Below are 43,420 nucleotides of genomic sequence, written 5' to 3'. Positions count from 1 at the left end.
GGCGATGGCACATTGGAAGGGCGTCGCCGGAATCGACGCCTGATCGCTCAGCAAAATGCCCGATCCGTAGCTCTGGAACTTAACCTGACATCACCCATGGAGCATGGCCGCACCGGCGCGCAATCGTTGATCTGGGACACGGATGGTTACGTATTGTTCGAAGATCGCTTTTCGGTAGCTGGCGCGGGAATTGGCGGGCGTGGACTGCACAGAATGGTGCTCAGTCCGCACTGGCAGGCAAGTAGCACAGACAACTGAGGTTCATGAGTAAGTTCGCTATTGGCGGGAACGCACATGAAGATAGCTGTTATTGGAACCGAATATGTAGGCCTGGTCATCGGCACATGTTTTGCCGAATGGGGCAATCGGGTCGTTTGCGTGGACAAGAATGCCGATAAGGTCGCCGATCTTCGTCACGGCAGGATGCCCATCTACGAGCCGGATCTCGATGAGTTGGTGGAACGCAACTATGCCGCGGGACGACTTGATTTCTCCTGCGATTTGGCAATGTCAGTCGAAGGCGCTGCCATCGTCTTCATAGCAGTCGGCACGATGCCCCACCTGGGACAAGAAGGTGCCGACGCTTCCTTGCTCTACGTTGCCGCACGCGAACTCGCGCCACTCATTTCAGTCAACACCGTCGTGGTGATCAAATCGACGGTGCCGATTGGAACAGGTGACGCCGTGCAGCGGATCATCGGGACGGTCCGCGCGGCAAGCACTTTTGCGGTCGTCTCCAATCCGGAGTTTCTGCGTGAAGGCATTGCCGTGCGCGATTTCCTCGCTCCGGACCGCATCGTGCTCGGCGTGGAAGATGAATGGGCCTACAAGCGGCTCATCGAGCTTTATGACGTTGCGATCGAGCGCCGGAATACGCCCGTCATCATCACGATGCGACGCACGGCCGAGTTGATCAAGCATGCCGCCAATGCCTTCCTCGCCACGAAGGTCACCTTCATCAACGAACTCGCCGATCTTTGCGAGGAGATGGGCAGCGATGTCGGAGAGCTGGCTCTCGGCATGGGCCTCGACAAGCGCATAGGGGCAAGCCTCCTCGCCGCTGGACCCGGCTATGGCGGCTCATGCTTCCCAAAAGGTGCGCTGGCGTTGTTGCAGACGGCGCAGGAGCACGGCGTGGCGCTTCGCATCGTGGAAGAAACCCTTGCCGCCAACGAAGCGCGCAAGCGGCGCATGGCCCGCAAGGTCACCGAAGCACTCGGCGGCAATATCGATGGTCTGATCATAGCCGTTCTTGGTCTGACCTTCAGGCCCGATACCGACGACATGCGCGACGCGCCTTCCATACCGCTCATCGAGACCTTGCAGCGTCTCGGGGCTCGCATCCAAGCATACGACCCCCTCGGCAACGAAAATGCAGCAAAAGTCCTCAACAGCGTCGACTTCTACGAGGATCTCTACGAATGCGCGAGAAACGCGGATGCCGTCGTCGTCGTGACGGAATGGGACGCCATTCGGAAAATCGACCTGGCTCAACTCAAGCAGAAGGTCCGCCAGCCCGTTCTCATAGATCTGCGAAATGCGCTCGACATGGAGGCCGCCAGACAGATCGGCTTTCGTGTTTGCACCATAGGCAGGTCGGCAAGCGAGCAAAAGGGGCTGCAGGACATTGCCAAGCGGCGTACTCGACAACGATCCACGCGGCCAACAACGGCAAGGCCCGTCCCAATCACAATACGGGAGAAGTAATATGAAGAAATCAAGAAAGAAGACCTCCCTGGCTCTTGCGACATCGCTGGCATTTGCGATCGCTCTTGGGTTCGCAACAGGGAGCAATGCGACCGCAGCCGCAACGACCATCAAGGTACCCGATGGCGCAAGGCCCATGACGGCAAACGAACTCTATATGCTCTATCACGACAAGAGTTGGCGATGGCCCGACGGCGCCGGCCGAATGCAAAATGCTGACCGACGGTTTTCCGCCTGGGTCGACGGCACCGGCGGACAATCCTGGGCGGAGGGCCGCTGGGCCGTGACGGATACCGGCCTTCTGTGTCTCAACGCAACGTGGCACGCCGCGAACGGCCAGTTTCCGGCAAAGACCTGCTTCATCCACCGTATTCTCGATGGAACGATCTATCAGAAGCGGGAGACGGGCGGAGCATGGTTCGTGTTTCGCCATCCCATAACCCAAAAGGCTGATGAGGCAACAAACCTGATCACCGACGACCTGGTCTCACAGCGGCTGGAGGTCCTGAAGACTTCCTTGGCCATCCGCAAGACCGAATAGAGGAAGGAGGCAATCCGATGAAAACCCTATCGAAACTGACAACGGCTTTGCTTGCCGCCGGTGCCCTGTGCGGCGGCGTTTACGCCGCCAGCAACGGCCTGGATGCGAAGGCCGAGACCCGGCCTCTCTTCAATGACAAGAGGCCGATCATCACGCCGCAGTCGCTGCCAGGGGGCGCTTATGATCCTAACGGGGATTTTTCCAATGACCCCAATCCAAAGATCGAGCACCTCTTCCTGCCCTGGGAAGATGTCGATCTCTCAACTCTGAGCACGGCAGACGACTATGCCCGCAAACGTGGGCGCTCACTACTGATTACAATCGAGCCCTGGTCATGGGCCAGTAATTGGCGCGTCACGCCAACCGATCTTCTCGACGGAATTTTGGCGGGCCGTTACGATTCGAACATGACGGCGATCTGCTCGGCCGCGGCCAAACTCAACGCACCCGTCACCATCCGTTGGGCCCAGGAAATGGATGAGAAGAACGGACAGTTCACATGGGCCTACTGGAAAGCCGAGGATTACGTGAAAGCCTATAGGCACGCCGTTACCGTCTGCCGCAAGAGCCTTCCCACGGCAAAGTACATGTGGTCGCCGATGGGCAAGGACGGGCTTGAGGCCTACTATCCAGGCGACTCATTTGTCGACGTCGTTGGCCTGTCGGTCTTCGGCTATCAGCCGTTCGACCAGCACAAGCTGGGGCGTGACTCGACTTTCGTCGAAGCGACCAAACCGGGCTACGATCGTGTGAAGCGCTTCAAGAAACCAATCGTGATCGCGGAGTTGGGTTATCAGGGCGATGAAGCCTATGTTCACGCATGGGCCGAAGATGCCAACAAGCCGCATTCCGAATTCCCTGATTTGAAAGCAGTAGTCTACTTCAACGACCGGGAAGTCTATCCCTGGCCGGATGGCTTAGGCCGGCCGGACTGGCGCGTTGCCACGCCGCCACTCTTGAATTGACCAGGATGATGGACGTTTGAGGAGAAACACATGTCTTTATTCCGCTTCATCATCCTCAATGCGATGTTCACGACGCTGCTGCTCAGCACTGCGAGCGCAGCAACACAACATCAGATCGAGAAGATAACGGCACATGCAGCCCATCAAGCCACGCCAATGAGCGCCAAGGAGCTTAGAAAACTCTACTCAGGACGCTCATGGATATGGAAAGACGGCGCCGGCTTCTTCTCCAGTCATCATCGACGGTTCACGGCCTGGTCGCACACAGGCGCTCAAAGATCCTACGCAAGGGGCGTCTGGTATGCGACAGACCGCGGCAAGCTCTGCATGAATGCCGTATGGTACACGAAGAAAAGTGCAGCACCCAATCTATCCTGCTTCCTGCATCGCGAGAAAGCGGGGGTCATCTATCAGAAGCGAGCATCAGGCGGAAAATGGTATGTATTCCGTCATAATCCAATCAAGCATGATGACGAAGTTCTGAAACTGCGACCGGGCGATTATGTCCGCAAACACCTACCCGGTTGAAGTCGAATACTCACATAGGGGCCTTTACCCGGATAGCGGGCGGCTTGCGTCTTACCTGTTCCGCCGAACCGCCATCCGAGAAATGCCCCTATTTTTTCTCGATGGGACTGCGCGCCGTTGCCGGCTTCATTTCAAAATGCACTCCGATTGTAGCAATGGGATGTTCTGCCAAATCCGCTCGGCGTGCAGATATAAGGAGAACCTTTGAAGTAATCTTCGGCGGAAACGGAAGTTGTCCTGGCGAGAGAGTTCCCGCTATATAAGACAACATTGTCCTTCTCATACTTCTTCATATACAACTTAACAGTTTTATTGTTCGCACGCGCGCTCTCGCTAGCATTCACATTTCCAGATGTGATTAGAGAAGACGCAATCACAAGTATAGATGTCAAAAAAACGCCAATATAACGATTATTATTGGATAGACTGCAAGAGTTTTTCCAAAAGCTCATAAGCTTACTCTCCTTCACAGGTTCGTTTCGTTCATTTCAGCGGAAAATATTTAAGCTTTTTCTATAAATATCTTGAAAATATTAATGAAATCTGCTTAATTTCCCCTCTCAGTCTTCGGGCGGGGATCTGCGACAATGCTGCCTGCAGCGGTGACAATCTGGCGCGACATTCCATGGATGCACAGAGCCTTTGCTCGGACATCCACAGACTTCTTCGATTTGCCGGCCAATCCATATTGCAAGCAGGGATTCACGTCTCATACACCGATGCGGTCGCTTCCTTTTTGGCTATCCGCCGACCTTGGGGCGGTCGGATGGATGCAAATTCGGGCCGTTTTGCGACGATTGATCAAGTCCGACGATATGCGAAACCAGTGCTATACGCGCATTAGTCATATCTGGAGCACTTTGCTCAACCTCGTGGACGTCGCCCATCCTGCTTTCCTGCAGCAAGGATGCGGATGGCTCTGTCAGCCAATCCGTCATGTTTTCCCAAAAGGTCACCACGATGATGTGGGATAAAACCGAGACCAATTCGGGGCAACCAGGCTTCGTTGAACGGCGTCGCTGGCCCCGTGTTTCCGAAACTCCGCTCTGCGGTAACGCCACAGACCTGCCGGAGCTGGTGTCACTGCCATTTTCAACGTCGAGCGAGGCTCCGGCCCGGCAGTTTCCGGCCTGGAAGGAGCGCGTGGCGCCATTGATAGACGCCTGTCTTCCCGAAAACTCACAGGCTGACGGTTGTTTTGCAGCAAACCACACCGTCTGGAATCTCGAAGGTGCGCTTCTCATCCAGCAGGAAACGCCAGCCTACAGCTATGAACGCTCAGCCGACAAAATACGCTTCAGCTCGATAGATCATTGGCAGATCACGCTCCTGCGCGCAGGCAAGACATGGACGAGCGTCAACGGACATGTCGTCGAAAACGAGCCCGGCATGATGGAAATCCGCGCGCTTGGCTGCCCGTTTTATGGCCGCACCCTGAGCGCGCAATCCGTTAGCCTCATTCTACCTTGCGATCTGTTTGCCGATTATGGTGGCCTGCCTGGCGCAAGCAATAACGTCGTCCTGGCAGGTGCGCGCGTCAGGTTGCTGGCCGACTATATTGCTTTTCTCGAAGCAAACCTCAGTCGTTTGACAAGAGAAGATCTGCATGGCGTGCGCAACCAGCTTCAGGAGATGATATTCCACAGCGTGGCATCGCTTGTGGATGCCCAAAAGAGCAGCGATCGCAGTGCGGAGATCGGGCTGATGTCAAAGGCTCGCCGCTTCATCCAGACCAATCTCGGATCGGCGGATCTAACCCCTGAAACATTGAGCCACGAGCTGGCCATCTCCCGAACCAGGCTTTATGAACTGTTTCAAGCATCTGGCGGCGTCTTGAACTACATCCGAAGAAGACGCCTTCTAGCCGCGCGTGCAGCACTTGCCGATACCGGCAACGGTCGACGAATTGCGGATATCGCCAGCGATTTCAGCTTTGAATCTGCGGCCAATTTCAGCCGGGCATTCACACACGAATTCGGCTATAGCCCAAGCGAAGTCCGCCGACATACCGGAGAATGCAAGATAGAACATCCGCCACGGATGACGGAGACATCCACCTTCAGCGACTGGCTTAATACTCTCGGCATTTAATGGTACGGAACACAATACGGCGGCCGAGAAATTCTAATGCAGTTGAACAATTGCGGCAGAGGCATTTACGATACATCTGGGCATGTGCAGCAGATCAAGAGCCAGCCGTAACGTCGACTGCAACCGCAATATTGCCACCCGTCAGTCCGGTTGAGGCGAAGAGGTTGTTTCGCCTTCAGAAATCTCGCAGGCCAACAAGAGAGGCTTGTCGAGATCGGGGGCATCCTGCTTGCCCAGCAGGATGGTGACGGCCGTCGCTGCTATTTCCCTGATCGGCTGTTTCACGGTCGTCAGGCGCGGCGTTGTCATGCTTGCAAGCGGAATGCCGTCGAAACCGACAATGGAAAGGGCAGCCGGTATCGGGATCCCCAGGTCATGGGCGGCGCGCATGCAGCCGATCGCCTGCTGGTCGGAACTTGCGAATATGGCGGTCGGCCGCTCGTGGCGTGCTCGCGCGAGAAGATAGTTTCCCGCGGACCGGCCGCTTTCATAGTCGAAGGCCGCTTCTGCGATCAACGGCAACGCATTCTGCTCGCCACGACTGGCAAACTTCATCGCATCGAGATAGCCCTTAAGGCGATCACTGGCGGGGACCGAATCCTTCGGGCCTGAAATGAAGCCGATACGGCGATGGCCAAGCTTCAGAAGATGCTCGACGCCGATACGCACGCCATTGCGATGATCGGAGGCGATGCCGGAATATCCCGGCAGAAGGCGATCGACGATGACGATTGGCAGGCCCTTTGGCAGCTTGAGCGTATGGAAATCATTGCTCGGAACGAGGATGATGCCATCCACTTTCCGGCTTGTCAGCTGGCCGATCCGGTCTGCCTCCTTGGCCGCATGGTCGAACGAGGTCATGACGATGATGTTGTAGCCATGACCTGCGGCCGCCTGTTCGGCGGATTGGACGAGCTCCGAGAAAAAGGGGTTGGTGAGGTCCGGAATAACGATGCCGATGAGGCGGCTGACCTTGCTACGCATGCTTCTGGCAGATGGATCGGGCATGTAGCCGAGTTCTTCGATGACGCCTCTAACCCGCGCCCTCAACTCGTCCGTTACAGACGGATGGTCGTTCAAAACTCTTGAAACGGTCCCGGTGGAAACTCCCGCCAGCTTGGCAACGTCTCGAATTCCGACCTTTGGCATAACGGAAACCAATATCCCTTCATCTCACCTTCGAGGACACCCAAGAGCGCCTGATCCGGGCTCTCAGCTAATGGTCTCTCCCGCCTTAGTCAAAGGACTTCATCTTGAACCGACCCTCCAAGGCATAAGGACAGCGCAAACCCATTTGGAAACGGTTCATCATACCTATCTTGTCTCATCGGTAAAGTTGTAAATTTATGTGATATCCGGCACCAATCCGGCGCCTTGACAATTCTTAATGGCATGCTACCCAATATACGTGGAAACGGTTCATTGTCGCAGACAACTCAGGTGGAGCTGAGCCCAGGACCGTTCGGGAGGAGAGAAATGACCAATTCTACCAAGCATGAATCCGTCTTGATCAATGCGAAACGGCGTGCCGCACTGAAGCTCGGGCTGGCCGGCACTCTGGCGCTTGCGCTGTCCTGCGGCGTGTCGCCCGCCTTTGCGGCCAGCAAGCCCAAGGTCGGCCTGATCATGAAATCCCTGTCCAATGAGTTCTTCAAGCAGATGAAGGCCGGCGCCGACAAATATGCGGCCGAAAACAAGGACAAGTTCGATTTCAAGGCCGTCGGCATGAAGGACGAACGCGACTTCGCCTCGCAGGTCGATGCCGTCGAGAACTTCGTGACGCAGAAATACGACATCATCGTCATCGCACCTGCCGATTCCAAGGCCATGGCCACGCCGCTTGCAAAGGCCGTGAAGGCCGGCGTCAAGGTCATCAACATCGACGTCCCCCTCGATGCCGATGCCAAGAAGGCGGCCGGCATCGATCTTGCCTTCTTCGGACCTGACAACACGGCCGGCGCTAAGCTTTCTGGCGATGCGCTTGCCAAGGATCTGGGACCTGGCGCAAAGGTCGTGATCCTGGAGGGCAATCCTGAGGCCGACAACGCCAAGGAGCGTAAGGAAGGTTTCATGGATTCCATCAAGGCCGGCAAGCTTCAGCTTCTCGACAGCAAGACCGCGCATTGGGAGACCGAAGAAGCCAACACCGTCATGACGAACTTCCTGACGAAATATAAGGACATACAGGGCGTCATGGCTGCAAACGACTCCATGGCGCTCGGTGTCGTCAAGGCTCTCGACGCGTCCGGCCAAGCAGGCAAGATCAAGGTTGTCGGCTTCGATAACATTCCGTCCGTCAAGCCATTGATCAAGGATGGCAAGATGCTTGCTACCGTCGAACAGTACGGCGCGGAAATGGCAGCCATGGGCATCAAGTATGGCCTTCGCGAATATGCCGGCGAAAAATTCACCGGCTGGGTCAAGACGGATGTCACACTGATCACCGCCAAGGATCTCAAGTAGCCGATACTATAGGTCTTGCGGGCAAGGATGCGTCGGCAAATGCCGGTGCATCCGTTTCGCGATCAATCTTCTTGGCAGCCCCTCAGGATGAACGGCAGCGCGAGAAAGGTCGCCATCTCCAATTCGAAGCAGAACGCGCATGAGGTGGACGTGCCAGAGACAGTCGATAACTCTATCTTGAAGCTGGAAGGAATAGGCAAGCGCTTTCCGGGTGTCGTCGCCCTGAAAGACGTCTCCATCAAGATCGGCCGCGGCAAGAGTCACATACTTCTCGGCGAAAACGGCGCCGGCAAATCGACCTTGATCAATCTGCTTGGCGGCGTCTTCAAACCGGATGACGGCCGCATCCTGTTTGACGGCCATGCCTATAGCCCGTCCTCTCCGCTGGAGGCGTTCAAGGCCGGCATCCGTGTCATCCACCAGGAACTGCACCCGCTTTCCAATCTCACCGTCGCCGAAAACCTGCTTTTCGAGCATCTGCCACGCCGATATGGCCTGGTGAATTACAAGCAAATGAATGTAAGGGCGGCGGAATTGCTCGCCGAAGTCGGGCTCAACGTAGCGCCGACGACGCTTGCGAGCAGCTTGAGCGTCGCCCAGCTTCAGCTTCTCGAGATCGCCAAGGCGCTCTCCAACGAAAGTAAGCTTCTGGTTCTCGATGAGCCGACGGCGACCCTGACCTCCAAGGAAGTGGATCGCCTCTTCGAAATTCTGAAGCGGCTCAAGGCGCGGGGCGTCACCACGCTTTACATTTCGCACAGGCTCGAGGAAATCTTCGAGGTGGGCGATGAGGTGACCATCCTGCGTGATGGACAGCACGTGATTACGCGGCCGCTTGAAGGACTTGGAATTCCGAAAATCGTTGAACTCATGGTCGGGCGCGAACTTGCGCAGCACGACGCCTTCCGCGGCGACAGCGCCATATCCGGCGAGGCGCTTGGCGTCTCCGGCCTGAAGGTTACGCGCAACAGCCCGGAGCTGTCGTTTTCCGTCGCCAAGGGAGAAATCGTCGGCATTGCCGGGCTTGTTGGCAGCGGCCGCACCGAGGCTGTTCGCGCCATATTCGGCGCCGACGCCAAGGCTGCAGGTGAAATCCGCGTGGACGGCGAGGTGATCGATATTACGTCACCGAAGGATGCGGTGGCTGCGGGACTGTGCCTGGCAACGGAAGACCGCAAGATTCAAGGGTTGATGCTCGACCTTAGCTGCGCCGAGAACACCACCATAACCGACCTTGGCAAGGTCTCTCGCAACGGCTTGATCATCCGCAAGCTGGAAGACGGCTATTCACAACGCCTGGTGCGCGAACTCAGGATCAAGACACCATCCATCCATCAGGCCGTCAGGACGTTCTCGGGTGGCAACCAGCAAAAGGTGGTCATCGCCAAATGGCTGTTTCGCGGCCCCAAAGTACTGATCTTCGATGAACCGACGCGCGGCATCGACGTTGGCGCCAAGGCGGAAATCTATGAGCTTCTTTGGAAGTTCGCCGCCGAAGAAAGGGGCGTCCTGGTGGTGTCTTCGGACCTGCCGGAGCTGATCGGCATTTGCCACCGCATCATCGTTTTCTCGGACGGCAAGATAGCCGGAGAAATACCTCGAGAACAATTTGACGAGAGCAGGATCCTCTCACTCGCTTACAAGGAGTACAGTCGTGTCCGGCAACATTGAGAAGACGACCGAAGCGAAAGAGGCCAGCGTCTGGGACAAGCTCATCCGGATCTCGATGAAGGAGGCCGGCGTCACCATCGCACTCGTCCTTATCCTGATCTTCTTCTCGCTGACGGCGCCCTATTTCGCGACGCCGGAGAATTTCCTGAAGATCTTCGTGCAGATCGCGATTAACACGGTGCTTGCCGCCGGCATGACCTTCGTCATCCTCACCGGCGGCATCGATCTTTCCGTCGGGTCGCTGCTTGCACTCTGCACGGTCATCGGCGCAACGATCATGATCGACCCGAGGTTCTCGCCGTGGCAGGCGATCGTTCTCGCATCGCTCGCCTCGATGGGTGCCGGCGCGATCCTCGGCGCCGTCAACGGATGGATTTGCGAGAAATGGAAGCTTCCCTCCTTTATCGTCACGCTCGGCATGCTCAACGTCGCAAGTGGCCTCGCCCGCGTCGTCAGCGATAATTCTACGATCACCGGCCTGCCGCAGCCCTTCGTCGACTTCGGCAATCTGATCTTCTGGGGCGTCTTTCCGTCGATCTTCCTGATCGCGATCCTTGTCGTCCTCGTCGGCTGGTTCGTGCTTCGCTACACGGTGTTTGGACGCTTCGTCTTCGCGATCGGGACGAATGAAGAGGCAGTCCGCCTGTCGGGCCATGAGCCGAAGCGATACAAAATCGCGGTCTTCACCATTTCCGGGCTGACCGCCGGCATTGCCGCCATGGTTTACCTGCTCCGCCTCAATGTCGGCAGCCCGGTCGCGGGCGTCGGTTATGAACTGAACGCCATCGCGGCCGTCATCATCGGTGGCACCAGTCTTTCGGGCGGCAAGGGATCGATCATCGGAACGCTGGTTGGCGCGTGCATTCTGCAAGTGCTGTCCACCGGGCTGCAACTGCTTGGCGCCGACGATAACATCAAGCCGATCGTCATCGGCGCCGTCATCGTGCTTGCCGTCATTCTCGACAGCTATCGCGGCCGGTTGATGCGGATATTGGAGAGCCGCTGACGCGGCAGCCACAACGACAGAGCCGCACCAACGGCGAGCAGCAGGACGTTGCAACCGAGAGCGACGGCAAAGGCATCGGAATAGGACCGCAACTCCTGCCCGGCGCCGAGCACGCTGAAGAAGATGCCGCCGATGATCGCAACGCCGAGGGCGGCACCGATCTGGAAGGTCGATATGACGATGCCGGACGCCAGTCCGGCATGGTGCTCGTCAATGCCACCGATCACCGCCTTGATGACCGATGGCATTACGATGCCGAAACCAATGCCCGCAATTGCGAGCCCCATCCCGATCGGAGCAGCAAGCGGGCCTTGGACAGCCAGGATGACGCATCCAAAGCCGATCACCTGTATGATGAAGCCCAGTGTCAGGGCACGAGGTCCGATCCGGCGCATTATGGCGGCCGCCGCAAACGACGCGGCGAAATAGCCAAGACCAAAGGGCAGTGTTCGCAATCCCGCCTGAAGCGGCGTCAGGTTCAAACCGCCCTGCAGATAGATGGAAAAAGTCAGGTAGAAGGCCGAGAGCATGTAATAAACCAGAGCCATGGCAATGCCAATCGCAAAGCCGCTTTCCCGGAATAGCGAGAGATCGACGAGTGGGGCGCCGCCACGTTTCATCAGCCGCCATTCGAAGACGACGAAGGCGACGAGCATCAAGGGAAACGCAAGGAGCATGCCAAGGATCGCCGGCGGCCAGCCGCTATCGCGTCCCTCGACGAGCGGATAGACGAGAAGGCCAAGCGTTGCGGAGAGCAATACGACACCGCCGAGATCGAGCCTTTGCGCGTGTTCGGCACGCGAGTCACCCAAGAACAACAGGCCGCCGACGAAGGCTATGACCCCGATCGGAATATTGATCAGGAAGATCGCCTGCCAGGTGAAACCCAGAGGATGGGACGAGACCAGCACGCCGCCAAGGATCTGGCCAACGATATTGGCAAGCCCGAAGGTGGCGCCGTAAAGGCCCAGGGCCTTTCCTTGCTCGGAGGGTGGAAACAGCACCCGAATGGAGGCGAGCACCTGCGGCGCCATCGCGGTCGCGGTCAGCCCCTGGAGGATCCGTCCGGCAATGAGCGCGCCGGCCGACCAGGCAAAGCCGCAGAGGATCGACGCAAGCGTGAAGCCCGCGACACCGATCATGAACATGCGCTTGCGCCCAAGCCAGTCGCCCAGCCTGCCACCGGTTATAAGAAAGATGGCATAGGTTGCGGCATAGGCCGAAATGACGAACTGCAATTCGCTCGGCGTTGCCCCAAGGCCCTGACGAATAGCGGGCAGTGCCAGATTGACGACGTTGAAATCCAGGATCGGCAGGAAGGCGCCCGTCAGGAGGACAGGCAGAGCAAGCCAGCGGCGCGGATCGCCACCCGTTTCCATATTGTTTTGGCTCATGTGAATGCGTCTATCGATATTCATGAACAGCTCCCGCCACCACCGGTCAAACGGCGACGGCTTCATATGGATCTGGTGAGAATGGACGGTGCTCCCTCAAAGTGAGGGATGTCGTCGATGCCAGTCCGTCACCTGCTGATAGGCATCGCCGGCCCGCACCAGCAAAGCCTCGTCCAGATGCCGGCCGACCAGCTGGAAGGAGAGAGGCAAGCCTTTTGCGGTAAACCCACCCGGAAGGGTGATGGTCGGACTGCCCGACATGTTGAACGGGGATACGAAACGCAGGAAGGCCGTCAGCTCGTTCGGCATGGTGAACAGTTCCGCCTCCTGCGCCACCGTGAAATCGGCAAGCGGCTGTGTCGGAATCAGCAGAAGATCGACATCGGCAAACAGGGTCGCCAAGGCGCCAGAGAAAGCCAGGCGCGCATGATGGGCCATCATCAACTGAGCGCTGGTGATGGTGCGGCCATATTCGATCAGGCCCGCAATCGTGCCGCTTGCAGCCGGTCCGTAATCCGCGGATCGAGCGGGATATGTCGCAGCATGCGCAAGCGCCGCCTCGACACCGCAATAAGACCCCCAGGCTTCGTTTACGGCGCGGTGATCGGGCAACCTGACGGGCACGATCGTTGCGCCTAGCTCTTCAAACACCTCCGCCGCCTGCTGTAATGCCCTGACAATTTCATTGTCCACATTCGTTTCGTTATAGGCATGATCGATGCCAATGCGCAGGCCGCGCACTCCCCTTTCAAGACTTGCAAGATAGTCTGGAACCGGCGCGGCCAGCGAGGTCGGATCGTCCGGATCGAGACCGGCAATCGCACCAAGCACGACGCCTGCGTCAGCGGCCGAGCGCGTCATCGGACCGACGTGATCGAGACTGTCGGCTAGCGGGAAGACACCATGTCGGCTGACCCGACCCCAGCTTGGCTTCAATCCGGTCACGCCATTGGCAGAGGACGGAAAGCGGATCGAGCCGCCCGTATCGCTGCCGAGCGTTGCAAAACAAAGGCCGGCCGCCGTTGCGACCCCCGATCCGCTAGAGGAGGCGCCGGCGTAGTAATCGCCATTCCATGGATTTCGCGGCGGGATAATCGTCGGATGATGCTTGGCAAAGACGCCTTCGGTCAGTTGTAGCTTTCCAAGGAGAACAGCGCCTGCCTCGGCCAGACGCTTGACCACAGTCGCGTCGGTCTCTGGCTTGCGGCCCGCATGAATTGGCATACCGGCGGCTGTCACGATACCTTCCGTGTCATAAATATCCTTCAAGGCGATCGGAATGCCGTGAAGCGGGCCACGATGTCTCCCGCGCGCAATCTCGGCCTCAGCCCGGCGCGCTTGCGCGAGAGCAAGTTCCGGTGTCACCGTCGCATAGGCATGCAGCGCTGGATCGAGCGTGGCAATCCGATCCAGCAGGGCGTTAGTGAGTTCCAGCGGCGAGACGACGCGCCGCCTGATTGCGTCGGCGGTCTCTGTCAGGGTTGCGTAGTGCCAGTTTGTCATAGTTTGAAATCCGTTACGGCTCAGGAACTGTGTTACGAGCACCCTCAACGTAAACGTGACTTTGAGATAACGAAATCCAATGTATGGATATATCAGTGATAACAAATGAGTATGTGCACCATGAAAGTACTCGATGTGGACGTCGTTCAGGCATTCGTGCTGGTCGCGGATTTTCAAAGCTTCACGCGCGCGGCTGAGGCCCTCGATACGTCCCAGGCCGCAATCAGCATGAAACTGAAGCGCCTGGAGGAGCGGCTTGGCGAAAAGCTGATCGAGAGGACGCCGCGGCTGGTGCGGCTTTCCGCGCGCGGCGCTGCCTTTCTTGAAGTGGCGCGCGAATTCCTGGCGGCACATGAACGCGCGATCGCCGGGCTCATTACGCCATCTCGTCGATTCACCCTCGGCGTTGCCGACCAGGTGGCCGGTCCGGAATTGCCCGTGCTGCTGGCCCGGCTGCACGCCCATGATCCGGCTCTGCTGATCGAAGTGCAGATCGAGGCGTCGAGAAGTCTGCTCGATGCTTTCGATCGCGGCGCGCTGGATGCGGCAATCGTTCGACGGGAGGATGATCGCCGCGATGGGGAAGTGCTGTCGAAGGAGCGTTTCGGCTGGTTTGCCGCGCCGGGCTTCGAGCATAGGCAAGGCGAGCCCTTGCGGCTCGCCTCCCTTGCCGCCTCATGCGGTGTGCGCAACAATGCCACCCGCGCCCTGGACGCGGCCGGCATTGGCTGGGTGGAGGTCTTCCTCGGCGGCGGCACCACAGCGGTCGCCGCTGCGGTCATGGCCGGCCTTGCGGTCGGAGCGCTGGCGCACCGCGTTGCCCCCGTTGGGCTGACGGAAGTTGGCGAGAAGCTTGGCCTGCCGCCTCTGCCGGCATCCGAGGTCGTCCTTCACACCTCCCTGTCCGATGGCCGCTCGCGCGGTGCCTTGCGGACGCTTGCCGCCGCCTTCCGCGAACATCGGACGTCGGCTTCCTAAACCGGGTCATATGGTCGGCCTTGATCCATACTCCCGCCCAACGCTTTCATGCCCGAGCGGTCAGTGCCGCTGCGGCCTTCTCCGCGATCATGATGACCGGTGAGTTCGTATTACCGGAAACGATGGTCGGCATGATCGAAGCATCGACCACGCGCAATCCACCGATGCCGTGCACGCGCAGTTTCGAATCGACGACAGAGGATGGATCGCCCCCCATCTTGCAGGTGCCAACCGGGTGGAAGATCGTCGTTGCAATGTCGCCGGCGCGACGGATGAGTTCCTCGTCGCTTTCAAACTCGCGCCCCGGCAGGATTTCCCGAGGGGTGTACTTGCGGATCGTATCGGTGTCCATGAGGCGGCGGGCATGACGAATGGATCTCGTCGCCAGCAACTGGTCCGCGATGGTGGAAAGATAGTTGGGGCGGATTTCCGGCGGCAAGGAAGCGATGCGCGACTGGATATGCACGCTACCCCTACTTTCCGGTCGGAGATTGCAGACCGAGACTGTCACCGCGGGAAAGCGATGCAGTGGCTCCCCAAGCCGATCGGTGCTGAGCGGCTGGATGTGATATTCCAGATCGGCAGTGGCAATGGATGGATCGCTTTTCGCAAAAATGCCCAATTGGCTTGGCGCCATCGAAAGCGGGCCGGATCGAAAGAGTGCATATTGCATGGCCATGCCGGCGCGACTGGAAAGGCTGTGGTAAAGCTGATTGAGCGTGCGAGCACCATCGATCCTGAAGACCGTTCGGATCTGCAGATGATCCTGCAGATTCTCGCCGACGCCGGCCAGGGCATGGCGAACGGGAATATCCAGTCCGGTCAGCACATCCGGGCGGCCGATACCCGACAGTTCGAGGATTTTCGGTGAATTGATCGCGCCGGACGACAGGATGACTTCGCGCACCGCCCGCGCGGCGAAAACCTGCCCGGCGCGACGAAACCGCACGCCGGTGGCGACCTTGCCGTCGAATGCCACCGACTCGACTTCGGCGCCCGACACGATCCGCAAGTTGCCACGCTTCATCGCCGGGCGCAGGAACGCCTTGGCCGTGTTCCAGCGGACGCCGCCGCGCTGGTTCACCTCGAAGTAACCGGAGCCCTCGTTGTCCCCGTCATTGAAATCATCCCGTTTCGGAATGCCGAGTTCTTCGGCGGCCTCGCGAAATGCGTCAAGGATCGGCCAGGAGAGGCGCTGGCGCTCCACCCGCCATTCTCCCCCAGCCCCGTGCATGGCGGATTTGCCCCGGTAATTGTCCTCCGACTTCAGGAAATAGGGAAGCACATCGTCCCATCCCCAGCCATCGTTGCCGGCCTGGCGCCAGGCGTCGTAGTCGGCCGCCTGGCCGCGCATATAGATCATGCCATTGATGGAAGAGCAGCCACCCAGCACCTTCCCGCGCGGATAGGGCAGCGAGCGGCCGTTCAACCCCCTTTCCGCGGCCGTCTTCATCATCCAGTCGGTGCGCGGATTGCCCATGCAATAGAGATAGCCGATCGGAATATGGATCCAATGATACCGGTCCGTGCCGCCAGCCTCGAGCAAGAGAACACGGGTCTTCGGATCAGCCGAAAGCCGATTTGCCAGAACGCAGCCCGCGGAGCCCGCACCGACAATGATGAAATCATAGGCGCCGTCATCTATCGGAGTCTCGTCAGAGGTCTTGTTCACGTCACAACTCCGCTTGCCGCCTCGGCCGAAGCGCTTAGACGCCGCCAAAGCGGTGTCATGGCCTCTGTCATGTCCCTATAGAGCGCGTAACGTCTGTCGTAATGCACCGCTAACGCTTCATTAGGTTCGTAGTGACGATCGATGCGCACCATCGCATCGGCGCCCTCAGTAAAATCAGCAAAGAGGCCGACACCTGTTCCCGCCGCAATCGCCGCGCCCAATGCGCCCGTTTCCTGCGAAACAGCCACCGAGACGGGTACGCCGAGAACATCCGCAAAGATCTGCGGCCAGAGCCGGCTGCGCGAACCGCCACCCGACAGAACAGCTTTGTCAAAGATTGCACCCGCCTTGCGGATCGTTTCGACATGCTGGCGATGACCGAAGGCGACACCTTCAAGCAGGGCGCGGATCAGATGCCCCTTCGTATGCCAGCCGGCAATGCCATAAAAGCCGGCACGAGCATGGCCATCCTGCTGCGCGCCATAGAGGTAGGGATGATAGAGCGGGTCGTCCGCCGCAGGGTCGATTGCCGCCGCCAGAGCGCAGCATGCGTCGAAGGGAGACCCGTCCGCCGTACGGCCGCCCTCGAAAAATTCCCGCACAAGCCATTCGAGATTGGCCGCGGACGTGGCGCTGTTCTCCATCGCCATGTATCGCTTGCGGTCGAAGGTCGAGGACATGAAAACCGGTCCATCGAGATCGGGGCCGTCGACGATCACCTGGTTGATGCTCCATGTGCCGGCGATGATCGAAGCGCTTCCGGTGCGCGTCACGCCGGAGCCAAGTGCGGAAGCAACCACGTCGAAGAGACCTCCGACCACCGGAGTGCCGGCCGCAAGCCCGGTTTCCTGCGCAACCTCCTCCGTCACCGCGCCGGCAATGTCGGCACTCTCGATGAGCGGCGGCAAGAGATCCATGCAATCACTCAACCCGTAGGCCTCCATCAGAGCTCTGTCGTAACGGCGATTGGCAAGATCGAGCAGACCGGCGCCGGACATGTCGGAAACGTCGCTGACGCGCCTGTCCGTCAGGCGATTGACGATAAAATCCTTGGAGAAAAATATCGTGCCGATCCGGTTGAAAATGTCAGGCTGATGGCGTTTCAGCCATGCAAGCAAAGTAGGCGTCTGGGAGGGCCAGGGACGCTGGCGGGCAATTGGATAGGTTCTCTCGCCCACCTCTTCGGTCGACCATTGCTCGACCATGGCCGTTGCTCTCGTATCCAGGGATTGAATCCCAAGCAGCGGCTCACCGTTCCGGTCAAGCGCGTAGAGGCCGTTGCCGTGACCGGCGCAGCCGATCGCGGCAATATCGTCCGCGGCAACACCCGCCTCATCGAGGCAGGCACGGATGACGCGCCGGGCATTGGCCCAGAGTTCGCCAAGGTCGCGCTCGACATGGCCCGGATACGGCATGCGACTATGCCCCTCTTCTCCGGCCCGCGCCAGTTCCCGCCCCGTCTTGTCGAAGATCACCGCCTTGATGACGGTGTTACCGGCATCGAGCCCCAACAAATACTCTCCCATTCAGAACCCCTCCCAAGGTCCATGTCTTGCCATCCTGCAAGCGCCGCCCAGGGGCGGCTACCGGCGCTATCCCCGACGATAGAGCTCGAAGGCTTCTTCGCCGCCGGCATCCTCATGTACTATCGCCATCAGGCCGTGCACAACGGAGCTGGGATTTGAATGCTGGTAGATGTTGCGCCCATAGACCATGCCCATTGCACCCTGGCGCATCAAGGCGGCCGATTTGTCGAATACGGCGCGAAGGTCCTCCTTGCCGCCGCCGCGCACCAGAACCGGGCAGCGCGCCGCCTCGACCACACGATGAAAATCCTCCGGGTTGGTCGTGGGATCGGCCTTGACGATATCGGCACCCATTTCACGGGCCAACCGCGTCAACGTAACGATCTTGCCGGCATCGCCATCGACCATGTAGCCGCCGCGCTCTGTTACCGGCTGCATCACGAGCGGCTCGATCATCAGCGGCATGCCGTATTTCTCGCAATCGGCGCGCACGCGGGCGATGTTCTGCACACACTGGCGGAACAGATCAGGCTCATCCGGCAGCATGAAGAGGTTGACGACCACGCAGGCCGCATCCATTTGCAAGGCGCCGATCAGCGGCTCAGCATCATTCTGCAGCACGGCCCACATGTCGCGGTGGCGGATGCGATTATAGGGATTGCCCATGTCGATACGCATGACAAGGGCCGGCTTATCCTTGCCCGGAACCTCCTGCAACAGGTCGGCCTGACCATAGTTCATCTGGATGGCATCGGGCCTGGCATCGATCAGTGCCTTCACGACGCCTGGCATGTCCTCCAAACCATCGAGGAAGGACGGCTCGTTGCAGACGCCGTGATCGATCGCCACATCCAGGCAACGGCCGTTGCCGAACAGCCGGTTCATCCGGACTTTGCGGTTGTCTCGCATGGTTTACTCCTTTGTTCGTTTCTTGCAGCAAGGGTTTGTTCCGTAACGCCGTGGCGCTCCCGCATAAGAGCGAGAAAGCGGGTGCGTTCTTCGAGCCTGTCTCGCGTCGTCCAGGCCTTTTCGGCGGCAAGCAGGTCGAGGACAGCCTCGGTCATGACGAGCGACAGCTCGCCAGTCACGGCCAATGTCGTGCGTCGCAGCAACAGATCGTCGAGATGCTCGACCGCCTCCGTACGGACAAGATGGAGGAGCTCGCGCGCGCTGTAGCCGTCATGGGGCAGGCGATGATCCGGCTCCGCCGCGACGAAGCGGGCAATCTCTTCGGCATCCGTGCCATAACGTTCGAAAAGGATCGCCACACGCCCGAGCGGGACGCCTGTCACTGCCGAGACCTCCCGAATCCAGCCGTTGCGGTCCTTCGGAAAGGCCCGTCCGCCGCCGAACGTACGATCGGCCGTATCCACAAGGCGCGGTCGACCCAGCCGACCAAGCGCCATATCGGCAGCAAGCTCGCCAAAGGAGCGGAAGGTGGTCCACTTGCCGCCGATCATGCAGAGAACCGGCGGCCCGCCATCTTCTCCGTCGAGCACTGTGCAGAAATGATCGCGCGGAATACGGCCGGTGAAGCTGTCCTTGCTGGCCGGCAGCGGGCGCACGCCGGCAAACTGGAAGACGATATCCTCCAGACGGAGGCGAACACCCGGCAGCACGAAGGCAAGGGACTGCAGAATGTAGTCTCGCTCATCCGCCTCGCAACGCACCATGTCAGGATCGTCGACGCGGATATCCGTCGATCCCACAAGCACCTTGCCGAGATAGGGAAAGAGGATGCAGATGCGCCCGTCTTCGTTCTCGTAGTAGATCATATGCCCGTCGAGCATGTCGTGCAGCGCCGGACTGTCGACGATCAGATGCGAGCCTTTGGTGCCCCCCATCAGCCGTGCCGGTCGCGCATCTTCTGAGAAGAGTTTGCCGTTGGTGATATCGATCCAGCCGCCGGTCGCATTGATGACTAGCTTCGGCCTGATGGCGAAGCTCTCGCCGGAAATCTCGTCCTTGCATGCAAAGCAGCCAGGCGCCGTCTGCTCGATCGTCGCATAGTTCAATGCTTTCGCATGCGGGCCGGCGGAAAGTCCGTCACGCAGCAGCTCGATGCCGATGCGTTCGGGATGACTTACCCAGGCATCATAGTAGGTCGCGGAATTGCGGATCAACGGATTGAGTGCCGGCCATTTCCGCAGCGTCTCCTTGCGGCTGCGGAATTGATGGCCTGGCATCTGCATCCGCTTGCGCGTCAGGAAATCGTAAATGCCGAGACCGGCCTTGATGGCGATGGCGCCGCGCCGGCTCGGACGGCGGGTGAGGCCGAGAAACCGGATGACGCCATTGGCAAGGCCTGAGAAAATGTCGAAGATCGGCACCATCGTCGGCAATGGTGCAACGTAGTGGGGCGCGTTGCGCAACAGCCTGTCGCGCTCCACCAGCGATTCACGCACAAGGCTGAACTCGCCATTTTCGAGATAGCGCAATCCACCATGAACCATGCGCGAAGGAGCCGCGCTCGCGCCGGAACAAAAGTCGCTCTTCTCGACAAGCAGGACATCGACGCCCTGCAACGCCAGCTCGCGGAAGACGCTAAGGCCGTTGATGCCGCCACCGACGACGCACACCTCCACCATCGGGCTTCGGCGAAGCCCGTCCAATATATCTTTGCGGTTCATGATGGTTGTCCGTTACCCGTCCATGTTGACCAGTTTCGCCGCTATGGCGGCGTCTATGGCCGCAAGCTCTTCCGCCCCGAGCCGGAGCGTGCCTGCCCGCGCATTGTCGAGTGCCTGCGCCGGGTTGCGCGCGCCGCAGAGCGCGAAGGTCACGCCCGGCTGCGCCAAAGTCCAGGCAATGACCGTTTGCGCCACGCTCGCTGAATGTTGTTCGGCGAGCGGCCGGAGCGCTTCCGCAAAAGCCAGCACTTTGCGGCGGTTATCGACGGAGAAGCGCGGATTGCCCTTGCGCTGATCGTCACCCGAAAACACACGCGCCGGACCGACCGTACCCGACAACAGGCCAAGCGCCAGGGAGGAATAGCTGAGCGTCGACACACCGTTTTCAATTGTGAGGGGCAACAAGGCATCCTCGATTTCGCGATCGATCATGCTGAACCGTTCCTGGATCGCATCGAGCGCGCCGGCGCGAACATACTGATCGAGGTCGGACCGGCTGACATTGCTTGCACCGATCGCACGGATTTTCCCTGCCCGTTTGAGATCCTCAAGGGCTCTTATCGTCTCCTCGATCGGTGTCGTCGCGTCCTGCCAATGGGTGATATAGAGATCGATGTAATCGGTGCCGAGCCGCCTGAGGCTTTCCTCGACCTCATGGATGATCGAATCCCGGCCGAGATAGCGATGGACGGGTTTGCCGTCCTGATCGAAGAAATGGCTCCCCTTGCGGGTATGCCAGACAAGGCCGCATTTCGTGGCGATCACGGTCTGGTCGCGCCGACCCTTGATGGCCTTGCCGACGATCTCTTCCGATCGGCCGAGACCATAGGCGGGCGCAGTGTCGATGAGCGTGACGCCGGCATCGAGCGAGGCCTGGATGGCGGCGATGGATTCCGCCTCGTCCGTTCCACCCCACATCCAGCCGCCGACCGCCCATGTTCCCAGCCCGACGGCCGAAGCCTTGACACCGGAACGTCCGATGTCACGGACCAACTGTTCGCCGCTCATGCGGAAACTCCTTCCTCGGATGCCATTTCAAGGATGCGCGCACCGGTCGCCTCGTCGGTGACGAGCGTATCGATATGATTGCCGCGCATGACGCTCAGGATCGGGCCTGCCTTGTTTGGCCCGCTCGCCACGCCGATCTTCATCGGGATCGAGGCAAACTCCGGCAGCGTCAACGATACCAGCGAACGATTGAGGCTGTAATCGCAGATCCGGCCCCGGTCATCGAGCAGGTGGGCCAGCAATTCGCAGCTCGCGCCGGACCGCTCGATCGCCAAACGGTCTGTGCTGGAGGACGGGTGCAGGTCGTAATAGCTTGAATCGTCCGTCAGGATGGAACCGATGCCGACGACCGCCACCTTGGCTTCACGCGCCCGTTTGAAGACATCGGCGACGGAGCGCATGTTGATCAGCATCGCCCTTTGCTCGGCATCGTCGGCAAAGAGCGGCGCGTGGATCTGATAGGAATGTCCGCCAAGCCGGTCGGCCATCAGCGTCGAAACATGATTGACATCGGTGTAGTGCTTGCCTTGGACGCAGCCCGTCGCCGGAATGACTTCGACGTCGAAACGACGCGGCGCCTGCAGCCCTGCAACGACGGCGCTGACACCCTTGCCGCCCGTGATGCAGATCGTGTCGCCATCGGCGATCTCTTCCAGCAGCAAGCGCGCGGCCGCTTCGCCGACGGCAAGCAGCGCGGTCTGCGGATTGTCCGAGACGGTCGGCACCACGACTGCGCGGCTGATGCCGCCGAGAGCCAGGAGCCGTTCTTCCATATCGACGAGCGGTTCGACCGGGGACTTGATCTTGATTTCGACGAGACCAAGCTGGCGGCCCCGCTTGATGAGACGGTTGACGGTGGCGTGCGATATGCCGAGCTGATCGGCGATCTGCGCCTGGGTGAGCCCTTCCAGGAAGTGCAAGACCAGTGCCTGGTGCATTTGGCGCGCTATGACGATTTCTTCGCGCGGCGCGGTGGTTGTCTTGGGCTTCAATTTGGCGATCGGCATGTCAGGCGGCCTTCCGTTTGTGCAGAAGATGGTCGATGGAAACGGCGGTGAGCAGAATGCACCCCTTGATCATGTCCTGCCAATAGACCGAGACGTTCAGCAGGATCAGCGAACTTGTGACCACCGAGAGAAGCGCAATTCCGAGAATGGCGCCGAGGATCGTCCCCGAGCCGCCGCTGAGCGATGCCCCGCCGATGACGGCCGCCGCGATGATATTGAGCTCCATGCCGACGCCGAAGGTCGGTGTCGCGGCACCGAAGCGCGACATGTAGATGACCCCTGCCGTACCGGCGAGCGTGGAGCAGAGCACGGTCACCCAGAACTTGACGTGGCTGGTCTTGATCCCGGAGTAAAGCGCAGCTTTCTCGTTGCTTCCCGTATAAAAGACTTTGCGAAAGGCGGTCGCCCGACGCAGCAGGAAGTCGAATATGACGACGACCGCAACGAAGATCAGGATGACATAGGGAACCCCGTAAAAAGTCCCCTGCCCCACCGCCTTGAAGCTCGGCGGCAAGGTAAAGAGCGACAAGGGTGTTCCCTTGGTGATGATGAGGCAGATGCCGCGCACGATCACCATGGCAGCAAGCGATGTAATGAAGTGGCTAAGGCCGACCACCGTCACGAAAAATCCCATGATCCCACCGATCGCGCTGCTTGCCAGGATGCCGATCAGCGACGCGGTCCATGGATCGAGCCCCGCCAGAAAGAGCGAGCCGGACAGTACCATCGCGAAGCAGACCACGGACCCGACCGCAAGATCGATGCCTCCCACGATCAGCAGGATCGTCATGCCGACGACCACGATTCCTTCGACCGAAAAGCTCATGAGCATCGCGCGGAAATTACCGAACGTCAGGAAATGCGGCGAAGCGAAGCTCATGATCACGCTGAGCGCGAGAATGATCGCGATCAGCCCGGCCTCGCGCATCGTGCCGATGCGTTTGAAGGACGATGTTTTCGGCGCATTTGTCGCTATCGTGTCGGTTGCCATATCCCTCTCTCCCACTTTTTCCTCACGCGGCATGGTTCGTGGCCCTTGCGGCGCCTATTCCCGAAGCCAGGCGGATCACAGCCTCCTCCGTCATCTCGTCGGCATCGAGCTCACCCGCGATGCGCCCCTCGCGGACAACGAGCACGCGATCGGAAAGCCCGAGCAATTCCGGCATTTCAGAGGATATGACGACGATACCGATACCGGAGCGCGCAAGCTCGCGCAGAAGCCTGTGAATTTCCGCCTTCGCACCGACATCGATCCCGCGTGTCGGCTCATCCATCACGATGACCCTGGGCGTGACCGCCAGCTGCTTGGCGATCGCCACCTTCTGCTGGTTACCGCCGGAAAGCGATTTGACCGGAGCGTCGACACCGCTCATGCGCACCGACAGCCGCCTTGCGAGATCTTCCGCGCGCGCCGCCTCGACGCGACCCTTGAGCAGTCCGGCGGAATTGGACAGCGATTTCAAATCCAGAACGGAGATATTCTGCGCGATCGACATGTCGAGAAACACGCCCGAGCCCTTGCGATCCTCCGAAAGATAGACAATGCCCGCCTTCACCGCATCGGAATAGGATTTGATCTTCTCCATCCTGCCGTGCAGTCGGATCGTACCCGCGATACGGGGCCGCAGTCCGCAAATGCCCTCGGCGATTTCCGTGCGGCCGGAGCCGATCAGACCGCCTATGCCGAGGATTTCGCCCTGGCGCAGCGAGAAGCTGACATCATGGAAGCGTTCGCCGTCGCCCATATCCCGAACATCAAGGATCGTCTCGCCGGATGCCTCGCCTGGCTGCAGCTTTTCGGGATAGAGCTGGGTAATCTCGCGCCCCACCATCCGCCGCACCACGTCGTCGGGCGTGATATCGGCAACGCGTTCGGTGCACACGTAACGACCGTCGCGCAAGACAGTCACACGGTCGCAAAGGCTGAATATCTCCGCCATGCGATGGCTGATATAGATGATCGAGATACCATTCGCCTTCAGGTCGCGAATGATCGAAAAGAGTTGCTGCGCTTCGGTTTCCGTCAGCGCCGCCGTCGGCTCGTCGAGGATCAACACGCGGCAGTCAAGCGTCAGCGCCTTGGCAATTTCCACAAGCTGCTGGCTGGAGATCGACAGATCCGCCACCTTGCGGCGCACATCGATTGCGGCAAGCCGGTTCATCACGGCCTGCGCGTCGCGCTCCAGTGCCCGGTAATTCATGAAGGGCGCACGGCGGCGATTGGTGGCGGCCATGAACATGTTTTCCGCCACCGTCGCATCCGGACAAAGCGCGATTTCCTGATGCACCAGCCCGATGCCGAGCATCTGGGCCACGGCAGGAGACGTGATGCGCACGGGGCTGCCGTCAACGCGGATCTCACCTTCGGTCGGCTGCACCACGCCGGCAATGACATTCATCAGCGTCGACTTGCCGGCGCCGTTCTCGCCGCAAATCGCATGAACCTCGCCCCGCTCGAGCGTGAAGCTGACGTCCGACAACGCCAGTACCGTCCCGAAATGCTTGGTCACGCCCTGTATGGTGAGTATCGGCTGCGCCACGTCATTCCTCCCTACCCCAAAGGTCATCCGCGCCTGGACGGCGCGGATGACGCCTATGTGGAGCCTATTCCTCGATGCCCTTTGTGCCGCGACGCTTCAGGTACTTGTCCCAATAGAAGTCTTCGGCATTGTCCGCCGTGACGATGGAAAGCCCATTGTCGACCACAGGAATGCTCATCGGGTTGAAGCCGGAACGCTTGGCGTCATTCATCGGATCGATCAGTTCCGGATGCTTGGCAAGCCAGAGCAGGACGAAGCCCATGTAGCCCTGCATGCCCTGGTTTGGGTTGATCGAGCCAAAGACTTCGCCGGCCTTGATCATGTCGAGAATATTGGCGTTGACGTCGGCGCACATGACGAGAACCTTGCCGCCGCTCTCCTTGCTGGCCTGGGCCGCACCGATGGCGGAATTCGCTTCCGGCATGAAGACGGCGCCGAGATTGGGATGAGCCTGGATGAGGCTGAGCAGGCCCTGATAGGCCTTGGTCGGATCCTGGTTCGATGCGGCGCGACCGACAAGCTTCATGTCGGGCCATTTCTCCGTCATACGCCCGATGAAGGCGGCGATGCGCTTGTCGTGATTGTCCTGACCGGGATTTTCCAGAACCGCATATTCGCCCTTGCCGCCCATCTTCTTGGCGATCGCATCGGCCGCGTAGATGCCTTCGCGGGTGTTGTCCGAGGTGATGAAGGAAACCCGCTTCGAGAGTGGGGAATCGGCGGCGAATGTGACGACGGCCGTACCCTGATCGATCGCGCGGTTGATCGGTTCGATGAACGGATCCGAGTTCATCGGATGGACCAGAATACCGGCGGGATTCTGCGCAAGCGCCTGGTCGAAGGTGGCTATCTGCTTGTTCACGTCATATTCCGGCGTACCGGTGTATTCGGTTTCGCAGCCGAACTGCTGCCCGGCCTGCTTGAACATTTCATAGACGGGAAACCAGTATTCGACGCCGGAGACCATGACGTTCATGACATATTTTTCGCCAGGCTTGCAGCGAAACGGATTATTCGTTTCCGCGGCCGCCGTGCCGGCAAAAAGCGTTGCTGCAAGGACCGCAATCGCGGTCGTGCCAAGAAAATTGCGCAAGCGTCCTCCTCGAGGCCGAAGCCCCTCCCAAAAGTGCGAAGCGTCCCAAGACGCTGTTTATTCTTGTGAAATCAGGCCTCCTCCTCGAAACCTGATGAGAACAGCTAACCACAATGAAATGTGGTGTCAATATAATTCATTCAATGAAATATATTTCATTGTTTCCACGAGCCGTCTTGGATCGCCCTCGATCTGATGCCGTATTGAGGCAATACTACCGTCCATGACGCGATCTTGCGAAGGCGTCCGACGGCAGTCTCCCCAAATTGGTCTTTGCGGTCAGGTCTGTTGCAGCTTCCACGTCCGGATTTCGAACGGCATGATGTCGGCGCCCCCGGCGCGCTCCATCGGCTCTTCGAGGATGTTCAGCGGGCCGGATGCCCGCCATCCCGACGACAGGGTCAACGACAAGCGGCCACGCCGACCGGCTGGTTCGTAGAGCCGCAGGACAAGACCCTCGCCTTGCTCGGCTACCTTCAAGCCGGAGAGCGCGACCGATATGCCTTCGACACCGAGCGGAGAGAATGTGCCTGCCGCGAGGCCGCTTGCCTCCGTGCTGACCAGCGGCTGGTTGAGATCGATCGCCTCCGACAGAACACCACCTTCGTGCCAGGCGCCCTCATGCGGCATCAGCGCATAGGCGAAGCTCTGCTGGCCTTCGTCGGCCAGCGGATCGGGATAGATCGGCGAACGTACCAGGCTCATGCCGATGACATTGCCTCGGGCGCTGTGTCCGTATTTGGCGTTGTTGAGCAAGGCAACGCCGAAGCCAGGTTCGCTTAGATCGACGAAGCGGTGCGCCGCCGCCTCAAACATTGCTTGTTCCCAGGAGGTGTTGGTGTGTGTCTGCCGCTCGACGACGCCGAAGGCGCATTCGAAGGTCGCGGTGCGCGACCGCACGGCAACCGGGTTCAGCGTCCTGAGCAGGGTGCGCCGGTCGTGCCAATCGAGCGTCGTCTCGATATCGAGCCTGCGGGCGTTGGCGTTCAGAACATAAGTCTGCGTGACGGTCGAGTTGCGATATCGATTGACAACACGGATCGCGGCGCGGTGGGGACCGTCCTCAACCAGGGTGATACTCTCCGGCTGATCGAGGCAAATGCCTTTCTCGGCATAATCGGCATCGACATCCCAGGCATCCCAATTTCGCGGCTTATCAGCGGGATAGACCCAGAGCTGATTGGCAGCTCCCTCGATCGCCTCGCGCCCGGTCGCCTTGTGAACAAGGCTCGACACGGCGCCATCCTTGCCGATAACGACAGACAGATGCTCATTTTCGAGGTGATGGCTGTCGGCTTTCAGCGCGCCGGTCGGTCTGATCGTCTTGCGGTCGAAGACCGCGACGGAAAGCGGTGCGACGGAATCGGCGGATGCCAGGACGGTTCCATCGGCAAGTGTTACGGTGAGTGGCCGTGGCGACAGCGACGGGTTGACGACAACAAGCGCATTCGTGACGTCGCCCGCTGGAATATGGGCCAGCAATGCCTCGAGCGCCTTTGCTTGCTCGGCCCTGGCATTGCCGATGACACCATCAAGCTCCCGCTCGGCATCGACATAGACCTCGCGAATGCTCGATCCCGGCAGGATATCGTGAAACTCGTTCTTCAGGACGACGCGCCAATCCGCCTCGAGGCTTTCAGGTTTGGCAGCACCCAGCATATGGGCAAGCGAAGCCAGCGTCTCAGTCGTTATCAGCGCCCGTTCGGCCTGACGGTGCTTGCGCTTGACGCCGCTTTGCGTCGTCAGCGTGGCGCGGTGCAATTCGAGGTAAATCTCGCCATCCCAGACCGGCAACTCCCTTTCCGCGGCAGTGCGATGCGCCTTTTCATAATAGCCCTTCACAGTGCCCCAGCGCGCCCTCGGGATTGCCGGGAAGTCCCGCAGTTGCACTTCACGCTCGACCATTTCCGGCGTGACGCCGCCGCCGCCGTCGCCGTAACCGACGGCCAGCAGCGAGGTATCGTGCCGCGCCTTGCCGCGGAAATTCTTCCATGTCGGTACGAAGCAATCCGGCTGCACGAAACCATTATAGCCGTGCATGGGATTATCGAAGGTATGGGTCAGCACCTTGCTGCCATCGAGACCCTTCCACCAGAATAGGTCGGACGGGATATGATTGGTCTCGCTCCAGTTTACCTTGATCGTGAAGAAGCTGTCGATACCGCCGAGTTTGAGAATCTGCGGAAGCGCGCCAGAAAAGCCGAAACAATCCGGCAGCCAGCAGACGCTATGGCGCAGGCCGAAATGCTTTTCGAAATAGCGCTGACCATAAAGCACCTGACGGGCGAGGCTCTCTCCCGTGGGCATGTTGGTATCAGGCTCGACCCACATGCCGCCGACGGTCTCCCACTTGCCCTCCGCAACCTTCGTCTTGATCCTTTCGAGAAGCTCGGGATCGTCCTCTTCCATCTGTGCGTAATAATGGGCGGTCGATTGATTGAAGCGGAAGTCGTCAGAGCGCTCCATCAGCGAAAGCGCGGTGTTGAACGTGCGGCGCATCTTGCGGCGCGTCTCGCCATAGGGCCAGAGCCATGCAAGATCGATGTGCGCGTGACCGGTCAGCAGCAGCTCCCCATTTTGCGGAAAGCGCAGCTGGAGCTCCTTCAGCTGCGCAAGCAGCCGATCGTAAGCAGCGGCAGCCGAGGCGCTCTGCGCGTCGCTAAGGCCGACAGGGTTTTCCTCAAGCTCGGGCAATTCCCAGATCTTCTGCTGCATTACCGCGCCGGACGTGCGCGAGATATAGGCCGCGGTGTCCGAAGGCCAATCGAGGCTGCGTAGCGCCCCTTCGGCTGCCTCGATCAGATGTGGCACGACCTCATGGTCATCCAGGACGCCGGCCGCTTCGCAGATCTGACGCAACAGGAGATGCAACCGGTGCACCGCTTCGTCCAGCAAGATCAGCCGGGCCCTGTTCAATCGCGGTGCCCGGTTCGGTTCGCCGAAGGGAAAACGGGCAACACTTTCCGTCGAAATCGAAAACTCCCTGCTCTTGAGCGGAAATTCCTGGTGATAGGGGTCGAGCCCGAATGTCTCGCTGTTGTCGTCGGGATAGCGTAGCGTCAGCAGGCTCTCGCCGCCGAGATCGAGCTGCAGGCGGATCTGGTCGAGCGGCCAGTCATGCGGTGCGGTTGTGGATGCCGAAAAGTGGACTGTCCCCCTGCGATGCGGCCAGTCCTGGTGAAGGGCAATCGGCTCGCCGTCGAAGGTCCAGCCATCGATGATGCGGCTCTGCCGGTCGCGCCAATGGACAAGCTCGGCTGTACGGACCTTCAGACCATCGAGGCGTTGGGAAATGGTGAGAGACATGGCAGGTGTCCTATCCGGGAAATCGACAAAAGACGTGCTGAGAAGACAAAAATCGCGCGATTTCATTGCAAGCTCCGCTCCCCGTCTCCTCTCACGGATCGCGTGACGAATCTTAGATTAAGTAACTTTGTTTTTGCGTCAAGCAGGCAAAATAGGTTGCTAGATTTTAGACGCGTACGGATGTACCGGTCTATCCGAGAGCCCAATGTCCTTATCGTGCCGGCAGGTGTGAACTCCACCCACGTGATTTTGCCGTCGTCAAAGAGGACGACAGCGAGTGCATAAAAGCCGTTCAGATCACGGATTGCGAAGAGCTGCTGCCACTTGTTGCGCCGATGAATCCGGCGACCCTTGATCTGATATCTCATCTCAGCGGCGTCGATTGGGTCGTAGCCACGGATCTAAGTATTTTTCTATCTTACAACTTTTCTGTCAGTGGCTGTCGAAAGACGCCATGACCGTTCGTCTATGGACTGAGAAAAACAGGAGGCCATCTCAAATGAAGTTATATTTCAGCCGGAATCCCAACCCGCGCCTTGCAGTCGCCGTTGCTCGGCTTTTGAACGCCAATATCGAATTTGAGTTTGCGGCACCTCGCGATCCCGGCCAAGCCGACCGCTATAGGCATCTCAATCCCAACCTTCTTGTACCGATCCTTGAATATTCGGGTCGGACATTGTGGGAAAGCGATGCCATCGCCTGCTGGCTTTCTCGGAAAGCCGGGTCGACCCTTTGGCGAACGGATGACGATGAACCAGAAATGATAAGATGGATCAGTTGGGGCAAGGAAAACTTCGTTAAAGCATGTGACATCGTGCACTGGGAGCGAGGGACTAAGCTGCGATACGGTATCGGCGCCTGTGACGATCGGATGGTGGAGGAGGGCCTGAAGCAATTCCATGAAGCCGCGCTGATCCTGGATCAGCAACTCACCAATCGACAATGGCTTATAGGCGACACAATTTCCTTCGCCGATCTTCGCATGGCGACATTTTTGCCATTCAACGACGCCGCCCGCTTGCCGATCGAAGACTACGCATCGATCGCCCGCTGGTCCAATCAGCTCGATCGGATCGAAGCCTGGCGTGATCCATTCATTGGCTTGAATGCGCCGCTCCCACCGCCAATCGTAAGTAATTTCTAGCCAACCGCGCCTGCATTTGCGGCATTTTTCGGGCATAACTTGTCGAGAAATCTCGCGTCGGGAATTCGACTGCTCCGCATAGGAAAGCGCGAGATGACTTGATAGCTGCACGCGGCCGCACCATAGTTGGTTGTCCTGCTTCCGTGCGAACACCGATCCGCTAAGGTTCTGTCCGGAATATTCCGACACGTATCTTTCCCGAGCGAAACCATCTCGCCAGGTGAAATAAATATGCTTATGAAACGATCGATAAGCAGGCAAAAACCCTAGGATTTCCCATGACGCACAGAAAATGGAGCAAGGCGGTCACGATCGCCCTTGAGAACCCAGATGAATGGGTGGTCATCGATACAACGCAGGCGGCCAGTTGGGCACTCATTGAGGATTGGCCGCTTGAGGAGGCGACTGCATTGGACCGGGCATTGTCGGTCTGCGCCGATGTAATCAGCGGCAAGCGAACCCCAGAAGACGCTCGCCTGGCGTTCATCGATGCTGTCAAGGAAGCTGGGATACCTATGAAGGAGGCGTGATGTCACATTGCGCCATGACCCGATATTGACGAACGGATGGCAAGGGACCTTCCGGTGTTGGCCGTGCCGAAAATATTTCGCCAGCGGCGGCGCGCTACACGCCTTGAGCCGATTGGAACTTCTCAGCCTCTCACCTTGCGGAATTAAGAGGCGATCGTTCACGGACAACCCCGTTAAGGAATATTGGAAGGCTCACCGAAGGCGCGACATTGTCGGGCCTCTTTTGTGGCTTGCGTTTGGCTGCCGTCAGATGCATGCATAAAACAGCAGGGACATGCTGAAGATCACTTAAGATGGTACGATAGCAGGCATAACGAAATCAATGGCTTGCAAGGTCCGATTGGAAAATGGTTAGGGGCATCGACATGCGCCCTTGATAGGCAGGCATCGAGATGTTCATGGAAGTCGGTTATGCGGTATCTTCGATCTGGGCCTAGACGGCACCAGCCTGAGGAAACGGACGCCGTCCGGGGTAAGACACTCGGTCTGCGATCAGGAGAAATCGCCGACAGGAATATCCGCGTCATCCTGGAGGCGATCCGCCGTCACGGGCCGTTGACGCGCATGGAGCTCGGAAAGCATTCCGGATTGACGGGCCCTGGGATCACCAACATTTTGCGACGCCTTGGCGACGAAGGGCTGGTGACCTCGCATCGGCGCAATGGCGCCGGCAGTGGCGCGACATCGGCGGAATTCGCGCTGCGGCCCGAGGGAGCTTTTTCGATCGGTGTCCGCGCCCGTCAAAGCCGCGGCGAAGCCGTTCTCGTCGATCTCAGCGGCCAGGTTCACGACCGCGTCTATTTTTCCCTCACCCGTGCAACGAGGGTCGCAACGATCCTGTCGGCCATCGAGACCTTGATCGGTCGTCATGCCGGCCTGCCAATCATGGGACTGGGGATAGGCTCGAACGACTGGACTGCGGAAGAGAGCGAACAGTTGAACGCGGCATCGAAGCTTCCACGCAGCTATGTGGAGACGGAGTGCACCGCAAGCCTGCTGGCAGAGCGCACGATCGGCGCGCCGGCTCCGCAAGGCGGATTGGCCATGATCATCATCGACGAGGATGTCCAGGCCGGCTTTCTGGTTCGCGGCATTCCCTATTCCGGCGTTCATGGCCGAGCGGGTAATATCGGCGATATGCGCACCGGCCCCGACAATGTCCAGCTGAGCACGGTCGTCGGTTTCGGTGCGCTACGCAGATTGGTCAGCGATGACGAATTCAGCCGCCTTGTAGAAGGCGAGGAACTCTCTTCTCCACTGTTGGCGGAATGGATACACGAGGCGGCAAGCCACCTGCTCGACCCGATCATTGCGATTGCTGGCTTCATCGCGCCGAGCGTTATCATGATCGGCGGCGACCTGCCGCGCGGTGTCATTGAGGCACTGATCCATCAGCTCTCCGTCGAGCGCCGCGACACCTCGAAGCGACCCTTCCTGACGCCATGGATTTCGCCGATGAAGCCCGCAAGCTTCAGTGGCGGCGGCGTCGCATTGGGAGCGGCACTCCTGCCTTTCCTCAACACCCTGCTGCCGCCGATCGCCGGCTGAGCCTCGATATCGGCTCAGGCAAGCGCCTCATCCTTATGGCTGATGTCAGACGCAAGCGCCTTGTCCAGGACTTTCTGGATGTTTGCCGCCCGGCGGAAGGAAGGTTCCTGCGTCTTGCCGGCCCTGACGGCCTGAACGAAACGCTGGTAGTTCGTCTCGACCGCATCGAAGTCGATATCGCGCCACGTCGCCGTGTGAACGTCTTCGCCGAGGCAGGCGCGAAGCGTCGACCTGCCCGTATCGTAGACCATCTCGATCGAACCCGTCTCGCCGTAGACCCTCAGACGCAGCTGGTCCATTTGACCGGCAGCGGTGCGCGTCGCCTGGATGGTGCCGATCGCTCCCGTCGTGAAATCGACATTCATGGTGAAGCTGTCATTCGCATCGAGGTCATAGTCGCCGATCCTGTCACCCGGCGCTTTGTCGAATGTCTTTAGCCGGGCAAAGACATGCGCGATATCGAGGCCGGAACCGTAGGAGGTGAAATCGACGATATGGATGCCGATGTCGCCGAGCGCTCCATTGGAACCGTGCTTCTTGCTGAGACGCCACAGCCATTTGCTCTCCGACTTCCAATCCCCCCAATGCCTTCCGACAAGCCAACTCTGCAGATGGGAGGCTTCGACATGCCGTACCTTGCCGATCTCGCCGGCCAACACCATCTGCCGCCCCTTCTGCAAGGCGGGCGAATTGCGATAGGTGAAATTCACCATGCCAACCTTGCCCGCCTTTTCGATGGCTTCGGTCATTTCCATCGCCTTCGTCGCATCAGTCGCGAGCGGCTTTTCGCAAAAGACATGTTTGCCGGCCGCAATCGCCTGCAGTGTCGTCGGGTGATGGACGGCGTCGGGCGTCACATTCGCGACGGCATCGAACTCGCCCCAGGCAAGCGCTTCTTCGAGCGAGGCGAAACGATTGGGGATGCCGTGCTCAGAGCAAAAAGCGGCCAGCCGCTCAGGCACGACGTCAACGCCGCCCACGACGCTGACGCCCTCGATCTCCTTGAAACTTGCCGCATGCTTATTGGCCATTCCGCCGGTGCCGAGAATGAGTAGGCGCATCTGATCCTCCATGAATGTCAGGTTTGGCTATCTCCATAGCCGGGGCAAAACCTCACCGCCCATCGCGGCTGCCCGCAATGGCTCGACTGTTTCGTGATCGGGAAATGCGGATCGGGGCCGCTAGCTGCTGTTGAATGTCGCCAGCATCTCAATCCTCCCAAGCTGCGGCTTGACATCAAACCAAAGTAACTTAATCTAATTAATGCAGCATGGAAATGAGGAGAGGTCAACTGGCCGCCAGGCTGTATCCGTTCAAAATGGGGAGGAGACCCATCATGAAGAGAGCGTTCGTCAGCGCGCTAGCGCTGAACACAATGTTGTTTTCAGTGCCTGCCGCATTTGCCCAAGAATTGGCGACAAAGGACAGGATCGGCCTTGCCGACGCGCCGAAAACACTCTCTGTCCGCCTTACGAACGACAGCCCCAACAATGCCGACCCGTTGATTGCCCAGGGCTACCAAAAGCTCTTCGTCGACTTCATCAAGAAACATCCCGACTGGAAGCTGCAGATGCAGTTCATGTCTGCGGATATCGGCACCGAACAGGCGAAAATGCTCGAACAGGCCAAGGCCGGCAATGCTCCGGATTGCGCCGCCGTCGACTCCTTCGTGCTCTCGCAGTTCATGGTCAACCATGTGCTTGCCGACTTCACCCCCTACTTCTCCAAGGATGAGGTCGCCGATCTCTTTCCCTTCATCCGCAACGGCATTACCGACAAGGACCAGACCATCCGCGCCTGGTGGTGGGACACCGACCTTCGCGTGCTCTACCGCAACAAGTCTATCATTGCCGATGCTCCACAGACCTGGGATGACCTGAAAAAGGCCGGCCTTGCTTCCGTCAAGGAAGGCATGGAGGGCATCCTCTTCAATGCCGGCCGTTACGAGGGCTCGACCTTCGACTGGCTTGCGAACTACTGGGCGCTTGGCGGTAAGCTGGTCGACGATACCGGCAAGCCGGTCTTCGGCGAGGGCGAAAACAAGGAGAAATTCCTCAAGGCGCTCACCTACTACAAGGATCTTGTCGATTCTGGCGCCGCGCCCAAGCGTGTGACGACGATCGCCAATTATGACGACCTGAACGCGGCGGCCGCTGCCGGAACCACGGCCCTCTTCATCGGTGGCAACTGGCAGCTAGCCCAATTGAAGGCAACGCTGGACGAGGATGAATTCGCCAACTGGACCTTCTCGCCGATCCCCGGCCCGACGGCCGATCAGCGTTCCACCGGCACCGGCGGCTGGACAATCGCCTCGTTCGCCAAGGATAAGGACAAGGTCGAGATGTGCGCCAACCTTGCCCGCGACGTCTACATGGGACCGGGCAACGCGCTGCAGCAGCAATTGCCGACGCGCAAGTCGCTGTTCGACAAATATGCGGTCTTTGCGACGGAAGCCAACAAGACCTTCGCCGAGGCGCTCGCCAACGGCCAGGCACGTCCCGGCGCTCCGATCTATCCGGAAATATCCAACCAGATCCAGATCATGATGGGTGACGTCCTCTCCGGGACCAAGCAGCCGGAAGAGGCGCTGAACGCGGCATTCAAGGCAACGATGGAGGCCTACAAGCGTCTCTAACGATTGCGATCACGGCAGCGCCCCTTGCGGGCGCCGCCGGCAGTATCAACCCGGACAGAGAAGCCCAATGACCCCTATCGCCATCGAGGCTGCCAGCCGGCCGCACAGTAGATCGTTCATGCGCCGTTTCGCCGGCGCACCGCTGCCCTGGATCATGCCCGTGATCATCGTCATCGGCATCTTCTATCTCTATCCGATGATCGACGTGTTCCGTCTGTCCTTCACCAATGCGACGCTGATCGGCGACAATCAGGATTATACGCTCGGCTCGATTGCCAACATGCTGAGTTCGCCGCAGCTTCCCGACATCCTGTGGGCGACCGTCGTCTTCGTCGGCGGCAGCGTCATCGGCCAGCAACTTCTCGGCCTTGCCGTCGCCGTCGTCGTCGTTCGCGGCGAAAAGCGCGGCCTCTTCGGCACGACGATCCTGAGAACCACGGCGCTCATCGCCTGGGTCGTGCCTGGGATTGCCGGCGGCATCATCTGGCAGATGCTGTTTTCGGAAGCGCCCTATGGCGCGCTGAACAGCATCCTGCGGCTCATGCACCTACCGACAGTCGCCTGGCTTTCCGATCCCGCGATCGCTCCCTGGTCTGCACTGATCTCGAACATCTGGCGCGGCACGGCCTTTTCGATGGTCGTCATGTATGCCGCGCTCAAGTCCATCGACCCTTCGCTTTACGAAGCGGCTGAGGTCGATGGCGCAACGGGCCCACAACAATTCTTCTTCATCACCATTCCGCAGCTGCGCGCAGCCATGCTCGTCAACATGATCCTCATTACCATCATGACGCTCAATACGTTCGACGCGATCATCACCTTGACGGGCGGCGGGCCCGGGCGTGCGACGGAGGTCATATCGCTCTATGTCTTCAACATCGTCTTCCGCAATTACGACCTGTCCGGCGGAAGCGTGCTTTCCGTTCTGATGCTGATCATCAGTCTGGGCCTTGCCTGCGTCTACGCGGCCTTCCTGCCGAAGGAGGACGAACAATGAGCAGACGCACCGGCTCTCGCTTCGGCGATTTCCTGAGCTATCTCTTCATGCTGGCGATGTTCGTCTTTTTCGCCGGCCCGCTCACCTACCTCCTGTCGATGGCGCTGCGCGACAAGCGGGAGATCTATCGCGGCGCGGCGCGCTATATCCCGCACAATCCGACCATCGACAATTTCATCACCGTGCTCAACAACAGCTATTTCCCGCTCTATCTCTGGAACGGCCTGAAGCTTGCGGCCTTGAGCGGCTTCGGCGTCCTGATCGTCGCCCTGCCCGCGGCCTATGCCTTCTCGCGCTTCCAGTTCCGGGGCAAGGGCCTGTCGATGATGGGACTTCTGCTGTTCCAGATGATCTCGCCGCTGGTCATCATGGTGCCGCTCTACCGCTACATGAACCGCCTCGGCCTGCTCGACACGCATTTCGCCGTGACGATGGTTTATATCGCTCTTGGCGTTCCGCTTGCGACATGGCTCTTGAAGAACACGGTCGACGGCATTCCGCGCAGCCTCGACGAGGCAGCGATGATCGACGGCTGCAATCGCTTTTCAGTTTTCTGGCGCATTGTTCTGCCGCTATCGGCACCGGGCATCGCCTCCGTCTTCATCATCACCGTAATTGCCGGCTGGTCACAATTCCTCGTGCCTTTTTTGCTGCTCACGCAAAACAATTTGATGCCGATCGGCGTCGGGATCTTTAACTTCCGCGGGATGCAAACCGACTCGTCCATCCAGCTGCTTGCGGCCGCCTGCCTCATCTCCGTCGTCCCGGCGATCGTGGCGTTCCTGTCGCTGCAGCGACTGATCCTTGGTTCCATGACCAGCGGCTCGGTAAAGGGATGAGGCCGAACTTGCACGTCCGTGGCTGATTAAGGGATTTCGACGATGAACCAAACAACCGGCGTCAAGCTGTCGCCCGACCTGACGGGAGCCAATGTCGAGGATGCGGGCGAGCACAACCGAGCCGTGGTTCTGCGCTGCATCCATCGGCAGGCGCCGATTTCGCGTGCCGAAATCGCCCGGCAGACGGGTTTCACCAAGCCGGCAATCGCGCGCATCGTCGACCGCCTGCTCGACGAGGGCCTCATTATCGAGGCCCGCCGGCGCCACGGCCTGAGGGGGCAGCCGGCGATAGAGCTCGAGATCAACCCCGACGCCTTCTTTGCAGTCGGCATCAATATCGATCGCGATCATTTAACGATCCTCGCCGTCGATGCGGTCGGCAACGTGCGTGCCCGCGTCCACCACGAGAAGCGCTACATCCTGCCGAGCGAATTCATGCAGTTGACCGCCGACGCAATATCGCACTTCCAGCGAAACCGGTTGATCGATGACGCCCATCTTGCCGGCATCGGTCTCGCCATGCCGGATTGGCTTGGCGAGATCGCCTTCATGGGCAAGCCCGACGATTATGGTGAATGGATGGACTTCGACGTACGGGCCGCATTGGAGGCCCTGACGCAGCACCCGGTCTTCATCGAAAACGAAACCAACGCGGCGGCGCTGGCAGAGCTCGACTACGGGCTTGGCGCCGAAAGCCGCAGCTTCTTCTATATTTCGATCAATGCCTGCCCCGGCGGCGGGCTGGTTCTCGACGGCAACGGCCATCGCGGCGCCATGGGCCTCAGCGGCGAGATCGGCTGGCTGCCGATCGCCGATCCCCGGGACAAGGGAGGCCAGAAAGTCGAGCTGCTCGGTGAAATATTCTCGCTCTTCTTCCTCTACAGGTTTCTGGGCGAACACGGCATCGAGGCAAGCGTACCATCCGACCTCCTTACGCTGGATGCCCGCGGCAAGAAGCTGGTCTCGCAATGGCTGAAGGGGATGAGCGCGCATCTCGCCGTCGCGGTCAAGCATATCGGCATGATCGTCGATCCCGACGCCATCATCCTCGGCGGCCGCATGCCCATCCGCATGATCGATGAGCTGCTGCGATACGTTCATGAACATCTCGACATGGAGGATACCGCGCTGCCATCCATCCATCGTGCTTCGCTCGGCGAGGACGCCTGCGCGATCGGTGCCGCCGCCATGCCGATGGCGGCGGCCCTCATGCTCGCCTCGGCCGACGAGGTCCAACGCACGCGCTCGCCACTCAAATTCATGGATCGCCTGAACAACTGAACATGAACAACTGAATTGGCGGCCACAGCCGCGGGGAGGATTTCGATGAGGATCGGTTTTTATACGTCGACGTTCAACGACAGGCCGTTCGAGGAGGTGGTGGACTTTGCTGCTGCCACTGGCTTCGATGCGATCGAAATCGACGTCCGCGGTCATATCAAGACACCGGACAAAGTACGGGCGGCCGTAGCCCTTGCCCGCGATCACGGCCTCTTCGTCTCCTCGATTGCCTTTTTCGGCAATCAGCTCGATGCCGATCGTGGCAAGCGTAGTGAACTTCGAGCCGTCACCGAGGAGTTCGCTGAAGCAATCGGCGAAACCGGCGTACCGATCTTCGTGATCTTTCCCGGCCGCGACGACAGCGCGGATGAAGGGGCCAACCATGATGATTTCGCCGAGTTCGCCAACAGGCTGATCGCCAGGACGGCGGCGAGCGGGCTGATCTTCGCGATCGAGAATTGGCCGGGGCCTAAGGACAATTTTATCGGCACCACACCGAAAAGCTGGCAGGAGCTCTTCAAACGGATACCCGACTGGCGCTTCGGCCTCGAATTCGACCCTTCCCATCTCATCCGCATCGGCATCGATCCCTATGCCGCCATGGACGCGGTGAAGGACCGCATCGCCATCCTTCACGCCAAGGACACGGCAATCGATACGGCCGTGCAGCAGGCCATCGGTTATCACGGCAAGGGATGGTGGCAATACAAGCTGCCGGGCCACGGCCTTCTCGATTGGCCGCGCTTCCTGCGCCAGGCGCGCGCCACTGGCTTTGACGGCACGCTGTCGATCGAGCATGAGGATGCCGCCTACGGCTGGCCGGGCAAGGATCTTACCCAACGGAAGGAAGGCGAGCGGATCGGTCTCGATTATCTTAGAAGCGTCTTGAGCGCACTTTAACGGCAACCGGGAGGACGGAAATGGCCCATGTTAGAGTGCATGACGCACGCAAGGATTATGGCGCGTTCAAAGCCATCAAAGGTGTGTCGGTCGATATTCGCGATGGCGAGTTCGTCGTGCTTGTCGGCCCGTCGGGCTGCGGGAAATCTACCCTGCTCAGAATGATTGCCGGGCTGGAGGGAATCACCTCGGGCGAGATCCAGATCGGCAAGCATATCGTCAACGATCTCGCGCCGAAGGATCGCGACATCGCGATGGTTTTCCAGAACTACGCTCTCTACCCGCATATGACGGTCGCGAAAAACATGGGCTTCTCGTTGCGGCTGAAGCGGATGCCGAAGGCAGAGATCGATCAGCGGGTTGGCAATGCTGCCAAGATCCTCGGTCTTGAGAACCTTCTCGAGCGATATCCGAAGCAATTGTCGGGTGGCCAGAGGCAGCGCGTGGCAATGGGCCGCGCGATCGTGCGCGATCCTGCCGTCTTCCTCTTCGACGAGCCGCTGTCGAACCTCGATGCGAAGCTCCGCGTCCAGATGCGATCCGAAATCAAGGAAATGCACCAGCGGCTGAAGACCACCACCATCTATGTCACGCACGACCAGATCGAGGCGATGACGATGGCCGACAAGATCGTCGTCATGAAGGATGGCCTGATCGAACAGGCGGGCTCACCGCTCGATCTCTATGACCGCCCCGCCAATCTGTTCGTCGCCGGCTTCATCGGCTCTCCCGCCATGAATTTCATCGGGGGCACCATGGCGAACGAAGGCTTCCGTACGATCGACGGAATCGTGCTGCCGAGCGGCCGCCATCCTCCTGCGGCGGTCACCTATGGCATCCGACCCGAGGACATCAGGCTGGTCGCCGATGGCATCGAGGTGGAAACCATCGTCGTCGAGCCGACGGGATCGGAAACGATGGTCCTTGCACGGCTGGGCACGCAAACGATCACCTGCGTCTTCCGCGAACGGATCAGGGCGGCACCCGGCGATGTCCTGCGCATCGCGCCGGTCAACGACGCGGTCCATCTGTTCGACGAAAGCGGACAGCGCATTGGTGATGGAAACGCTCGATAGCCGCATTGGCGGACGGCTTTTCACAACGATGACAAGGCATCAAACGTATGGCCGGCGACGGTTGTCACGGACGAGTGGCGCACTACTTACGCGAACATATGTCGAGGTGACCAATATTTTTGAGACGGTCGGGGTGATTTTTTGAGATACTCGTTCCCAACACTTCTCGTCGCGATCTGGTTTGGCTTTTCATCGACGCCGGGCTCTGCAAGCATGGCCCCTTCAAATCAGGCTGAAGCGGCGGCCTCATATCAAGCACTTGATGCGCTTGCGCGCCAAACCCGTGCGCAGGGTGATTTGCCGCGCTGGTCGATATCAGATCACGCCAAGGTCCTCGGACGTTTTTGGGACACGAAGGCGACACTGGGTAGCCCACCCTATACATCGTCCGACATCCCAGCACTTCTGGCGATCGCCGATCGCGCCGGCGCGCTTTTGAAAACCTATCTGCTGTTTGCACCCCAGCCCGGAACCCTGCCCGATACCGCCGCCAATACGTCTAAATATCAGGACGAAGTCTCGCGGGCGGCCGCCTATCTGCTGAAGGCTCACGCAGCCGAGCTCGAGGCGATGTCCGACTTTGTAAGGACGCTTCCCGTTGCAGAAATGACCGCGCCGCGCCGGGCCGGATTGCAGCAGGCACGCCTTGGTATCAATGAGATGATGACGAGCGTGACCTTGATGGTCCGCTCGCCGGGTCTAAATCCCGCTAACCGCGACATTCTGCTGAGCGCGCTTGCGGACAACGCCGCAGTCATGGCTGCCGCAACCCCTCGCGCCGATAGGGCGGCTCTGATCGCTCAAACCGAGGCAATTTTGCCGGCGCTAACCGGATCAGAACGCGAGAAGGCGCTCGCGTTCAAATCGACCTTCGAGCATGGCGAGTGCGGCGTGCTTTGTGCCCTCGAAGCAAATTAGCCGGCGAAATCGACTGAGCCGAGGGCCATGCCGGCCCTCCCCATTCCGGAGAAGAGCCGCTCCCATGACGTGTTCGTCGTGCTGCTCAGGCCCAGCTTTGTCGCTGGGCCTCTGTGCATGCAACCCTCATGGTGTATCGGGTGTTGCGGCGGCAGCCTCCGGCTCCGCTATCGCCGCATCGACTGCTCTCTTGCCCTTGAAGACGCGGCGGACGGAGACGAAGAGCAGCGGGATGAAGAAGATGCCGAGCACGGTTGCCGATATCATGCCGCCCATGACGCCGATGCCGATCGAGTTCTGGCTGCCGGAACCGGCCCCGTTGGCGATCGCCAGCGGCAGAACGCCGAGGATGAAGGCGAACGAGGTCATCAGGATCGGTCGCAGGCGTTGCCTTGCCGCCTCCAGGGTAGCGTCGATCAGGTTCTTACCATGGTTCTGCTGCTCGATGGCGAATTCGACGATCAGGATGGCGTTCTTGGCCGCCAGGCCGATGGTCGTCAACAGACCGACCTTGAAGTAAACGTCGTTCGACTGGCCGAACAGGGTTGCGGCAAGCAAGGCGCCAAAGATGCCGATCGGCACCGACAGCATGACGGCGAGCGGGATCGACCAGCTTTCATAGAGCGCTGCGAGCGCCAGGAACACAACCAGGATGGAGATGGCGTAGAGCTGGCTTGCCTGGTTGCCGGAGAGCTTTTCCTGCGCCGACAAGCTGGTCCACTCATGGCTGAAACCTGGCGGCAGGCTCGTCATGATTTTGTCGATCTCGTTCATGGCGTCGCCGGACGAGACTCCCGGAGCAGCGGCACCCTGAATTTCGACGGCGGACGAGCCGTTATAGCGTTCCAGGCGCGGCGAGCCATAGGTCCAGATACCCGTGGCGAATGCCGAGAAAGGCACCATGTCGCCGCTGGAGTTGCGCACGTACCAGCGGTCGAAGTCCTCGGGCTGCATTCGGAACTTGCTATCGGCTTGCACATAGACTCTCTTGACGCGGCCACGGTCGATGAAGTCGTTGACATAGGTGCCGCCCCAGGCGGTCGATAGCGTCGCGTTGATATCAGCCAGATCAACGTTCAAGGCGCGGGCCTTTTCCTGATCGATATGGATCGAATATTGCGGCGTATCGTCCAATCCGTTCGGGCGTGTTCCGCTCAGCTTCGTGCTTCCCGATGCCGCACCCAGCAGTTGGTTACGGGCGGCGATCAACGCCGCATGGCCGGAGCCGTTGATATCCTTGATGAAGAGATCGAAGCCGCTATTGTTGCCGAAGCCCGGGATTGCCGGCGGCGCCAGCGCAAAGACGTTGCCGTCCTTGATCTTCGAGAAGGCCGCCATCGCCCGCCGGGCGATCGCCTGGGCGGAGGCTTGCGGCGTCTTGCGCTGATCGAAATCCTTCAGATCGACGAAGGCGACAGCCACATTCTGGCCCTGACCACTGAAATTGAAACCGACGCTTCCGAATACGCCTTCCACATAGTCTTTCTCGTTGGTCATATAGTAGTCCATGACCTGATTGAGCACTTTGCGGGTGCGCTCGGCCGTCGCGCCCGGCGGGAGCTGAATGCTCGTCAGCAGTCGTCCCTGGTCCTCGTCCGGAAGGAAGGAGCTGGGCAGACGATTGAAGAGATAGCCGACACCGACACCGATCAGGACGAAGATCACCAGGAAGACGGCGCCGCGGCGGATCATACCATGGATGGTTCGCTGATAACCCCGCGTTCCCCGCTCGAAATTGCGGTTGAACCAGCCAAACAGACCACGTTCTCTCGCGCCATGAACCGGCCGCTTCAAAATAGTTGCGCAAAGGGCAGGCGTCAGAATGAGAGCGACGATGACGGACAGCACCATCGCCGAGACGATCGTCACCGAGAACTGCCGGTAGATGACACCGACCGAACCGGAGAAGAAGGCCATCGGGAT

The 43,420-nt window shown here is 59.5% G+C and carries 34 protein-coding genes and 1 pseudogene; 20 read left to right on the top strand and 15 right to left on the bottom strand.

Annotated elements, in window-relative coordinates; genetic code table 11:
* From BJ928_RS39250 to BJ928_RS36275, 6 genes and pseudogenes are all read left to right on the top strand, one after another.
* A pseudogene (locus BJ928_RS39250) lies at nucleotides 1-258 on the top strand (hypothetical protein); the annotation flags it as partial.
* A gap of 36 nt (nucleotides 259-294) precedes the next feature.
* Nucleotides 295-1,707, top strand: coding sequence for a UDP-glucose/GDP-mannose dehydrogenase family protein (locus tag BJ928_RS36305; RefSeq protein ID WP_047636381.1), 1,413 nt, complete (start codon nucleotides 295-297; stop codon nucleotides 1,705-1,707).
* A gap of 1 nt (nucleotide 1,708) precedes the next feature.
* Nucleotides 1,709-2,248, top strand: a complete 540-nt coding sequence (locus tag BJ928_RS36300) for a DUF995 domain-containing protein (protein ID WP_047636382.1) — start codon at nucleotides 1,709-1,711, stop codon at nucleotides 2,246-2,248.
* A gap of 17 nt (nucleotides 2,249-2,265) precedes the next feature.
* Nucleotides 2,266-3,213, top strand: coding sequence for a glycoside hydrolase family 26 protein (locus BJ928_RS36295; protein ID WP_047636383.1), 948 nt, complete (start codon nucleotides 2,266-2,268; stop codon nucleotides 3,211-3,213).
* 30 nt (nucleotides 3,214-3,243) lie between these two features.
* Nucleotides 3,244-3,741 carry a DUF995 domain-containing protein gene (locus BJ928_RS36290; protein ID WP_047636384.1) on the top strand — a complete coding sequence of 166 codons (498 nt, stop codon included), beginning with the start codon at nucleotides 3,244-3,246 and terminating at the stop codon, nucleotides 3,739-3,741.
* 936 nt (nucleotides 3,742-4,677) lie between these two features.
* Nucleotides 4,678-5,832: a helix-turn-helix domain-containing protein gene (locus tag BJ928_RS36275; protein ID WP_245432763.1), complete on the top strand. Its 1,155-nt coding sequence runs from the start codon at nucleotides 4,678-4,680 to the stop codon at nucleotides 5,830-5,832.
* 141 nt (nucleotides 5,833-5,973) lie between these two features.
* Here the strand turns inward: BJ928_RS36275 and BJ928_RS36270 are convergent, their stop codons facing one another.
* Entirely contained in the window at nucleotides 5,974-6,981 is a 1,008-nt protein-coding gene (locus BJ928_RS36270) for a LacI family DNA-binding transcriptional regulator (protein WP_047636386.1), read from the bottom strand.
* 327 nt (nucleotides 6,982-7,308) lie between these two features.
* On the opposite strand from BJ928_RS36270, the gene BJ928_RS36265 reads away from it, so the two are divergent.
* The 3 genes from BJ928_RS36265 to BJ928_RS36255 all read left to right on the top strand — a co-directional run bounded on the left by BJ928_RS36265 (nucleotide 7,309) and on the right by BJ928_RS36255 (nucleotide 10,972).
* A complete protein-coding gene (locus BJ928_RS36265) occupies nucleotides 7,309-8,295 on the top strand; it encodes a sugar ABC transporter substrate-binding protein (protein WP_047636387.1) in 987 nt (328 codons plus the stop codon).
* Between the two features lie 87 nt (nucleotides 8,296-8,382).
* The gene (locus BJ928_RS36260; RefSeq protein WP_245432761.1) at nucleotides 8,383-9,966 is read left to right on the top strand and encodes a sugar ABC transporter ATP-binding protein; all 1,584 of its coding nucleotides are present in this window, start codon (nucleotides 8,383-8,385) and stop codon (nucleotides 9,964-9,966) included.
* Nucleotides 9,950-10,972 carry an ABC transporter permease gene (locus tag BJ928_RS36255; protein ID WP_047636388.1) on the top strand — a complete coding sequence of 341 codons (1,023 nt, stop codon included), beginning with the start codon at nucleotides 9,950-9,952 and terminating at the stop codon, nucleotides 10,970-10,972. Before BJ928_RS36260 ends, BJ928_RS36255 begins: the two co-directional genes overlap by 17 nt.
* On the opposite strand, the gene BJ928_RS36250 is transcribed toward BJ928_RS36255, so the two are convergent.
* Nucleotides 10,933-12,390 (bottom strand): MFS transporter, encoded by a 1,458-nt coding sequence (locus tag BJ928_RS36250; protein ID WP_052228001.1) that lies wholly within the window; start codon nucleotides 12,388-12,390, stop codon nucleotides 10,933-10,935. The genes BJ928_RS36255 and BJ928_RS36250 overlap by 40 nt on opposite strands.
* A 72-nt stretch (nucleotides 12,391-12,462) precedes the next feature.
* Complete coding sequence (locus BJ928_RS36245; RefSeq protein ID WP_047636390.1) at nucleotides 12,463-13,869, bottom strand: amidase; 1,407 nt, start codon at nucleotides 13,867-13,869, stop codon at nucleotides 12,463-12,465.
* Nucleotides 13,870-13,989: 120 nt separating this feature from the next.
* On the opposite strand from BJ928_RS36245, the gene BJ928_RS36240 reads away from it, so the two are divergent.
* The gene (locus tag BJ928_RS36240) at nucleotides 13,990-14,847 is read left to right on the top strand and encodes a LysR family transcriptional regulator (RefSeq protein WP_047636431.1); all 858 of its coding nucleotides are present in this window, start codon (nucleotides 13,990-13,992) and stop codon (nucleotides 14,845-14,847) included.
* A gap of 46 nt (nucleotides 14,848-14,893) precedes the next feature.
* On the opposite strand, the gene BJ928_RS36235 is transcribed toward BJ928_RS36240, so the two are convergent.
* The 10 genes from BJ928_RS36235 to BJ928_RS36190 all read right to left on the bottom strand — a co-directional run bounded on the left by BJ928_RS36235 (nucleotide 14,894) and on the right by BJ928_RS36190 (nucleotide 29,629).
* Entirely contained in the window at nucleotides 14,894-16,519 is a 1,626-nt protein-coding gene (locus tag BJ928_RS36235; RefSeq protein ID WP_047636391.1) for a GMC family oxidoreductase, read from the bottom strand.
* Entirely contained in the window at nucleotides 16,516-18,045 is a 1,530-nt protein-coding gene (locus BJ928_RS36230) for an FGGY-family carbohydrate kinase (protein WP_047636393.1), read from the bottom strand. Before BJ928_RS36230 ends, BJ928_RS36235 begins: the two co-directional genes overlap by 4 nt.
* Nucleotides 18,046-18,111: 66 nt before the next feature.
* On the bottom strand, nucleotides 18,112-18,954 hold the full coding sequence (locus tag BJ928_RS36225; RefSeq protein WP_047636394.1) for a class I fructose-bisphosphate aldolase: 843 nt from the start codon (nucleotides 18,952-18,954) through the stop codon (nucleotides 18,112-18,114).
* Nucleotides 18,927-20,675 carry a glycerol-3-phosphate dehydrogenase/oxidase gene (locus BJ928_RS36220; RefSeq protein WP_047636395.1) on the bottom strand — a complete coding sequence of 583 codons (1,749 nt, stop codon included), beginning with the start codon at nucleotides 20,673-20,675 and terminating at the stop codon, nucleotides 18,927-18,929. Before BJ928_RS36220 ends, BJ928_RS36225 begins: the two co-directional genes overlap by 28 nt.
* Before the next feature lie 12 nt (nucleotides 20,676-20,687).
* Nucleotides 20,688-21,683 carry an aldo/keto reductase gene (locus tag BJ928_RS36215; protein ID WP_047636397.1) on the bottom strand — a complete coding sequence of 332 codons (996 nt, stop codon included), beginning with the start codon at nucleotides 21,681-21,683 and terminating at the stop codon, nucleotides 20,688-20,690.
* The gene (locus tag BJ928_RS36210) at nucleotides 21,680-22,690 is read right to left on the bottom strand and encodes a sugar-binding transcriptional regulator (protein WP_047636398.1); all 1,011 of its coding nucleotides are present in this window, start codon (nucleotides 22,688-22,690) and stop codon (nucleotides 21,680-21,682) included. The genes BJ928_RS36215 and BJ928_RS36210 overlap by 4 nt, the downstream gene beginning before the upstream one ends.
* A gap of 1 nt (nucleotide 22,691) precedes the next feature.
* On the bottom strand, nucleotides 22,692-23,681 hold the full coding sequence (locus BJ928_RS36205) for an ABC transporter permease (RefSeq protein WP_047636400.1): 990 nt from the start codon (nucleotides 23,679-23,681) through the stop codon (nucleotides 22,692-22,694).
* 22 nt (nucleotides 23,682-23,703) lie between these two features.
* Nucleotides 23,704-25,230, bottom strand: a complete 1,527-nt coding sequence (locus BJ928_RS36200) for a sugar ABC transporter ATP-binding protein (protein ID WP_047636401.1) — start codon at nucleotides 25,228-25,230, stop codon at nucleotides 23,704-23,706.
* 64 nt (nucleotides 25,231-25,294) lie between these two features.
* On the bottom strand, nucleotides 25,295-26,323 hold the full coding sequence (locus BJ928_RS36195; RefSeq protein ID WP_047636402.1) for a substrate-binding domain-containing protein: 1,029 nt from the start codon (nucleotides 26,321-26,323) through the stop codon (nucleotides 25,295-25,297).
* Between the two features lie 279 nt (nucleotides 26,324-26,602).
* The gene (locus BJ928_RS36190; protein ID WP_047636432.1) at nucleotides 26,603-29,629 is read right to left on the bottom strand and encodes a glycoside hydrolase family 38 C-terminal domain-containing protein; all 3,027 of its coding nucleotides are present in this window, start codon (nucleotides 29,627-29,629) and stop codon (nucleotides 26,603-26,605) included.
* 499 nt (nucleotides 29,630-30,128) lie between these two features.
* On the opposite strand from BJ928_RS36190, the gene BJ928_RS36180 reads away from it, so the two are divergent.
* The 3 genes from BJ928_RS36180 to BJ928_RS36170 all read left to right on the top strand — a co-directional run bounded on the left by BJ928_RS36180 (nucleotide 30,129) and on the right by BJ928_RS36170 (nucleotide 32,851).
* On the top strand, nucleotides 30,129-30,773 hold the full coding sequence (locus BJ928_RS36180) for a glutathione S-transferase family protein (RefSeq protein WP_047636406.1): 645 nt from the start codon (nucleotides 30,129-30,131) through the stop codon (nucleotides 30,771-30,773).
* Between the two features lie 278 nt (nucleotides 30,774-31,051).
* Nucleotides 31,052-31,303 (top strand): DUF982 domain-containing protein, encoded by a 252-nt coding sequence (locus tag BJ928_RS36175; RefSeq protein WP_047636408.1) that lies wholly within the window; start codon nucleotides 31,052-31,054, stop codon nucleotides 31,301-31,303.
* 411 nt (nucleotides 31,304-31,714) lie between these two features.
* Nucleotides 31,715-32,851, top strand: a complete 1,137-nt coding sequence (locus BJ928_RS36170; RefSeq protein WP_047636410.1) for an ROK family transcriptional regulator — start codon at nucleotides 31,715-31,717, stop codon at nucleotides 32,849-32,851.
* Between the two features lie 14 nt (nucleotides 32,852-32,865).
* Here the strand turns inward: BJ928_RS36170 and BJ928_RS36165 are convergent, their stop codons facing one another.
* On the bottom strand, nucleotides 32,866-33,912 hold the full coding sequence (locus tag BJ928_RS36165; protein ID WP_047636433.1) for a Gfo/Idh/MocA family oxidoreductase: 1,047 nt from the start codon (nucleotides 33,910-33,912) through the stop codon (nucleotides 32,866-32,868).
* Nucleotides 33,913-34,187: 275 nt separating this feature from the next.
* On the opposite strand from BJ928_RS36165, the gene BJ928_RS36160 reads away from it, so the two are divergent.
* The 7 genes from BJ928_RS36160 (at nucleotide 34,188) to BJ928_RS36130 (ending at nucleotide 41,497) form a co-directional block, all read left to right on the top strand.
* Nucleotides 34,188-35,486: an extracellular solute-binding protein gene (locus tag BJ928_RS36160; protein WP_047636411.1), complete on the top strand. Its 1,299-nt coding sequence runs from the start codon at nucleotides 34,188-34,190 to the stop codon at nucleotides 35,484-35,486.
* Nucleotides 35,487-35,553: 67 nt separating this feature from the next.
* Entirely contained in the window at nucleotides 35,554-36,483 is a 930-nt protein-coding gene (locus tag BJ928_RS36155; protein WP_047636413.1) for a sugar ABC transporter permease, read from the top strand.
* Nucleotides 36,480-37,322, top strand: coding sequence for a carbohydrate ABC transporter permease (locus tag BJ928_RS36150; RefSeq protein WP_047636415.1), 843 nt, complete (start codon nucleotides 36,480-36,482; stop codon nucleotides 37,320-37,322). The genes BJ928_RS36155 and BJ928_RS36150 overlap by 4 nt, the downstream gene beginning before the upstream one ends.
* Nucleotides 37,323-37,364: 42 nt before the next feature.
* The gene (locus BJ928_RS36145) at nucleotides 37,365-38,603 is read left to right on the top strand and encodes an ROK family transcriptional regulator (protein ID WP_047636416.1); all 1,239 of its coding nucleotides are present in this window, start codon (nucleotides 37,365-37,367) and stop codon (nucleotides 38,601-38,603) included.
* 45 nt (nucleotides 38,604-38,648) lie between these two features.
* Nucleotides 38,649-39,503 (top strand): sugar phosphate isomerase/epimerase family protein, encoded by an 855-nt coding sequence (locus tag BJ928_RS36140; protein ID WP_047636417.1) that lies wholly within the window; start codon nucleotides 38,649-38,651, stop codon nucleotides 39,501-39,503.
* A 20-nt stretch (nucleotides 39,504-39,523) separates the two neighbouring features.
* Nucleotides 39,524-40,579: a sn-glycerol-3-phosphate ABC transporter ATP-binding protein UgpC gene (ugpC, locus tag BJ928_RS36135; protein ID WP_047636419.1), complete on the top strand. Its 1,056-nt coding sequence runs from the start codon at nucleotides 39,524-39,526 to the stop codon at nucleotides 40,577-40,579.
* Nucleotides 40,580-40,792: 213 nt separating this feature from the next.
* Nucleotides 40,793-41,497, top strand: a complete 705-nt coding sequence (locus BJ928_RS36130) for a hypothetical protein (RefSeq protein WP_245432759.1) — start codon at nucleotides 40,793-40,795, stop codon at nucleotides 41,495-41,497.
* A gap of 126 nt (nucleotides 41,498-41,623) precedes the next feature.
* On the opposite strand, the gene BJ928_RS36125 is transcribed toward BJ928_RS36130, so the two are convergent.
* A partial coding sequence (locus BJ928_RS36125) for an efflux RND transporter permease subunit (protein ID WP_183079509.1) occupies nucleotides 41,624-43,420 on the bottom strand: 1,797 nt, incomplete at its 5' end.

The organism is Rhizobium sp. WW_1 (assembly GCF_003610155.1).
Classification (GTDB): Bacteria; Pseudomonadota; Alphaproteobacteria; order Rhizobiales; family Rhizobiaceae; genus Rhizobium; species Rhizobium tropici_A.
The sequence above is the reverse complement of the archived record's forward strand: the minus strand, read 5'-3'. Positions and strand labels throughout refer to the sequence as shown.

Bases quoted from the DNA above. Each gene is read 5' to 3' on its own strand.
- BJ928_RS36160 (WP_047636411.1), top strand. From the start codon at position 34,188: ATGAAGAGAGCGTTCGTCAGCGCGCTAGCGCTGAACACAATGTTGTTT.
- BJ928_RS36305 (WP_047636381.1), top strand. From the start codon at position 295: ATGAAGATAGCTGTTATTGGAACCGAATATGTAGGCCTGGTCATCGGC.
- BJ928_RS36290 (WP_047636384.1), top strand. From the start codon at position 3,244: ATGTCTTTATTCCGCTTCATCATCCTCAATGCGATGTTCACGACGCTG.
- BJ928_RS36240 (WP_047636431.1), top strand. From the start codon at position 13,990: ATGAAAGTACTCGATGTGGACGTCGTTCAGGCATTCGTGCTGGTCGCG.
- BJ928_RS36270 (WP_047636386.1), bottom strand. From the start codon at position 6,981: ATGCCAAAGGTCGGAATTCGAGACGTTGCCAAGCTGGCGGGAGTTTCC.
- BJ928_RS36205 (WP_047636400.1), bottom strand. From the start codon at position 23,681: ATGGCAACCGACACGATAGCGACAAATGCGCCGAAAACATCGTCCTTC.
- BJ928_RS36155 (WP_047636413.1), top strand. From the start codon at position 35,554: ATGACCCCTATCGCCATCGAGGCTGCCAGCCGGCCGCACAGTAGATCG.
- BJ928_RS36250 (WP_052228001.1), bottom strand. From the start codon at position 12,390: ATGAATATCGATAGACGCATTCACATGAGCCAAAACAATATGGAAACG.
- BJ928_RS36140 (WP_047636417.1), top strand. From the start codon at position 38,649: ATGAGGATCGGTTTTTATACGTCGACGTTCAACGACAGGCCGTTCGAG.
- BJ928_RS36265 (WP_047636387.1), top strand. From the start codon at position 7,309: ATGACCAATTCTACCAAGCATGAATCCGTCTTGATCAATGCGAAACGG.
- BJ928_RS36190 (WP_047636432.1), bottom strand. From the start codon at position 29,629: ATGTCTCTCACCATTTCCCAACGCCTCGATGGTCTGAAGGTCCGTACA.
- BJ928_RS36175 (WP_047636408.1), top strand. From the start codon at position 31,052: ATGACGCACAGAAAATGGAGCAAGGCGGTCACGATCGCCCTTGAGAAC.
- BJ928_RS36180 (WP_047636406.1), top strand. From the start codon at position 30,129: ATGAAGTTATATTTCAGCCGGAATCCCAACCCGCGCCTTGCAGTCGCC.
- ugpC (WP_047636419.1), top strand. From the start codon at position 39,524: ATGGCCCATGTTAGAGTGCATGACGCACGCAAGGATTATGGCGCGTTC.
- BJ928_RS36245 (WP_047636390.1), bottom strand. From the start codon at position 13,869: ATGACAAACTGGCACTACGCAACCCTGACAGAGACCGCCGACGCAATC.
- BJ928_RS36165 (WP_047636433.1), bottom strand. From the start codon at position 33,912: ATGCGCCTACTCATTCTCGGCACCGGCGGAATGGCCAATAAGCATGCG.
- BJ928_RS36130 (WP_245432759.1), top strand. From the start codon at position 40,793: ATGGCCCCTTCAAATCAGGCTGAAGCGGCGGCCTCATATCAAGCACTT.
- BJ928_RS36170 (WP_047636410.1), top strand. From the start codon at position 31,715: ATGCGGTATCTTCGATCTGGGCCTAGACGGCACCAGCCTGAGGAAACG.
- BJ928_RS36145 (WP_047636416.1), top strand. From the start codon at position 37,365: ATGAACCAAACAACCGGCGTCAAGCTGTCGCCCGACCTGACGGGAGCC.
- BJ928_RS36295 (WP_047636383.1), top strand. From the start codon at position 2,266: ATGAAAACCCTATCGAAACTGACAACGGCTTTGCTTGCCGCCGGTGCC.
- BJ928_RS36215 (WP_047636397.1), bottom strand. From the start codon at position 21,683: ATGAGCGGCGAACAGTTGGTCCGTGACATCGGACGTTCCGGTGTCAAG.
- BJ928_RS36210 (WP_047636398.1), bottom strand. From the start codon at position 22,690: ATGCCGATCGCCAAATTGAAGCCCAAGACAACCACCGCGCCGCGCGAA.
- BJ928_RS36230 (WP_047636393.1), bottom strand. From the start codon at position 18,045: ATGGGAGAGTATTTGTTGGGGCTCGATGCCGGTAACACCGTCATCAAG.
- BJ928_RS36225 (WP_047636394.1), bottom strand. From the start codon at position 18,954: ATGCGAGACAACCGCAAAGTCCGGATGAACCGGCTGTTCGGCAACGGC.
- BJ928_RS36260 (WP_245432761.1), top strand. From the start codon at position 8,383: ATGAACGGCAGCGCGAGAAAGGTCGCCATCTCCAATTCGAAGCAGAAC.
- BJ928_RS36275 (WP_245432763.1), top strand. From the start codon at position 4,678: ATGTTTTCCCAAAAGGTCACCACGATGATGTGGGATAAAACCGAGACC.
- BJ928_RS36220 (WP_047636395.1), bottom strand. From the start codon at position 20,675: ATGAACCGCAAAGATATATTGGACGGGCTTCGCCGAAGCCCGATGGTG.
- BJ928_RS36150 (WP_047636415.1), top strand. From the start codon at position 36,480: ATGAGCAGACGCACCGGCTCTCGCTTCGGCGATTTCCTGAGCTATCTC.
- BJ928_RS36300 (WP_047636382.1), top strand. From the start codon at position 1,709: ATGAAGAAATCAAGAAAGAAGACCTCCCTGGCTCTTGCGACATCGCTG.